Annotated in this window: 52 protein-coding genes, 1 tRNA gene and 1 pseudogene (1 of these 54 running past the window's edge); 24 read left to right on the plus strand and 30 right to left on the minus strand. The window is 53.7% G+C overall.

All coding sequences use genetic code 11. The annotated features are described in order from the left end of the window. From ACMV5H_RS05635 to ACMV5H_RS05665, 7 genes and pseudogenes are all read right to left on the minus strand, one after another. On the minus strand, window positions 1-70 hold a 70-nt coding region (locus tag ACMV5H_RS05635; protein WP_414821623.1), incomplete at its 3' end, for an IS1 family transposase. A gap of 67 nt (window positions 71-137) precedes the next feature. After that, window positions 138-440: pseudogene (locus tag ACMV5H_RS05640) on the minus strand (Bro-N domain-containing protein); the annotation flags it as partial. 13 nt (window positions 441-453) lie between these two features. Then, window positions 454-876, minus strand: coding sequence for a hypothetical protein (locus ACMV5H_RS05645; protein WP_414821572.1), 423 nt, complete (start codon window positions 874-876; stop codon window positions 454-456). Next, window positions 876-1,082 (minus strand): helix-turn-helix transcriptional regulator, encoded by a 207-nt coding sequence (locus ACMV5H_RS05650; RefSeq protein WP_414821573.1) that lies wholly within the window; start codon window positions 1,080-1,082, stop codon window positions 876-878. Before ACMV5H_RS05650 ends, ACMV5H_RS05645 begins: the two co-directional genes overlap by 1 nt. 183 nt (window positions 1,083-1,265) lie before the next feature. Further along, window positions 1,266-1,931: a hypothetical protein gene (locus tag ACMV5H_RS05655; protein WP_218519758.1), complete on the minus strand. Its 666-nt coding sequence runs from the start codon at window positions 1,929-1,931 to the stop codon at window positions 1,266-1,268. Window positions 1,932-2,076: 145 nt separating this feature from the next. Next, window positions 2,077-3,291 carry a tyrosine-type recombinase/integrase gene (locus tag ACMV5H_RS05660; RefSeq protein WP_414821574.1) on the minus strand — a complete coding sequence of 405 codons (1,215 nt, stop codon included), beginning with the start codon at window positions 3,289-3,291 and terminating at the stop codon, window positions 2,077-2,079. 165 nt (window positions 3,292-3,456) lie between these two features. Beyond that, window positions 3,457-3,533, minus strand: a tRNA-Arg gene (locus ACMV5H_RS05665). Between the two features lie 444 nt (window positions 3,534-3,977). Between ACMV5H_RS05665 and folD the strand changes: the two genes are divergently transcribed. Both folD and ybcJ read left to right on the plus strand, forming a co-directional pair. Next, complete coding sequence (gene folD, locus ACMV5H_RS05670; RefSeq protein ID WP_021805409.1) at window positions 3,978-4,844, plus strand: bifunctional methylenetetrahydrofolate dehydrogenase/methenyltetrahydrofolate cyclohydrolase FolD; 867 nt, start codon at window positions 3,978-3,980, stop codon at window positions 4,842-4,844. An 11-nt stretch (window positions 4,845-4,855) separates the two neighbouring features. Next, entirely contained in the window at window positions 4,856-5,068 is a 213-nt protein-coding gene (gene ybcJ, locus ACMV5H_RS05675) for a ribosome-associated protein YbcJ (protein WP_021180059.1), read from the plus strand. Between the two features lie 70 nt (window positions 5,069-5,138). Here ybcJ and ACMV5H_RS05680 read toward each other — a convergent pair whose 3' ends face one another. The 3 genes from ACMV5H_RS05680 to ACMV5H_RS05690 are packed head-to-tail and all read right to left on the minus strand — an operon-like array spanning window position 5,139 to window position 7,929. Continuing rightward, entirely contained in the window at window positions 5,139-5,852 is a 714-nt protein-coding gene (locus ACMV5H_RS05680; RefSeq protein ID WP_094981159.1) for an MgtC/SapB family protein, read from the minus strand. Between the two features lie 8 nt (window positions 5,853-5,860). Next, complete coding sequence (locus ACMV5H_RS05685) at window positions 5,861-7,096, minus strand: MFS transporter (RefSeq protein WP_021180061.1); 1,236 nt, start codon at window positions 7,094-7,096, stop codon at window positions 5,861-5,863. Between the two features lie 11 nt (window positions 7,097-7,107). Next, the gene (locus ACMV5H_RS05690) at window positions 7,108-7,929 is read right to left on the minus strand and encodes an MBL fold metallo-hydrolase (protein ID WP_021805412.1); all 822 of its coding nucleotides are present in this window, start codon (window positions 7,927-7,929) and stop codon (window positions 7,108-7,110) included. Window positions 7,930-8,296: 367 nt separating this feature from the next. Between ACMV5H_RS05690 and ACMV5H_RS05695 the strand changes: the two genes are divergently transcribed. Then, window positions 8,297-10,474 carry an extracellular solute-binding protein gene (locus tag ACMV5H_RS05695; protein WP_414821575.1) on the plus strand — a complete coding sequence of 726 codons (2,178 nt, stop codon included), beginning with the start codon at window positions 8,297-8,299 and terminating at the stop codon, window positions 10,472-10,474. 108 nt (window positions 10,475-10,582) lie between these two features. Here ACMV5H_RS05695 and ACMV5H_RS05700 read toward each other — a convergent pair whose 3' ends face one another. Next, the gene (locus ACMV5H_RS05700; protein ID WP_209528421.1) at window positions 10,583-11,308 is read right to left on the minus strand and encodes an ankyrin repeat domain-containing protein; all 726 of its coding nucleotides are present in this window, start codon (window positions 11,306-11,308) and stop codon (window positions 10,583-10,585) included. A gap of 294 nt (window positions 11,309-11,602) precedes the next feature. Further along, window positions 11,603-12,988, minus strand: a complete 1,386-nt coding sequence (cysS, locus tag ACMV5H_RS05705; RefSeq protein ID WP_115158698.1) for a cysteine--tRNA ligase — start codon at window positions 12,986-12,988, stop codon at window positions 11,603-11,605. 286 nt (window positions 12,989-13,274) lie between these two features. On the opposite strand from cysS, the gene ppiB reads away from it, so the two are divergent. The 4 genes from ppiB (at window position 13,275) to purK (ending at window position 16,222) form a co-directional block, all read left to right on the plus strand. Beyond that, the gene (gene ppiB / locus ACMV5H_RS05710) at window positions 13,275-13,769 is read left to right on the plus strand and encodes a peptidylprolyl isomerase B (RefSeq protein ID WP_021180066.1); all 495 of its coding nucleotides are present in this window, start codon (window positions 13,275-13,277) and stop codon (window positions 13,767-13,769) included. A gap of 10 nt (window positions 13,770-13,779) precedes the next feature. Beyond that, the gene (gene lpxH / locus ACMV5H_RS05715; RefSeq protein WP_115158697.1) at window positions 13,780-14,502 is read left to right on the plus strand and encodes a UDP-2,3-diacylglucosamine diphosphatase; all 723 of its coding nucleotides are present in this window, start codon (window positions 13,780-13,782) and stop codon (window positions 14,500-14,502) included. A 131-nt stretch (window positions 14,503-14,633) separates the two neighbouring features. Beyond that, on the plus strand, window positions 14,634-15,158 hold the full coding sequence (gene purE / locus ACMV5H_RS05720; protein WP_021805417.1) for a 5-(carboxyamino)imidazole ribonucleotide mutase: 525 nt from the start codon (window positions 14,634-14,636) through the stop codon (window positions 15,156-15,158). Then, window positions 15,155-16,222, plus strand: a complete 1,068-nt coding sequence (gene purK, locus ACMV5H_RS05725; RefSeq protein WP_021805418.1) for a 5-(carboxyamino)imidazole ribonucleotide synthase — start codon at window positions 15,155-15,157, stop codon at window positions 16,220-16,222. Before purE ends, purK begins: the two co-directional genes overlap by 4 nt. A gap of 58 nt (window positions 16,223-16,280) precedes the next feature. On the opposite strand, the gene ybbP is transcribed toward purK, so the two are convergent. Beyond that, entirely contained in the window at window positions 16,281-18,713 is a 2,433-nt protein-coding gene (gene ybbP / locus ACMV5H_RS05730; protein WP_414821576.1) for a putative ABC transporter permease subunit YbbP, read from the minus strand. After that, window positions 18,710-19,396, minus strand: a complete 687-nt coding sequence (gene ybbA / locus ACMV5H_RS05735; RefSeq protein WP_037375255.1) for a putative ABC transporter ATP-binding protein YbbA — start codon at window positions 19,394-19,396, stop codon at window positions 18,710-18,712. Before ybbA ends, ybbP begins: the two co-directional genes overlap by 4 nt. Here ybbA and tesA point away from each other — a divergent pair. The 3 genes from tesA (at window position 19,367) to ACMV5H_RS05750 (ending at window position 21,747) form a co-directional block, all read left to right on the plus strand. After that, window positions 19,367-20,005, plus strand: a complete 639-nt coding sequence (tesA, locus tag ACMV5H_RS05740; RefSeq protein WP_051363221.1) for a multifunctional acyl-CoA thioesterase I/protease I/lysophospholipase L1 — start codon at window positions 19,367-19,369, stop codon at window positions 20,003-20,005. The genes ybbA and tesA overlap by 30 nt on opposite strands. Before the next feature lie 25 nt (window positions 20,006-20,030). After that, window positions 20,031-20,807, plus strand: a complete 777-nt coding sequence (locus tag ACMV5H_RS05745) for an SDR family oxidoreductase (RefSeq protein WP_414821577.1) — start codon at window positions 20,031-20,033, stop codon at window positions 20,805-20,807. Between the two features lie 85 nt (window positions 20,808-20,892). Then, complete coding sequence (locus ACMV5H_RS05750) at window positions 20,893-21,747, plus strand: co-chaperone YbbN (RefSeq protein WP_115158694.1); 855 nt, start codon at window positions 20,893-20,895, stop codon at window positions 21,745-21,747. 43 nt (window positions 21,748-21,790) lie between these two features. On the opposite strand, the gene ACMV5H_RS05755 is transcribed toward ACMV5H_RS05750, so the two are convergent. The 5 genes from ACMV5H_RS05755 to ACMV5H_RS05775 all read right to left on the minus strand — a co-directional run bounded on the left by ACMV5H_RS05755 (window position 21,791) and on the right by ACMV5H_RS05775 (window position 27,838). Continuing rightward, the gene (locus ACMV5H_RS05755; protein ID WP_059200055.1) at window positions 21,791-23,017 is read right to left on the minus strand and encodes an MFS transporter; all 1,227 of its coding nucleotides are present in this window, start codon (window positions 23,015-23,017) and stop codon (window positions 21,791-21,793) included. 43 nt (window positions 23,018-23,060) lie between these two features. Continuing rightward, complete coding sequence (locus tag ACMV5H_RS05760; protein ID WP_414821578.1) at window positions 23,061-23,963, minus strand: carbamate kinase; 903 nt, start codon at window positions 23,961-23,963, stop codon at window positions 23,061-23,063. A gap of 70 nt (window positions 23,964-24,033) precedes the next feature. Then, the gene (locus ACMV5H_RS05765; protein WP_115158691.1) at window positions 24,034-24,852 is read right to left on the minus strand and encodes a DUF2877 domain-containing protein; all 819 of its coding nucleotides are present in this window, start codon (window positions 24,850-24,852) and stop codon (window positions 24,034-24,036) included. Between the two features lie 43 nt (window positions 24,853-24,895). Further along, entirely contained in the window at window positions 24,896-26,161 is a 1,266-nt protein-coding gene (locus ACMV5H_RS05770; RefSeq protein ID WP_115158690.1) for a DUF1116 domain-containing protein, read from the minus strand. 9 nt (window positions 26,162-26,170) lie between these two features. Continuing rightward, the gene (locus ACMV5H_RS05775; RefSeq protein ID WP_115158689.1) at window positions 26,171-27,838 is read right to left on the minus strand and encodes an acyl-CoA synthetase FdrA; all 1,668 of its coding nucleotides are present in this window, start codon (window positions 27,836-27,838) and stop codon (window positions 26,171-26,173) included. A 364-nt stretch (window positions 27,839-28,202) separates the two neighbouring features. Here ACMV5H_RS05775 and allD point away from each other — a divergent pair, with 364 nt between their 5' ends. The 4 genes from allD (at window position 28,203) to allE (ending at window position 32,724) form a co-directional block, all read left to right on the plus strand. After that, a complete protein-coding gene (allD, locus tag ACMV5H_RS05780) occupies window positions 28,203-29,252 on the plus strand; it encodes an ureidoglycolate dehydrogenase (protein WP_021805428.1) in 1,050 nt (349 codons plus the stop codon). A gap of 120 nt (window positions 29,253-29,372) precedes the next feature. Next, window positions 29,373-30,620, plus strand: coding sequence for an allantoate deiminase (gene allC / locus ACMV5H_RS05785; protein ID WP_021805429.1), 1,248 nt, complete (start codon window positions 29,373-29,375; stop codon window positions 30,618-30,620). Then, a complete protein-coding gene (locus ACMV5H_RS05790) occupies window positions 30,617-31,894 on the plus strand; it encodes an MFS transporter (RefSeq protein WP_071682979.1) in 1,278 nt (425 codons plus the stop codon). Before allC ends, ACMV5H_RS05790 begins: the two co-directional genes overlap by 4 nt. Before the next feature lie 44 nt (window positions 31,895-31,938). Further along, window positions 31,939-32,724, plus strand: a complete 786-nt coding sequence (gene allE, locus ACMV5H_RS05795) for a (S)-ureidoglycine aminohydrolase (RefSeq protein ID WP_024486475.1) — start codon at window positions 31,939-31,941, stop codon at window positions 32,722-32,724. Window positions 32,725-32,991: 267 nt separating this feature from the next. Here the strand turns inward: allE and ACMV5H_RS05800 are convergent, their stop codons facing one another. From ACMV5H_RS05800 to ACMV5H_RS05840, 9 genes are all read right to left on the minus strand, one after another. After that, window positions 32,992-34,338, minus strand: coding sequence for an MFS transporter (locus tag ACMV5H_RS05800; RefSeq protein ID WP_414821579.1), 1,347 nt, complete (start codon window positions 34,336-34,338; stop codon window positions 32,992-32,994). A 131-nt stretch (window positions 34,339-34,469) separates the two neighbouring features. Next, entirely contained in the window at window positions 34,470-35,777 is a 1,308-nt protein-coding gene (locus tag ACMV5H_RS05805; RefSeq protein WP_115158687.1) for a uracil/xanthine transporter, read from the minus strand. 71 nt (window positions 35,778-35,848) lie between these two features. Further along, window positions 35,849-37,210 carry an allantoinase AllB gene (gene allB / locus ACMV5H_RS05810; RefSeq protein WP_414821580.1) on the minus strand — a complete coding sequence of 454 codons (1,362 nt, stop codon included), beginning with the start codon at window positions 37,208-37,210 and terminating at the stop codon, window positions 35,849-35,851. 74 nt (window positions 37,211-37,284) lie between these two features. Then, the gene (locus ACMV5H_RS05815; RefSeq protein WP_414821581.1) at window positions 37,285-38,739 is read right to left on the minus strand and encodes an allantoin transporter; all 1,455 of its coding nucleotides are present in this window, start codon (window positions 38,737-38,739) and stop codon (window positions 37,285-37,287) included. A 205-nt stretch (window positions 38,740-38,944) separates the two neighbouring features. Further along, entirely contained in the window at window positions 38,945-39,826 is an 882-nt protein-coding gene (glxR, locus tag ACMV5H_RS05820) for a 2-hydroxy-3-oxopropionate reductase (protein WP_179252219.1), read from the minus strand. 10 nt (window positions 39,827-39,836) lie between these two features. After that, the gene (gene hyi, locus ACMV5H_RS05825; RefSeq protein ID WP_071682986.1) at window positions 39,837-40,616 is read right to left on the minus strand and encodes a hydroxypyruvate isomerase; all 780 of its coding nucleotides are present in this window, start codon (window positions 40,614-40,616) and stop codon (window positions 39,837-39,839) included. 11 nt (window positions 40,617-40,627) lie between these two features. After that, complete coding sequence (gcl, locus tag ACMV5H_RS05830; protein ID WP_414821582.1) at window positions 40,628-42,409, minus strand: glyoxylate carboligase; 1,782 nt, start codon at window positions 42,407-42,409, stop codon at window positions 40,628-40,630. A 134-nt stretch (window positions 42,410-42,543) separates the two neighbouring features. Then, complete coding sequence (gene allR / locus ACMV5H_RS05835; protein WP_021805438.1) at window positions 42,544-43,359, minus strand: HTH-type transcriptional repressor AllR; 816 nt, start codon at window positions 43,357-43,359, stop codon at window positions 42,544-42,546. 69 nt (window positions 43,360-43,428) lie between these two features. After that, window positions 43,429-43,920, minus strand: coding sequence for an ureidoglycolate lyase (locus ACMV5H_RS05840; RefSeq protein WP_414821583.1), 492 nt, complete (start codon window positions 43,918-43,920; stop codon window positions 43,429-43,431). Between the two features lie 352 nt (window positions 43,921-44,272). Here ACMV5H_RS05840 and allS point away from each other — a divergent pair, with 352 nt between their 5' ends. The 3 genes from allS to ACMV5H_RS05855 all read left to right on the plus strand — a co-directional run bounded on the left by allS (window position 44,273) and on the right by ACMV5H_RS05855 (window position 46,746). Further along, complete coding sequence (gene allS / locus ACMV5H_RS05845) at window positions 44,273-45,196, plus strand: HTH-type transcriptional activator AllS (protein ID WP_021180095.1); 924 nt, start codon at window positions 44,273-44,275, stop codon at window positions 45,194-45,196. Window positions 45,197-45,379: 183 nt separating this feature from the next. Continuing rightward, window positions 45,380-46,285: an SPFH domain-containing protein gene (locus ACMV5H_RS05850; RefSeq protein WP_021180096.1), complete on the plus strand. Its 906-nt coding sequence runs from the start codon at window positions 45,380-45,382 to the stop codon at window positions 46,283-46,285. Between the two features lie 2 nt (window positions 46,286-46,287). Then, entirely contained in the window at window positions 46,288-46,746 is a 459-nt protein-coding gene (locus tag ACMV5H_RS05855) for an NfeD family protein (protein WP_094981175.1), read from the plus strand. Here the strand turns inward: ACMV5H_RS05855 and cueR are convergent. Beyond that, complete coding sequence (gene cueR / locus ACMV5H_RS05860) at window positions 46,743-47,144, minus strand: Cu(I)-responsive transcriptional regulator (protein WP_414821584.1); 402 nt, start codon at window positions 47,142-47,144, stop codon at window positions 46,743-46,745. The two genes, ACMV5H_RS05855 and cueR, sit on opposite strands and share 4 nt — an antisense overlap. A gap of 224 nt (window positions 47,145-47,368) precedes the next feature. Between cueR and ACMV5H_RS05865 the strand changes: the two genes are divergently transcribed. From ACMV5H_RS05865 to ybaK, 5 genes are all read left to right on the plus strand, one after another. Beyond that, window positions 47,369-47,572 (plus strand): type II toxin-antitoxin system HicA family toxin, encoded by a 204-nt coding sequence (locus tag ACMV5H_RS05865; protein WP_094981177.1) that lies wholly within the window; start codon window positions 47,369-47,371, stop codon window positions 47,570-47,572. 37 nt (window positions 47,573-47,609) lie between these two features. Then, window positions 47,610-48,017, plus strand: a complete 408-nt coding sequence (locus tag ACMV5H_RS05870) for a type II toxin-antitoxin system HicB family antitoxin (RefSeq protein WP_021180099.1) — start codon at window positions 47,610-47,612, stop codon at window positions 48,015-48,017. Window positions 48,018-48,280: 263 nt separating this feature from the next. Further along, window positions 48,281-50,992 carry a copper-exporting P-type ATPase CopA gene (gene copA / locus ACMV5H_RS05875; RefSeq protein WP_414821585.1) on the plus strand — a complete coding sequence of 904 codons (2,712 nt, stop codon included), beginning with the start codon at window positions 48,281-48,283 and terminating at the stop codon, window positions 50,990-50,992. Window positions 50,993-51,141: 149 nt separating this feature from the next. Beyond that, window positions 51,142-51,945: a TraB/GumN family protein gene (locus tag ACMV5H_RS05880; protein ID WP_414821586.1), complete on the plus strand. Its 804-nt coding sequence runs from the start codon at window positions 51,142-51,144 to the stop codon at window positions 51,943-51,945. Window positions 51,946-52,166: 221 nt separating this feature from the next. Continuing rightward, complete coding sequence (gene ybaK / locus ACMV5H_RS05885; RefSeq protein ID WP_021805445.1) at window positions 52,167-52,646, plus strand: Cys-tRNA(Pro)/Cys-tRNA(Cys) deacylase YbaK; 480 nt, start codon at window positions 52,167-52,169, stop codon at window positions 52,644-52,646. A gap of 41 nt (window positions 52,647-52,687) precedes the next feature. Here the strand turns inward: ybaK and ushA are convergent, their stop codons facing one another. Further along, window positions 52,688-54,340 (minus strand): bifunctional UDP-sugar hydrolase/5'-nucleotidase UshA, encoded by a 1,653-nt coding sequence (gene ushA / locus ACMV5H_RS05890; protein ID WP_414821587.1) that lies wholly within the window; start codon window positions 54,338-54,340, stop codon window positions 52,688-52,690. Window positions 54,341-54,591: 251 nt separating this feature from the next. Between ushA and ACMV5H_RS05895 the strand changes: the two genes are divergently transcribed. Together ACMV5H_RS05895 and ybaL are read left to right on the plus strand one after the other, a co-directional pair. Further along, window positions 54,592-55,812, plus strand: coding sequence for an MFS transporter (locus ACMV5H_RS05895; RefSeq protein ID WP_094981181.1), 1,221 nt, complete (start codon window positions 54,592-54,594; stop codon window positions 55,810-55,812). A 225-nt stretch (window positions 55,813-56,037) separates the two neighbouring features. Next, on the plus strand, window positions 56,038-57,671 hold the 5' portion of the coding sequence (gene ybaL, locus ACMV5H_RS05900; protein ID WP_024484415.1) for a YbaL family putative K(+) efflux transporter. 58 nt of this gene lie beyond the right edge of the window; 1,634 of the gene's 1,692 nt are visible here — the first part of the coding sequence; its start codon is at window positions 56,038-56,040; its stop codon lies beyond the right edge, outside the window.

Raw genomic sequence — 57,671 nt, forward strand, 5'->3', positions numbered from 1 at the left:
TAGGGTTCTGCCCATGCCGGTAAATCTGAGCAGACTGACAACGGGGACAATGAACATTAACGCTGGCCATGAGAGAACCTCAAAAACGAGCATTATACAGCAAGTTCAACCAATTGGAGCCATTACCCGATTGGCATTGACACCATATTCCAACTACGCGCACCACCTCGCTTGCCTGAATGACCCTCAGTTAAAGTTAGGGTCATCACCTCGTCGTTATCCAGAGATGAAACAGCGCTGGTGGGGTTACTGATTTCCAGCGATTGACACACATCAGAGGCAACGAACCACGGATCGCCGTACACATTAACAATGCGCACAGTTACACCCTCAAATTTGATAACGGAAATATCACTCTCATCAGCGGTGAAAATAGCTTTCTGACTTGGGATAGGCTGAGGGGCGGCCTCAGAATTGAATCTGCTTTTTTCAAGTTTCATTTGTCAGGCTCCGTTAGGCGGCGTTGTTAGTGTCCGGGTACAAGGTCAGGATGTTGGCTATGTCGCTTTGGGAAAGGCCGTGATAGCCACCAGCGGCGGCGTTATGGTTGACCAACTGAATCACACGCAGAACATCGGCGCGGCTCACAAAGCGATAGCGGAAATGGCTACCGATACCGTCCGGGTTCTTCTCGTCGATACGCTCCAATTGAATATCAAGACGCCTTTCTAGCTCTGAAAAATAATTTCTTCCTGAAGATAGGCGGCAATACTTGAGAATCTCATTTTCAGTACAGCCATTGACGCCAGTTTTTAGCATGTACACACGGGCGCGGTGCTTCTTCGGTGCTGGCTTGATGGTGGGGATGGCGCTATTATCAGAGGTGCCAACCTTCTGACTAGCCGCCTGCTGTACGGGGCGGTTATTCATTTCCATTACGCAGCCCCCCCGCGAGATTCAGCAATACGCTGACTAATCCACTCATCTACTTCACTCTCGATGAAGGCAATAGAACGTGTTCCGATTTTTACCGGTTTAGGAAAGCGATTCTGAGCAATGAGTTTGTACACCCACGCCTTACCATAGCCGACTCGGCGTTGAACTTCTGGAAGGCGGATAAGTGATTGTGCTGCTTGTGGCATATAGCCCCCTGTTTCTGTTAAGGGTCGTTAATAGACGTTAATAGATAACAGGGATTCTTACTCTTATGACAATTAATAGAAACAACAAAAACCTAGTTTTTACCCGTTAAAAATAAATACTAAGTTTTTATCTTTTTCGCATAAAAACCTAGTTATTATCTTTCCCGTATAAAAACCAAGTTATTATCTTACTGATTTTCTAGGCCTAAACTCAGCATTTTTTAGCCATTTTTTTATTGCCGGAAGACTTGGCGAGTCCTTGAACTTATTATCTAAATGATGTTTAACTGCCGTAGCTACTATATTCAATGAAGCATATTCCATTACATCCCACTTTTGCCGAGCAACCTTCATTGCTTCCGCTTTCCTTGGGTGTTCAGGCCTCCCCCCTAACTTACCTCTATCTTTTGATATATCTCTAATTCGCATAACCGACAGTATTGGCTGCATGCACATAATCAAATACTGAGATGCTTTAAATTGCTCCCCTTTAGCTATAAACCAAACTGATGAAAAGGCAGACGCACCGTACACCTGAAAGGAAACGCCGAATGACTCACACATCCACTTTGCACAATATGATAAATAACCCAAGTAATTTTCCGGCCATTCATTTAAGAAAAAAGTATTCAAAGCCTCGTCTAGAGACAAGCCACTTAGACTCTCTTCTGTAAGCATCCCCTTATAATTAGATAAATCCTCCGACATAGTTTTAATCATATCAGAAACAAGCTCAATAAATTGTTCAGACGAATACATAACATCATCCTGTTCCTTTATTTTACTAGCTATTTCCTGCTCTTTTGTACTGAAATCCTCAATGAAAGAAAAAGCTATTGATTTTCTCACCACGCCACCCCGCGCCCTCTTAATTTAGGTGGCTATGTCAGCCCGTAGAGGTGTACGGGTTTTCGGGAGCTACCCTAGACATAGCCTATTCTTTATTCTTCTACATAAGTCTACTGCGGTCCAGTTACACTGTCTATACATCCAGTCATGCACGTTGTCCAAATGTGGCCTGCACAACATTCCCACCACGTTCCAAGCTCTCCATATAATCGGCATACCACTGAAGCATCTCCCGGCGACCATCCAGGTATTGAGCATGGTTGTACGTTCCCCGGATACTGTTTTTATCGACGTGGGCCAGTTGGGTTTCAATCCAAGCGGTGTTATAGCCCTGTTCGTGCAGGATGGTACTCATGGTGTGGCGGAAGCCGTGGCCGGTCGCTCTACCGTGATAGCCAATGCGCTTTATCACTTGGTTAATACTGGCCTCACTCATTGGTTTGGTGCTGTCATTCCGGCCAGGGAAAACCAGCTTAAAGCGCCCTGTCATTTCTTCGAGTTGGCGGAGCAGGATCAAAACCTGCTCAGAAAGAGGCACCAAATGCGGGCGGCGCATTTTCATTCTGCTCTTAGGGACTTCCCAAAGCCCCTTGTCCAGATCGAACTCTGCCCATTCAGCAGCACGTAGCTCAATGGTGCGAACCCCTGTCAGCAGTAATAGCCGGGTCGCAATTTTTGTTATTGGGCTGCCGGTGTACTCATTAAGGCACTGGAGAAACTCAGGGAACTCTGTCGCAACCAGGTGGGGATAATGTGTATGCTTCTGAATGGCGAGTGCTCCAGCTAATTCGCTGGCCGGGTTGTTCTCAGCCCTACCGGTGACGATTGCATAACGGAACGTCTGGCTGCAGGCTTGGCGAATTTTACGCATCTTGTCGAGAACACCACGTTTCTCTAACTTGCGCAGCGCCTCTAAAACTTCAAGGGGTTTGATATCGGCAACGGGTCGTTTCCCGATATAGGGGAAGATGTCTTTTTCGAAGGACTCCATCAGATCTTCGGCATAGCCGTTAGACCAGTTCGGCACTTTGTAGGCGTGCCACTCTCTGGCCAGTGCTTCAAAGGTGTTTTCAACGCTCACCTTTTTAGCCTGTTTCTCCGACTTCTTCTCCTCACCAGGATCACCACCAGCAGCCAACAGACGTTTGGCTTCATCACGCTTGGCTCTGGCATCAGCCAGCGGCACGTCTGGATACACGCCTATGGCTAAAAGCTTTTCTTTTCCAGCCACGCGATACTTCAGACGCCAGTAACGGGCACCGGTCGGATTAACGAGCAAATACAAACCACCACCATCAGAAAGCTTGTAAGGCTTGCCCTTGGGCTTGGCGGTGTCTACTTGGCGGGCATTTAACTTCATTGGGGGTACCCCACTTCATTGAACCTGGACATACCACCAGATATACCCCCACATGCATGTAGATTTCAGTAGAAACAGGTAGACGTTGGGATACGGTGATATCAGCTGTATCAGGCATTATAGAGGGGTTTAGTAGATTTGAGTAGACGTTGAGAGAAGTAAAAATGGTACGCCCTACAGGGCTCGAACCTGTGACCTACGGCTTAGAAGGCCGTTGCTCTATCCAACTGAGCTAAGGGCGCATTGAAATGCGGATGCGGCAACCGAGGTTGCGGAGTTGGATTATACGGTCAGAGGTTATCGAGTCAATGCCTTTTGTTGGTGTGCTGGCCGCAAGCGTGCTTTATGGTGATTTTTCGCACAAATCAACAACTAAAAATCAACCTAACGCGATGATCTGACTACGTAAATACCTGGCCATAACGGCCAATATCCTTACCTTCTTGCCCAGACCTACGGCTTAGAAGGGCGATGCTCAGACCAACAGTAACCATGAAGTGAAGAGTCAGACAATTGAGGTAAAAAAAGCGTAGAGGATCATTCCTTTGGTGTAAAAAATGTCTAAACCGCTACGCAATCGTGTGCTTATTCTCTGCATTAACCCGATCGAAAGCCTGACAGCGCGCCTCTCTTCTGCCAAAATAGCGCCATCCCCCGCTTTTCTTAAATGATGGATTTCCTCACTGATGGCAGCAAAGATTATTGATGGCAAAACGATTGCGCAGCAGGTTAGAAACGAAGTGGCTGAGCAAGTGAAACAACGTCTGGCAGCTGGCAAGCGTGCGCCGGGCCTGGCGGTGGTACTGGTTGGTGAGAATCCGGCTTCGCAGATTTATGTCGCCAGCAAGCGCAAGGCCTGTGAGGAAGTGGGCTTTATCTCCCGCTCTTACGATCTGCCCGCTTCCACCACCGAGCCTGAACTGCTGGCGCTGATCGACAAATTAAACGCCGATAAAGAGATCGACGGCATTCTGGTGCAACTCCCTCTGCCTGCGGGCATTGATAACGTGAAGGTGCTGGAGCGCATCAGCCCGGATAAAGACGTGGACGGTTTCCACCCTTACAACGTCGGCCGCCTGTGCCAGCGTGCGCCTAAACTGCGCCCTTGTACCCCACGCGGTATTGTCACCCTGTTGGAACGCTATAACATCGATACCTATGGCCTGAATGCCGTGGTAGTGGGTGCCTCCAACATCGTTGGCCGCCCGATGAGCATGGAGCTGCTGCTGGCGGGCTGTACCACCACCGTCACGCACCGCTTTACTAAAAACCTGCGCCACCATGTAGAAAATGCCGATCTGCTGATCGTGGCCGTGGGCAAACCTGGGTTTATTCCAGGTGATTGGATCAAACCGGGTGCGATCGTGATCGATGTCGGCATCAACCGCCTGGAAAGTGGTAAAGTAGTCGGCGACGTAGACTTCGAAGCCGCAAGCGAACGTGCGGCCTTCATTACTCCGGTCCCAGGTGGCGTCGGCCCCATGACCGTTGCTACACTGATCCAAAATACCTTGCAAGCCTGCGAGGAATTTCACGACGTTCAACCTAACTAAGTTAAGGCAGTATGGAAATTTTCAATCTGGAAGGTCACCCTCATGTCGAACTGTGCGATCTGCTGAAGTTCCAGGGCTGGTGTGACAGCGGCGGTGCCGCGAAAGAAGTGATCGCCGAAGGGCAGGTCAAAGTAAACGGTCAGGTCGAAACGCGTAAGCGCTGCAAGATCGTTGATGGCCAGAAGGTCAGCTACAAAGGCATGAACGTCACGGTTAAAGCCTGATTGTTCAAGCGCCAGGAAAAAAATGCCGGGTTGGCTAAGCTACCCGGCATTTTTGATCTACTCAAACCTGTTAATGCTCCAATGCAACGAAGCACACGTGTTGCATAGCACGCAACGTGCCATACAGTTCGTCCAGGGTCGTCCTTTTCCTTACCGTTAGCTTAAAGTTAACTTCAATCTTGTGCTTTTTGACGTCACGTATCGTCATTGCATCAATCAGGTTTCTCTGCTGATTAAGCTGGGCCATCAAGCTGGCTAGCCCTGCCTGCTCATCGAGTATCAGCCGTACTTTGACCTTCCCCAGATAGTGATCCCTCGATTGCAGCAGGAAAATATAGGGGCTGATTTTTATCGCCAGTAAAAACAGTGCAGTAGCCAAGATTGCGTGCAAATAAAAACTGGCTCCGCAGGCAATCCCCACTCCCGCCGATGCCCAAACGATCGCGGCGGTCGTCAGACCGGAAATGGCGTCATCACGGCGGTGCAAGATCACCCCAGCACCAAGGAAGCCCACCCCACTGATAATCTGTGCGGCCAACCGCATGGGATCGCTGCGAATATTGACGGATATCTCGGCGTAATACTCCGCAGACTGAATCGACACCACCGTTAATACACAGCTGGCGACGGCAATGATCACGCAGGTTTTAAACCCAACGGGCTTGCCCTTGGATTCACGTTCCAGGCCAATCACCCCCCCCAGAACAAACGCCGCGACTATTTTGCCTACCGTCGCCAGATGGAGCGGCCCCAACCCGCCCAGCACCGATAACCAGCTGTCCATGTTGCTTCCTATTGCTGCGCAGGCTTCATTGCCGCCGGCGTTTTCTGTTTAGAAAGATCGTCCTTGAAGAAAATAAAGAAGAACACCGAGACAACGGCGGCGATAATCGCCGAGAATAGCCAGAAGCTTTCCCACTGCGGTAACGCCTGCGGGCCCTGCTCAGTCACGGTGCTGTTGAAGATCTGGCCGCAAATGGTGGACGCGAACAACAAACCAAAACCATTGGAGACGATAAAGCGCAGACTCTGGGCCTGAGCTTTGATTTCGGGCCGTGCTTTACGGTCGACATAGATGTCCCCTACCGTAAAGAAGAAGTCCCAGCAGAAACCTTGCAGCATCAGGCCAATCAGGACAAACGTCATGTTGGCGTCAAGCGCAGCCTGAGAGAACAGCACCGAACGGATGATCCAGCACACCGCGCCCATCATCAACGTCACCTTGAAGCCCGCTTTCAGTAGGAAGAACGAAAGCAGGAACATAAACACCACTTCACAGGCGATCCCTACCTGCATCATGGAGGCGGCGTTATCAAACCCGAGCGCTTTGAGGAATACCGGAATATAGGCGGAATAGGCGGTTTTGGGGATCATCAACACAAAGATGCTCAGCATCAGAATGGAGAAGTTACGATCTTTAAACAGCGACAGCGCATCCAGGCACAGCAGATCGCGCAGGGTGAAGGTGCTGCCCTTGGCCTTCGGCGGTGTATCCGGCAAGGTAAAGCAGTACAGCCCCAATCCCACCCCAGCGGCCGATGCAATGTACCAGGTCATGGTATCGCCGGAATATCCCATCTGCCCGATGATGAAACCTATCGCCATAAAACCGAAGGTGCCAAACACGCGGATCACCGGGAAGTACTTCACGCCGTTGATATGGCTAAAGCTGATGCTGTTGGCCAGCGCGGTGGTCGGATAGAACAGCAGCCCAACCAGGAAGATCATCACCAGCGTCATGGTGGTGTCCTGCGCCTCGATAAACTGCGGTACACACAGGATCACCCCGGCGTTGATCAGGTGCAGGATCGCCATGACTTTCTGAGAAGCAAAGAAGCGATCTGCAACCATGCCGATAAACAGCGGCGAGAGTATCGTTGCCAACCCCAACAGCGCATAGGATGAACCGATAATGGCCGCCATACCGTAGGTACTCAGCACCAGGCCCATCGTCATATTCCAGGCACCCTGCATGAAATACTGCACAAACATCATGATCAGCAGGCGAGGAGTCTTGTTAAAGTCCATGAGATCTCCCCCTATGCCACGTTAACGGTCAGGCCGTCATACGCAACGGTGATGTTTTTATCACGACAGGCCGCCACCAGTTCCTCATGCAGCAACTTGCCGCTGTGAGAAATATGTGACACCACGATCTGGCTGTCTGAATGCAGGCACTCCATCGCACGCAGCTTCTCTTGGGCGGCAAACACGGTTTCCAGGCTCATATGATTGTCAGTGCGATCGTCGCCGTTGAAACCGTAGGTGCATTCCAGCACCACCAAATCCAACGCTTTGCCCTGTAGCCACTGCCAGGTGAGTTCAGGGAACCAGCCGGAATCATGGCCATAAAAAATCGTCTGGCCGTCTTTTTCGATCACATACACGTAGCACAGCTCCCACTTGGCATGGTTAGCCAGCAGCGGTGTGATCTTGTAGCCATGGCTTTCTACGGTGACAAAAGGCACCAGGCAGTGGAAACCAAAACGCTGTTTGCTGTAACCCGGTAATACCGCAGCACAACCGTTGATCGCCCGGTCGTTACCAAAAATCTCCAGCGGATGGTCGATATTGAAGCCGTACCCCTCCATTCGGCTAAACAGCTCACCGACGTTGAAGTGATCTGGATGTGTATGGGTAAACAGCAGGTCGGTGAAGCCACTCGCGTCCAGCCCATCACGCAACAGCTGTTGGCTGAACTCCGGGGCGACGTCGATCAACATCACATCATCAATAATCGCCGAAGAGTGGGTACGCAGATCTTTCCCCTTGAGAAAACGGGCCTGTTGGCAATGTTCGCAGCGGCAAAACGGATTAGGGATCCCTTCAGAGGCAGCCGATCCCAGGAAATGTATTTTCATTTTTTATCCTTTTTATTCAGTACATTACTGACCTATCGTTCCTATCGCCTTCGTTAAGGTGAACCATGAAGGTGATTTTGGAACGTGTCAATCATAATCCCGAGGCCAAAAAACGGTTAACACTGCAATGCATATTGGTGATCGGCTTCAAAAATTTAATTTAATATTTAGCAAAATCAATTCACTAAAAATAACATTTGGTCATTATTACGTTTTTCATCAATTTTGTGACATCGGTTTAATTAAGTACAAATAACAGTCACTTAATTATGGAACGATCCAAATTTCATGCTTGGATAGAAATCGAGATAGCGGAGCGCTCATGCCGGTGTTAGCATCAAAACAGGCGGCTCAAAGCGGTGGGAAAATGGCAACTATCAAGGATATAGCGAAGCTGGCGGGGGTATCTCATGGCACCGCTTCCAACGTGCTCAACGGGCGCGGCAATGTCAGCGTTGAAAAGATCGAGGCGGTCAAACAGGCCGCCCAGCAAATGGGTTATCAAATTAATGCCCAGGCGCAGTCGCTACGCGCCAGCAAAAGCAGTGGCGTTGCGCTGATCCTGCCCGATATCAACAGTGAGCAGTATCACCAGCTCTACCGCGGGCTTCAGCAATCGTTACGATCTTCTTTCCCAGGCGATCTGGATCTTTACGTCACTAACGATCTGCCCTCTGCCGAAAGAGATATCTTGCAGACACTGGCCGCAAAATCCTACCAAACCATCGTTACGGTCTCCTGCCTTGCCGACAGCGAAAGCTATTATCAGACGCTGCGGCTGCCAGCGGATCAGATCCTGTTTGTCTATCGCCATCCAGCGCAGGCCAAGGCCACATTCAACCTGAACTTTTGCCTGGCTGGCCAAGCCATTGCCAGCGAGATCGCCCGCGCTCAGCCCGCACACGTTGGCGTGCTTTGTGAGCCACTCGCCTATACCAACGGCCAGTGTTTTGTCGAGGCATTGAAAGCTACGCTGGCACAGTTAAGCCCATCGACCCAGCTCACTGTCGTGCCATCACCGGCCAGTGAATGCCACACCGCCGCTTTCGCTTTTTTTGCTGACCAGCCGCCACAGGTACTGATTGCTCAAGACAGCGATAAAGCCCGTTGCCTGACGCAGGCGGCCTATCTGGGGAGCGCGGTCCCCTGCCCGCCGATCTGGCAACTCAGCGATAACGAACCCGCCGTAGTAGCCAATCAGTACCACTATCAGATGGATTACGCCCGGCTGGGTCTGGAAATCGCCCGTTATATCTGCGGATTAGTGACACTGGCCGATGAGCAGATACTGGATAGCCGCGGCTTTGCTCTCGACGTTCAATCCATGCCCGCCGTTTCTGAGCAGTGTGAAACGCTGAACATGCTGATCTTGCCTAGCCCCTCCACCGATGCGCTGAAAAAACTGTTGCCGCATTTCTATCGCCAGACCGGTATCAAGGTGAATCTCGCGGTTTATCCTTATGATGAAGTGTTTGAGATCCTCTCGAATCTGCATCTGCATCCTTATTACGATTTGCTGCGTATCGATATGGCCTGCCTCCCCTGGTTTGCAGAAAAGGCCCTCACGCCGTTGGCAGAAATTGCCCCAGCGCTAACGGGACTACTGGATAACTTCTCGGAAGAAATTGGCCATCATTTCAGCCAGATTGACGGCAAAGCCTATGCGTTGCCGTTTGATGCCAGCACCCAGTTGCTGTTCTATCGCCGCGATCTGTTCGAAGACCCCACGGTCAAACGCATGTTCTATGAGAAATCCGGCAAGGAACTGAAGATCCCGACCAGTTTCGACGAATTTGATGACATTACGGCCTTTTTCACGGCAACTCATCAACCCGGTAACCCGCAGCGTCCGATAGGTTCATCAACGACTCTCGGTAGTTCCGGGTTAATTGCTACCGAGTTTCTGCTGCGCTATTACGCATTAGGTGGGCGGCTAGTGCACCAAGACAAACCGGTGCAACTGGAGGCAACATCAGCCATCGAAGCGTTGCGGCAATATCAGCAACAGCTTACCGTCACCACCAATCTCAACAGTGAATGGTGGAACGCTGCGGTGGCCCAGTTTGAGCAAGGCCAAGTGGCGATGCTGATCATGTATATGAATCTGTTCAACGACGTCGCCCACAGCCCTCTATCACCGGCAATAGGTTACGCGCCAGTTCCGGGCAACATCCCGCAGATGGGCGGTGGCTCGTTAGGCATGTCTCGTTTCAGTGATAAGAAGGCACAGGTAGAACAGTTCTTCCGTTGGCTGTATTCGGCTGAAATTACCGAGCATCTGGTGCTTTTGGGCGGTAACAGTGCCCACCGCAGCATCTATCAGAATCAGCGCATCCTGCATCTCTATCCGTGGTTCAACCTGCTACGGGATAATCCTAGTACCGGCATCCGTGAATCTCGGGGTTTACAGGGCGAGTTGTTCAACCTGCGCCATGCGGAGATCATTATCGGCCAGGGCGTGACCAACGTGGTGAACAAGATAATGGATCCGCAGCAAGCCATTGATTACATCAATCAGCGACTGGTCAATGAAACTCAAGCCTGAAGGAAGCCATGTTTGCCACCTTACCTGTAAGAATGGGCCGTGCCAAGGAGAGGTATTTTCCAACTGCGGCGAGATTGGCCGCAGTTGGAAATCTATTACCTATAATCCTTACTCACAGCTGGATTTACCGGTTTTATGATTGATGGCACCTTTGGATATCAACAGATTAGCAACATCAGTAAACCCATTTTCACAGGCACCACTGAGAGGACTGGCGTCAATTTTTGGATTTTCGTTCTTCGCCACCACATTTATATCCGGGTTAAACTGCAGAATGTATTTTACCACCTCAAGTCTTCCATCCACTGCGGCGACCATAAATAAAGTTTCACCATCTTGCTCGACAGCATCCCAGTCGACATCACCCTTTAAGCGCTCATGAAGATATTTTACAACCTCCGCGTTTTTCCCCATGACGGCTGATTTGACCGAATGATAAACATCAGCCCTATCCGTTGCTCGAATATCAGCACCCTGTTCGGTAAGATACTTAACCATATCCAAATAACCAATAAAGGCAGCCCATCCTAAAGCGGTCTGTCCCAGGGAGGCTTCATCCTTCGCTTCCAGATTCTGCCCGGCCGCCACCATTCTTTTTACCTCTGACAAATTTCCCTGTTTAACTGCATCGAACCAGGCTGCATCAGGACCTTCTGACGGTTTCTCATAAAAGATACGATGTGACAGCAATTTATCATTGGCGATTTCATGCATCTCTTCATAGCTAAATCTAAATTTTGATAAATCAACTGCAGATTTATTTTCCTGAGCATGTAAGCCAAGGGGTAAAAATGTAAAAAAGGCGGCTGTAAATATAATATTTTTTAAGTTCATAATTAACTCCATGTAATATATTTAATTTGAGCGCATTCCTAAACAATAGCTCATCCAACATATCCGTTATGTGCCGTTCTTATAAAGATTAAAGATACTAGTATTCCCACAAAATAATCACAACGCATAATTTTGCACAATAAGTTCAAAAAAACTGATTAGCTATAACGATTTATGCAGGGGTGTTTTTAAGCCACCCGCTTGGCGAAAATGAGATTTGATGGGTAAACCAAAGGAGAGATCCTAGTGGCAAGGACCCACTTGTAAAAAGTGGGTCCTTGCTCTGATTACTATTTACTTACGACGCCAGCTGGTCCCCTGCGGGCCATCTTCCAGCACGATATTCATCTCGTTCAACCGATCGCGAGCGGCATCTGCCAGCGCCCAGTCTTTGGCGGCACGCGCGTCGTTACGCTGTTTGATCAACGCTTCAATCTCTGCCACTTCCGAGTCGTCCACCTGTGCGCCACCTTGCAGGAACTGTTCTGGTTCCTGTTGCAGCAGGCCCAAGACCTTGGCCAGCTTACGCAGCTCTGCCGCCAACCCATTCGCCGCCGCCATATCTTCGCTCTTCAGACGGTTTACTTCACGCGCCAGGTCGAACAACGCGGAATAGGCTTCCGGGGTGTTGAAGTCGTCGTCCATGGCTTCACGGAAGCGCGCTTCAAAGGCTTCACCGCCAGCAGGTTTGGCATTAGCGTCGGTGCCACGCAGTGCGGTATATAAACGCTCCAGCGAAGCGCGAGCCTGCTTGAGATTCTCTTCGCTGTAGTTCAGTTGGCTGCGGTAGTGGCCAGACATCAGGAAGTAACGCACGGTTTCGGCGTCGTAATAACCCAGCACGTCACGGATGGTAAAGAAGTTGTCCAACGACTTCGACATCTTCTCTTTATCAATCATCACCATCCCGGAGTGCATCCAGTAATTGACGTACGGGCCATCGTGCGCACAGCTGGATTGGGCAATCTCGTTCTCGTGGTGCGGGAACATCAGATCGGAACCACCGCCGTGAATGTCAAAATGGGTGCCTAGCTGTTTGCAGTTCATGGCCGAGCATTCAATATGCCAGCCAGGACGGCCTGGACCCCAAGGTGATTCCCAGCTTGGTTCGCCCGGCTTGGACATCTTCCACAGCACGAAGTCCATCGGGTTGCGTTTTACATCGTCGATTTCCACGCGCGCACCGGCTTGCAGTTGCTCCAGATCCTGACGGGAAAGCAGGCCATATTGTGGATCGCTATCGATGGAGAACATCACGTCGCCGTTGCTGGCCACATAGGCATGATCGCGTGCCAACAGGCGTTGGGTGATCTCGATGATTTCTTCGATATGATGGGTGGCTCGCGGCTCCTGATCCGGGCGTTCGATCAGCAGCGAATCAAAATCGGCGTGCATCTCTGCCAGCATACGCGTGGTCAGTTGATCGCAGGTTTCACCGTTTTCTGCCGCACGACGGATGATTTTATCGTCCACGTCGGTCACGTTACGCACGTAGTTCAGCGAATAGCCGAGGTAACGCAGGTAGCGCGCTACCACGTCGAAAGCAACAAAGGTACGCCCGTGGCCGATATGACACAGGTCATAAATGGTTACCCCGCACACGTACATACCGACTTTACCGGCATGAATGGGCTTAAATTCCTCTTTTTGACGACTCAGGGTATTAAATATCTTTAGCATCAGGGCTGTCCGTGGTGTGCGTGATAACAAACATATCCGCATATTGAAACCCGAAGGCTGCTCTATTGCAAGGTCAAGCCCAAGGATTGCTGAATTGATCGGCAGAAAATTGCGTGAGATCGGAATTAACCTGATCCAGACTAAGATAACAACACGTGTATTTCTGCCGCGAAACTGCCACCCTAGCCACTGCTGACTGATTAATTGAGATATGTTATAAAGTCGGTCTGATTGCTCACACGCCTTCCTATGTGACAGCTCATTTCATCTTGCTAGGACTAAAACTATGGTTACTTTCCACACCAATCACGGCGATATCGTTATCAAGACCTTTGCTGACAAGGCACCGGTTACCGTTGAAAACTTCCTGAACTACTGCCGTGAAGGCTTCTACAACAACACCATCTTCCACCGTGTCATCAACGGCTTTATGGTTCAGGGTGGTGGTTTTGAACCTGGTATGCGTCAGAAAGACACCAAAGCAACCATCAAGAACGAAGCTAACAACGGCCTGAAAAACACCCGTGGCACCCTGGCAATGGCTCGTACCAACGATCCACACTCTGCCACCGCCCAGTTCTTCATCAACGTGGTAGATAACGACTTCCTGAACTTCCGTGCTGAAAACTCCCAGGGTTGGGGTTACTGCGTATTTGCCGAAGTGGCAGAAGGCATGGACGTGGTCGAGAAGATCAAAGCGGTAAAAACTGGCCGCAGCGGCATGCACCAGGATGTACCGGTTGAAGATGTCGTGATCACCAGCGTTACCGTCAGCGAGTAATCGCGGCTGCATGAGCACGCTGTTCATCGCAGACCTGCATCTATGCGTACAGGAACCGGCAATTACTGCCGGTTTTCTGCGTTTTTTGCAGCGTGAAGCCGTTCACGCCGATGCGTTATATATCTTGGGCGATCTGTTTGAAGCCTGGATTGGCGATGACGACCCCGAGCCGTTGCATCGCGAAATTGCCACCGCACTCAAGGCGTTGCACCAGGCCGGAGTGCCCTGCTACTTCATTCACGGCAACCGCGATTTCCTGTTGGGTAAGCGCTTTGCCAGGCAGAGCGGCATGATCCTGCTACCGGAAGAGCAAGTCGTCGAGCTGTATGGCCGCAAGATCCTGATCCTGCACGGTGATACCCTGTGCACCGACGATCAGGCCTATCAAGAATTCCGCAAGAAAGTTCATAACACCTGGATCCAACGTGCTTTTCTGGCTCTCCCCCTGCGCTGGCGCTTGAAGATCGCCGCTAAAATGCGTGCTCGCAGCCAACAAAGCAACCAATACAAATCCACCGCGATTATGGACGTCAACCCGCAGGCCGTTGAGCAGGCCATGTTGCGCCACAACGTCCACTGGATGATCCACGGCCACACCCATCGCCCAGCAGTCCATCCGCTGGCATTACCAAACGGTAAAGCCCATCGCGCGGTGCTGGGAGCCTGGCATACACAAGGCTCAATGATTAAAGTCACGGCAGATGCCGTGGAACTTATCGAGTTCCCCTTCTAGGCCGTTTTCCAGCTTTTGATGGTAAAAACCGTCGACGCAACCGTTTTCCTCTCCCTGTACCCATGATATGCTCTACGCCCTCATACGGCCTGCCAGCCGACGTTTGTCCACATCACAGGAGCCATGCACTCATGGGAGCCACCGCTACTTCAGCCGCCAACGCTGGGGTTAAAATCGCAATCGTAATGGGTTCAAAAAGTGACTGGGCCACTATGCAGTCCGCGGCCGAAGTTCTGACCACGCTGAATGTCCCGTTCCATGTCGAAGTTGTCTCCGCCCACCGCACGCCGGACAAGCTGTTCAGCTTTGCCGAACATGCCAAGGCCATGGGTTTTGACGTAATCATCGCCGGTGCCGGTGGTGCTGCGCATCTGCCAGGCATGTTGGCGGCCAAAACGCTGGTTCCGGTGCTGGGTGTGCCAGTGCAAAGCGCTGCATTGAGCGGTGTCGATAGCCTGTATTCCATCGTGCAGATGCCACGCGGCATTCCGGTGGGTACGCTCGCCATCGGCAAAGCCGGTGCGGCCAACGCCGGGTTGCTGGCAGCACAAATCCTGGCGCTGCACGATGCCGGGCTGGCACAGCGGTTGGCACAGTGGCGTCAGGCACAGACCGACGAGGTGCTGAACCATCCAGACCCACGGGAGGATGCATGAAGCCGGTTTGCGTACTGGGTAACGGCCAGTTAGGGCGTATGCTGCGCCAGGCCGGTGAGCCGTTGGGCATTGCGGTTTATCCTGTCGGTCTGGATGCCGAGCCGGAAGCGGTGCCCTATCAAAACGCGGTGATCACCGCAGAGATCGAACGCTGGCCAGAAACCGCCCTGACCCGCGAGCTGGCGACACACAATAACTTCGTCAACCGCGATATCTTCCCGCGTCTGGCCGATCGCCTGACGCAGAAGCAACTGCTCGATCAACTTCATCTCGCTACCGCGCCTTGGCAATTGCTGGCAAATGCTGGCGAATGGCCCCAGGTGTTTGCCACCTTGGGTGAGTTGGCGATCGTTAAACGCCGCGTGGGTGGTTACGACGGCCGCGGCCAGTGGCGTTTGCGCCCGGGCCAAGAGGCTGAGTTACCGGCGGATAACTATGGTGAATGCATCGTCGAGCAGGGGATTAATTTCTCTGGCGAAGTGTCGTTGGTGGGTGCCCGTGGTCACGATGGCCAGTCGGTATTCTATCCGCTGACCCACAACCTGCACGAAGAAGGCATTCTGCGTACCAGCGTGGCGCTGCCACAGCCTAACCCGGCGTTGCAACAGCAGGCCGAGCAGATGTTGGCTGCGATCCTCGATGAGTTGAACTACGTGGGTGTAATGGCGATGGAGTGCTTTATCGTCGGTGACAGCCTGTTGATCAACGAGCTGGCTCCGCGTGTCCACAACAGTGGCCACTGGACGCAGAACGGCGCTTCCATCAGCCAGTTTGAGCTGCATTTGCGGGCCATCCTGGGGCTGCCGCTGCCTAAGCCGGTGGTGAATACCCCTTCGGTGATGGTCAATCTGATCGGTACGGCGGTGAACCAGCAATGGCTGGCCCTGCCGCTGGTGCATTTGCACTGGTATGAGAAAGAGGTGCGTGAGGGGCGTAAGGTGGGTCATCTGAATCTCAACGATCCCGATGCGGCCTCTTTGCAACAGGCGTTGCAGGCATTAGCGCCGCTGCTGCCAGCCGAGTATCAAAGTGGCTTGGCCTGGGCACAGCAAAAGCTGGGATAATCCGTTCACAACTGCAAATTAAGGGTTCAGCCACGCTGAACCCTTTTTTATTCGCCGTTTACCCTTCGTAGCTGCGGAACAACGCCCGGCCGCGCAGCAGGCGCACGCCAAGCCAGCCGCCACACAGCGAGAGCAGCAAGGCACTCAGCAGCGGTAACGCCCACCACAGCACCGGCGTAGGTGCCCACGGGAAGTCGAACACCTTGGTCTGCAACAGCCAAAGCGCCGCTTCTGCCCCCACCGCCGCCGCGATCCCGGCCACCAGCCCAAGCAACGCAAACTCGCACCACAGCGTACCGCGCAACAGGCGTTTACCTGCGCCTAGCGTGCGGTAAACCACCAGTTCCTGCCTACGTTGCCGCATCCCTACCTGTACCTGTGCCAGTAACAGCAGACCGCCGCAGATCACCACCAGCACCACCATCACCTCCAGCGCCCTACTCACCTGCTGCAACACGCCGCCGACCTGCTTCAGGATCGAACCGATATCCAGCAGGCTCAGGGTTGGGAACTGGCGGTTGAGCTGCGTCAGCACCTTGCCGTCACCGTCATAGCGGAAGCTGGTCAGCCAGGTTTGTGGCTGGCCGTCCAATGCACCCGGTGGGAAGATAAAGTAAAAGTTCGGCTTCAGGCTTTCCCAATCCACCTGCCGCAGGCTGGTGACTTTAGCGCTGAACGATTGAGTATCGCCGCTGAACGTCAAGGTATCGCCCAGTTGGATCTTGAGCCTGCCGGCGATCCCTTCATCCATCGAGACCTCGCCGGTTTTCGGCGGCCAGGTGCCTGCCGTCAACGGGTTATGGTCCGGCAGATCGCTTTGCCAGGTCAGGTTCAGTTCACGGTTCACCGCCTCGCCACCGGGATCGTCTTCATGCACCCGCTCCGTCGCCACCTGCTGGTTAATTTCAGACAGGCGTACACGCACGATGGGATAGAAGGTTTCCTCATGCAACTGATGCTGTTGCAAGAAGGCTTTCACCTGTGGAACCTGTGCCGTAGTCATATTCAGCAGGAAATAGTTCGGGCTGTCCGGCGGTAATTGTTGTTGCCAGCGATCGAGCAGATCGCCACGCAAGACTAGCAGCAGGGCCAGTAACATAAACGACAGCGAGAACGCCGCTAACTGGCTGATCGTCACACAAGGCTGATGCAACAGGCGATTCACCGCCAACCGCAGCGCCAGATTTTTCAGCGTGATGCGCCGCAGCAGCAACAGGCTGCCCCAGCCTATTCCCCCCAGCAGCAAGGCCAGCACCACCATACCGGCCAGAATGGCCCACAGTAGCGTACTTGCCCCCATTAATACCGTCAGTAGCCCGACCACAATCACCGCAGTAGCTGGCAGGAAGTAACGCAAAGGCCAGACGTTAGCCACCACATCCCGGCGCAGTACGCGCAGTGGCTGAGTCGCCAGCAGTTGTCGGTACGGGCGCAACCCAACCAGCAGAGAAATCATGACCAGAGCCCCCATCGCCCACAGCCACGGCCAGCCCCCGGCTGCGGGGAGTTCCCCCGGCAACACCGGTGCCAACAAGCGGATTAACACCGCTTCAAACCCGAGACCAATCACGCTGCCGCAGGTTCCCGCCAGCAGTAACACCGCCAACCACTGGCCAATAATCAGCTTGCTGAGCGCCTTTCTGCCAGCCCCCAGGGTTTTCAGCACCGCAATCAGGTCATAGCGGCTGCGGCAATAGTGACTCATGGCTACCGCTACGGCGGCAATCGACAGCAGCAAGGTCAGCAATGCCGAAAGCAGCAGGAACTGTTGGGAACGCTGTAGCGATTTGCCTAACGCACTGCCGGACTCCTCTAACCCATACCAGCGCTGATCGGGTTTGAGCTGCGGTTTGAGACGTTCTTCATAGCGTTGAATATCGGTTGGCGCACCGGCAAACATATAACGGTAGGTCAGGCGGCTGCCCGGCTGTACCGCTCCGGTTTTATCCACATCGGCCAGATTGATGATAATGCCAGGTGCAGTCTGGAACGGATTGAAACCGGAGTCCGGCTCCTGCACGATTTCACCGGCGATGCGTAACGTGGTATCCCCCACCTCCAGATTGTCGCCGACCTTGATATCCAATAATGCCAACAGACGCGGAGCCACCAACACGCTGCCTGGCACAGGTTTGAGATTGGCTGGCAAGGTTTCCAATTGCCCATACAGCGGATAGGCCGCATCGGTAGCCTTGACGTTGGCCAGTAGCGGACGATCCCCTGCGTAGGTCATGGTAGTAAAAGAGAGCTGGCGGCTGACTTTCAGCCCCTGTTGTTGGGCATCGAGCAGCCAGCCTTCCGGCACCGGGCGCGCGGTACGCAATACCCGATCCCCGGCGATAAAGTCGCGGCTTTGCTGGCTCAAGCCTTTGTCCATGCGATCGCTGATGCTGCCCAGTGCCAACACGCAGGCCACCGACAGCGTCAGCGCCAGCCAGACGATCAGCAGCGAAGGCGAACGCCATTCACGCCAGAACCAACGCCAAATCATGCTTCCTCCCACAGCTTGCCTTCACGCAAGCGCAGCCGCCGCTGACAGCGAGCCGCCAGGGTCTCGTCATGGGTGACCAGGATCAGTGTGGTGGCGAAATCGCGGTTGAGGGAGAACAGCAGATCGGCAATGCGCTCACCAGTCTGGCGATCCAGGTTGCCGGTGGGTTCATCGGCGAACAGCACCCGAGGGCGGCCACTGAACGCCCGTGCCAACGCCACACGCTGTTGCTCCCCGCCGGAAAGTTGCGCTGGCAGGTGATTAAGACGCTTGCCTAATCCCAGCTGTTCCAACAGTTGCACCGCTTGGTCCCGGCTTTGACGATCGCTTTCACCACGCAGCAGCGCAGGGAGTTGTACGTTTTCCAACGCGTTCAAGGTGGGGACCAGCATGAAAGACTGGAACACAAAACCGACGTTTTTTGCCCGCAGCGCAGCTCGCCCTTCTTCATCCAGCGCGGTCAGCGATTCCCCCAGCAGGCTAACTTCGCCTTCGCTGCCGTCGTCCAGCCCGGCAAGGATGCCCAACAAGGTCGATTTCCCCGAACCGGACTCGCCGATCAGCGCAATTGTCTGTGCGGGTTTGACAACCAGCTCGACTCCGGTAAGGATGGTAAGCTGATGCTCACCCTGACCAACGTGTTTACTAAGATGATGAACTTCAAGAACGTTTTCCGCTGGCATCTTCCCTTCCTTTTGCTGTTGGGATTATTCAGTTTACGTGCTGTCGCGGCCGATACCTTATTGATTTTGGGCGACAGTTTAAGTGCTGGCTATCGGTTGCCGGTAGCGCAAGCCTGGGCCACTCGCCTGGCCGATGAGTGGCAGAAACAACCTGGTCACCCGACCGTGGTCAATGCCAGTATCAGCGGTGACACCGCCGCTCAGGGGCTGGCACGCTTGCCCGAGCTGTTGAAACAACATCAGCCCCGCTGGGTGCTGATCGAGCTGGGGGCCAACGATGGTCTGCGCGGCTTCCCGGCTGCGGATATCGAGCGCGACCTCAACCAGATTATCACGCTGGTTTTGCAGGCGGGGGCCAAACCGCTGCTGATGCAAATTCATATTCCGCCAAACTATGGCCGCCGCTACACCGAGGCCTTCGGGGCGCTGTATCCTGCGTTGGCCAAGCAGTTCAACATCCCGCTGCTGCCGTTTTATATGGAACAGGTGGTGATCAAACCGGAATGGATGCAGGATGACGGTTTGCACCCCAATCAGGATGCCCAGCCGTTTATCGCCACCTGGATGGCGCAACAGCTGGAACCACTAGTTAAACATGAGTCTAACTGAATAGGGTTAGCTACTAGGTAAAGTTATGCAAAAAGCGGTATTGATAACCGGCTGTTCCAGCGGGATAGGATTGATTGCAGCGCAAGATCTGCGTAACCGTGGCTATCGCGTGCTGGCCGCCTGCCGTAAGCCAGAAGACGTGGAAAATATGCGCCAGCATGGGCTGGAAGGCATTGAGCTGGATCTGGACGATAGCGCCAGCGTAGAACGCGCCGCCGCGCAGGTGATCGAGCTGACCAACGGGCGGCTGTACGGTCTGTTCAACAATGCCGGTTTCGGCGTTTACGGGCCACTCAGCTCGGTTTCACGCCAACAGCTGGAACGGCAATTCTCCGCCAACCTGTTTGGCACCCACCAGCTCACCCAGTTGCTGCTGCCAGCCATGCTGCCGCATGGTGAAGGGCGCATTATTCAGACCAGTTCGGTGATGGGGTTAATCTCCAGCGCCGGGCGTGGGGCCTATGCCGCCAGCAAATTTGCGCTGGAAGCCTGGTCGGACGCGTTGCGTATGGAGCTGCACGGCAGCGGCATTCAGGTCAGCCTGATCGAGCCAGGCCCGCTGACGACCCATTTCACCCAGAACGTCAATCAGGCGCAGAGCGATAAACCGGTGCACAATCCAAGCATCGCCAAGCGTTTGACGCTGCCTGCCGAAGCGGTGTTACCGAAGCTGCGCCACGCGCTGGAAAGCCCCAAAGCCAAGCTGCGCTACCCGGTTACTCTGCTGGCGCATACCATGAGCATCCTGCGCCGCCTGCTGCCGGGCCGTGCACTGGACTGGTTATTGCGCAGTAATGGTTAAGCAAACGGGGGCCAAGGGTTGAAGCGCGCCGCTTTGCCCCCATCTAGAGTAGATTGGCTCCGCAAGATCAGATTAGAGAGAAACCATGCTAGCTCAAGCCGTTGTTGATATTAACGAAACTAACCTGCACCAGACTCTGGAACAGTCCATGTCCCAGCCGGTGCTGTTCTACTTCTGGTCGGATCGCAGCCAGCACTGTCTGCAGCTCACCCCGATACTGGATAAACTGGCGGCGGAATACGCGGGTCAGTTCGTTCTGGCGAAGGTGGATTGCGATGCCGAGCAGGCAATCGCCGCCCAGTTTGGCCTGCGTTCCCTGCCAACCGTCTATCTGTTCAAGGATGGTCAGCCGGTTGATGGTTTCCAAGGGCCGCAGCCGGAAGAGATGATCCGCGAATTCCTGCAGCGTTTCCTGCCAAAAGCCGAAGACCTCAAGCTGGCAGAAGCCACTGAGCTGTTGCAGGAAGACCGTGCAGCAGAAGCTCTGCCTTTGCTGAAAGATGCCTGGAGTCTCAGCAATCAGCGCAGCGATATCGGCCTGACGCTGGCGGAAACCCAGATCGCCCTGAACAAGACGGATGATGCCGAAGCGGTGCTGGCGACCATTCCATTGCAGGATCGCGATACCCGTTACCTCGGCCTGGTCGCGCAGATTGAGCTGATGAAACAGGCTGCCGATACGCCAGAAATTCAGCAGTTACAGCAGCAGGTTCAGCAACAGCCGGAAAACGTCGAGCTGGCCGTGCAGCTAGCCTTGCAACTGCATCAGGTTGGCCGCAACGAAGAAGCGCTGGAATTGCTGATGGGTCATCTGAAAAAGGATTTGGCGGCGGCTAACGGTAACGCCCGCAAGACCTTGATGGATATTCTGGCCGCACTGGGGACTGGCGATGCGCTGGCCGCCAAATACCGCCGCCAGCTGTATTCACTGCTGTATTAATCGAACATGGGCGCAGCCGCACGGTTGCGCCCTGTATCAAATATCAAGCCTCCTGCGCCGGTTTCCCCTCTTTGACAAACAGCATGGCGATAAAACCCACCACCGTGATCATCGCGGCAAAGTAGAACCCCGCATTCAGCGTCCCCGTGCTGTCGGCAATAAAGCCGGTCACGTAAGGTGCAAAGATCGACGCCGCCATACCAAAGAAGTTATACAGCCCGAAAGCGGTGCTAAGCGCGGCACGCGGTGCGTTGTCTGCCACCAGTGCGATCAGTACCGGGTTGAGGCTGATTTTGCCGATAAACCCATACAGCACCAATACGCCAATCAACGCCGCTTCACTGGTGGAATAGACGATGCCGAAGATCGCCAGCAGTGAGAAAGGCAGCATAAACAGTACCACCGGTTTTCTGCGGCCCAGCTTGTCAGAGATATAGCTGCAAATCAGCGTCCCCAGTACCGAGATCCACGGCACGATGGAGGCGATGCTGGCGGCGTGCACAATATCCATGCCGCGTTCTTTTTGCAGATAATACGGCAGCCAGGTAATGATCACGAAGAAGCCGTAGATCGAGCAAAAGATGGTGATGTAGGCCATCAGCAGGTTACGGTTTTTAAACAGATCCAGGAAACTGAATTCGCTCTTTGTTGCTGTAGCGGCTGGGGTATCGCCCGCACTTTGCGGCGCTTTTTCCCGAATGAAAAACAGCATCAGCAGCGCCACAATCAATACCGGAACCGCCATCGCCAGGAACGGCATCTTCCACGAAGTATGAAAATGCTCGATCATAAAGCTGGAAAGGTAATACCCCAGCGCGATACCAAACGACATCCCACTGCCGATCACCGCACTGCCCAAGGTGATCCATTTCTTGGGGATGGCCTCGGAAGAAAGCGCATACTGCGGGCCATAATAGACGCCTTGCGAAGCGCCGGTCAGCATCCACAGCACGATAAAAATCAGAAAGTTGGATGAGATGCTGACGGCAGCGATAAACAGCGCAAACAGCATAAAGCCGCTAACCAGAATGCGTTTTCTGCCCAAGCGGTCGCCCAATAGTCCGGCAGGCACCTGTAAAAGGGTGTAGGTCAGAAAGAACAGGCTGCTGATTAAGCCCAGATGGCTTTTTGACAGCCCGAACTCGGTTTGGATCTGCGGCATGATGGGGCTAAGTACCGAACGCCCGGCATAGATAACCACCCAGCCGAGGAAGAAGATCACGACGGTTTTAATCCAATAGGGCACTCGCTCTGTTTTTATAGTTTGCATATTCATTTTCCCTTGGTTGATGGGCCGCTAGGCCCACCCAGTATTACGGCGTAATTAATGTCCCCGCGGTGCCTGCCAGTACCGACTCGATATCTTGCAGAGCACCGATATGGGCCACCTTGCCGCTACGCTGTACAAAGCGGCTGACCGCCATGATTTTTGGCCCCATCGAACCATCGGCTACCGCCATCGGGGCCAGCTCTTGGGGGGTGGCCGAACGGATGGCTTTTTGCTGCGGCGAGCCCCAGTGCTGATACACCGCATCAGCATCGGTGAGGATCACCAGGTGATCGGCGTCCAGGGCTTCAGCCAATAACGCAGAGGCCAGATCCTTGTCGATCACCGCTTCGCTACCGATCATTCCCTGTGCGCTGGCCACCATCGGAACGCCGCCACCGCCGTTGCAAATCACGATGTGGTTTTTCGCCAACAGCAGATTGATCGCTTCAATATCGACGATCTTTTTCGGTTCAGGGGAAGGCACCACCCGGCGCAGGTATTTCCCATCCAGCTTCATGCTCCAGCCATACTTTTGTTCCAGCTCGGCTTGCTGCTGTGGCTCATAAACCGGCCCGATAAATTTGCTGGGTTCCCGATACGCCGGATCTTCGCTGTCTACCAAGACGCGAGTCAGCAACGTGGATACCGGCTGAGCAGGATGGAACGCCCCTAGCTGCTGGGCCAGCATATAGCCGATCATGCCCTGGCTTTCCGCCACCAGAATATCGAGCGGATAAGGAGGAACATCGCGATAGGCCAGGTTTTGCAGCGCCAGCAACCCTACCTGCGGGCCGTTACCGTGCACGATGGCGATGCGGTATTTCTTGGCCAGCTTGCCAATGGCATCGGCAATTAACGCAATGCTCTGGTACTGATTCTCTGCAGATAACACCGCGCCACGCTTTAACAGGGCGTTGCCCCCCAAGGCAATAACTAACGTTTCCATTCGGATATCCATTTTTTAAGTAATAACAGCCCATACCGAACGACACTTGGTATGGTTTTGCGCTGATGAATTAATAAAGACGATTGATAACCATGACGCCCAGTAAAACGCCCAATAGCGTGTCCGCACCGGAAAAATGGCCGGTTGCCAACATGTCGTTGATGGCCGCGGGTAATTCTTGGGGCCTGAGTAAGGCATGTGCCAGAAGTTGTACCGGGGTGGAGAAGATCCCCTGCTCGGCAAACTGCAAATAGTGGACGCTGACCAAGGTGGTCAACTGGTTTAAAGGTTGGCTGGCGGCAAAAAAGGACGACAACCTTGCGACATCCACGCGGCTATCGAGATGAGCCGCCAGCAACATGCCCAGCACCGTGTCATCATTGCTTGGCGTCAAGCCAGGGCCTTTGCCAAGCACGAGGCTCCAGTCTACTTTCTGCCCCAACAACCAGGCGGTAAAGTGCTGCCGTAGTTCGCGAATTTCCAGACAATGCGGCTGGTCAACGAGGTTGTCCAGGCGGCCAAACAGGCCGGTCTGGGCATCAACATCGGCCAGCGCGGTAGCCAATGGCGGCAACGCAATTTCTCCGCTCACCTTCAGACAGAGATCCAAGCACCTCCCCTGGCGGTAGATGGCAATATTCTCCAGTTCAATCCCCGCCGGTGAAAGCTGGCAATGCTGGGCCGCAGGCAGGCTGTCAAAGATTTCGTCGAAGTCATCGTCGCCAATTTCCCAGCCCATTGGGCTAAGCCCACGCCCTTCACGGTGCAACGTCAGTAGCCGATCGTTAGGCGAGAGGAAGTTGATGGCATTGTTGAAACGCCCCACGCAGCGTAACGGGCCGTAATCTTGCGTGGCATAGCGGCTAATGACTAACGCGGTGATGTCCATAACTTGCTCCCTAGCCCGGAGTCTCCTCCGGGCTAACCGGTTGTTACGCGCTGATACCCAGCTTTTCTGCCAGTGCTTCGATGGCTTTTTCAAAGCAGCCTAATGGAGCACGCACAGTACCGGCACCAATCTGCCCAACCCCGGCTTCACGGTGGGCAATCCCGGTGTTGATCAACGGCGTAATACCGGTTTCCACCACCCGACGGGCATCCAGCCCCAAGCAGGCGCCTTGGAAGTCCCAGGTTGGGATTTGCAGCATCATGTTGCGTTCCAGGTAAATCTCGGCCATCTCTTCGGAGATATCGGTCGCGGCACTCATACCCCCGGCGGCACCGACAAAGCGGGTCACGCCAGGCGCGGCGACCATGGCCGCACCGCCAATGCCGAAGGTCTCGGTAATGGCGCTATCGCCAATATCCGGGTTGGCGTCGGCCTGGCTATAGCCGGAGAAGAACAGGCCTTCCGGCGTATTGACCGGCGCGGTAAACCATTGGTCGCCCATGCCGCTGATCTTGATGCCAAAGTTTTTGCCGTTACGGGTCATCACCGTCACGATGGTGCCTTGTTTAATCTCGGCCCCGGCATCCATGGCCGCCTTGCAATAGGCCATCGCCAGGTTGAGGAAGAACTGATCGGTGATGCTGAGGAATTGCATGACCTTGGCCAGTTCAACGTTGTCCCGCTCAAGCAGGCTGATTTTCGGGGCCAGCAGACGCATCAGCAGCGCCGACGCTGCGATATTACGCTGGTGGAACTCGTCCCCCATGGTGATGGCCTGAGCCATGACGGCGGTGAGGTCAATCCCCTCATCGAAGGTGGCCAGCACTTCTTTCAGTACCGGTGCCAGTGAGTCACGCATCCAGCGCAGGCGCGCCTGCACGTCTGGCCCATAGGCACCAAAGCGCATCACCTTACCGATCCCTTCGTTCAGGTTGCAGTAGGCATGGTTACCATGAACGGTGTTTTTCACCACCACCAGCGGCATATGCGCCGAGGTGATCCCCCCCATCGGGCCAACGGCACTGACGTTATGGCAAGGGATAAACTCAATCTCGCCGTTCTCCAGCAGCGCCAGCGCCTGTTGCTCGCTTTCAGCCCACTGCTCAAACAGGCAGGCCCCAATGCAGGCACCGCGTACCGGGCCGCTCATTTCCGCCCAGGTGACCGGCGGCCCGGCATGCAGCAGTTTTCTCCCCTGTGCCAACTGCGGGATCAGGTTTTTCGCTAAATCAACATCCTGCCAATGTGGGCGGGCTTCACGGATCCTGGCGATAACGGCAGCGTTTGCTTGTTCAATAGTTGCGGTCATATCAATCCCTTACTTTAAATTTTTCAGTATGTTAGCCAATCGTTGATTACCACCGGCCACCGGAGCCCATTGGTAATGCACCACTGAAATTTCGTTGGTTTGCAGATCGTCGGCAAAGCTACGCAAGCCTGCATTGATCACGGAAACACCGGCCAGCATGGCGGGTGCGGGTTCGTTAGTACCCTGCGCTGGAGGGGCGATTAACTGGCAGGCCAGCGCTACCGCTTCAGGCAGCGAATTCATCACGGCAATGCCCGCCTCGTTGAGCGTGTCAATCTGTTTGGAGCGCTGCTGGGGATCTTGTTCGGTGCCTGTCACCGTGGCGATAACTGCCAACGGGTGGGCCGTACCACGCTGTTCGCGTACGCGTTTGACTTCGGTAGCCAAAGAATCTGCGGGATCTTCCTGGGCGCCATAGCCAATCACCACATCCAGCAGCAACACGCCAATCTGCGGCTGCTGAGCAAGGCGAGCGATTTCCTGATTACGGGTAGACGGGTCAATCATCGGGTGCGGTTTGCCCTGGGTGTAGAAATCGTCCCCCATATCGATAATGCGGTGTCCGTCGGCGTTGAGCATTGAGCCATGCTGATGCTTGCTGTCGGCCTCCACGCCCAACCGATCGGCCAGCAACATGGCGCATTCCGCCGCCAGCGTGCCACCGGCATACAGACCGGAGATTTTGCCACCGCATACCGCAGGTTGCTGTGCGGCCATTTGCTGCACGTTTGCCAACATCGCTGCCAGGCGGGCGGCTTCATCCAACGTCGCGGCAAAGGTGATGTTATCTTCCTGCTTCAGTGCGTTCTTGGCACCAAGGAACAACGCGATAACCGGCTTGCCAAGGGTCTTCATCTCATTGATAACCCGTTGGCGTACCGCTTCGGCCGGAGGCTTGGAGACAAACGCCAACACCTGGCTTTGCGGATCGGCCGCCAACATACGCAGTGCGCTGATAGCGCTGATGCCACCGATTTCGGCGGTTAAATCACGCCCACCCAAGCCAATGGCGTGAGAGACACCCTGCCCGGCCAGGGTAATTTGTGAGGTCAGCTCCTGGATACCCGTTCCCGAAGCGCCAATGATGCCGATCATGCCTTTAGGAGCGACGTTGGCAAAGGCCAGCGGTGCCCCGGCAATATTGGCCGTGCCGCAGTCTGGCCCCATCACGATCAGGCCCTTGTCACGCGCCTTGGTTTTTAGCGCCACTTCCTGCTCAACGCTGACGTTGTCGGAAAACATCATCACGTTGCAGCCATCGTCCAGTGCCTGATCGGCCAGTTGCGCGGCATATTCCCCGGCAATGGAGATCAGCACCATATTGGCATCCGGCAGCTTCTGCCGCGCCATGCGCCAACTGCGTGCCTTGAGCAGGCGTTTCCCCCCCTGCTGCCCCTGGGCGATGGCTTTCAACGCCAGGTCTAACGCTTCACCGATCTGTGCGGTGATGCTGTCATCGGCAGATTCCGCCTTGATCGCCACGCAAATATCATTGGGAGTCGCTTCACTAAATTGCGGATGCCAGAAGCCGGTCGCTTCAAGTAAGGATTTATTGGCCGGCGTCCCCATCATGACCGATATTTCTTCGACGTTGGGTGATTCACTGAGCTTACGGGAAATTAGCATCAGGCTGACGGAATCCTGAAAGCTCCCTTTTTTTATAAAAGCATGGATCATAGTGATATCCTTAAAACAGCATGTGAACTTCGCAATGGGCGTTCTCAGATATTTTTAGTCACCTAGTTATTTCAAACCCCATATTCTTATTGGCCAAGCTACAAATAAAACCCGTTGACGAAGGTGAGTCTCATCACACTTTGCCCATTGTTAGAAAAAATCATCAAGTCCGGCGGGGATTAATTGAATTCAATCGTCAGAAACACGGCGCTTTGTTAAAAATAATCTAACAATGGTAATGCCATTCAACGAAAATTTAAGCCAATAAAATAATAGCCGTCTGGATCACATTATTACAACCCCAGGTTTATACAGTAGGCGTTAGAGATAGTTTAAATAAACCGTAGTAATGAAAGGACTGTCTATGAAAGTCTCTAAGCAGCAACTGCATCAACTGATTCAAAATAAAATTCATTCTGCAGGCCTAAGCCAGGAACACGCCGGGATTGTCGCGGACGTTTTGGTCCATGCGGATGCACGCGGGATCCATTCCCACGGCGCGGTGAGGGTAGAATATTATTCTGAACGCATCAGCAAAGGCGGCACCAATAACAACCCGCATTTCACCTTTGAAAAAACCGGCCCTTGCAGCGCAGTTTTTGATGGCGACAACGGTGCCGGGCACGTCGCGGCCAAACTGAGTATGGATCGCGCCATCGAAATGGCGAAAGAGAACGGCGTAGCGGTGGTAGGCGTTCGCCGCATCGGCCACAGTGGTGCGCTGTCTTACTTTGTGCAACAGGCCGCCCATGCGGGCATGATTGGCATCTCAGTGTGTCAGTCGGATCCGATGGTCGTCCCTTATGGCGGCGCAGAGGTCTATTACGGCACCAATCCCATCGCTTTCTCGGCACCGGCCGAAGGCGACGACATCATGACCTTCGATATGGCCACCACGGTTCAGGCCTGGGGCAAGGTGCTGGACGCCCGCTCACGCAACGTGCCAATCCCGGATACCTGGGCGGTAGATAGCGAAGGCAATAACACCACCGATCCTTTCGCCGTCAGCGGGCTGTTGCCTATCGCCGGACCAAAAGGTTACGGCCTGATGATGATGGTCGATATTCTATCCGGCGTGTTGCTAGGCCTGCCGTTCGGTAAACACGTCAGCTCGATGTATCACGATTTAAGCGCAGGCCGGGAGTTGGGCCAGCTGCATATCGTGCTCAACCCAAGCTATTTCACCAATGAAGTAACCTTCCGCAAACATATCAGCCAGGTCATGAGAGAACTGAACGAAATCAAACCGGCACCTGGCGTGAAACAAGTGCTCTATCCTGGCCAGGGTAGCCATATGCGTGAAATAGAAAATGAAAAGAATGGCATCGATATTGTTGACGACATTTATCAATACCTGATTTCTGACGATATTTACCAGCGTTCCTACGACCATAAAGATCCGTTTGCCAGTTAATCGTCAGATTAATTAAATCAGGCGGAGAAAAGCTATTTTCACCGCCATTTTCCTTATCAACCCTCCCGACAAAGCTGAATTGGCGCATGTCTCAGGGACGTTACAAGCAGGCAGATAAATATGAAGAATTTCCAACAAGAAATTAGTGAAACTTCTGGCTGGTTATCCAAGATCGGGGCAGATCCCAGCGGTGGCATGACGCGCTTGCTGTATACCCCTGAGTGGGTGGAAGCTCAACGGGCGCTGAAGCAGGCTTTTGAAACCGCCGGTCTGACAACCTCTTTTGATGCCGTCGGCAATTTATCCGGCCGCCTGCAGGGCAGCAAATATCCCGATCAGGTGATCCTTTCTGGCTCGCATATCGATACGGTCGTCAACGGCGGCAACCTTGATGGTCAGTTTGGCATCGAAGCCGCCTATCTGGCGATCAAACATCTGAAAGAGACCTACGGCGCTCCGTTGCGCACGCTGGAAGTCATCTCGCTGGCCGAGGAGGAAGGCAGCCGTTTCCCTTACGTTTTCTGGGGCAGTAAAAACATTATCGGCTCCGCTCGTCCGGAAGAAGTCAAAAGCATCTGTGATGCCAAAGGCGTGAATTTCGTTGACGCCATGCATAGCGCAGGCTTTGACTTCCGCCCGCAAGACCAGCCGCTGCGCAAAGATATCGCCGCCTTCGTTGAACTGCATATCGAGCAGGGTAAGGTGTTGGAGACCGAAGGTAAAACCATTGGCGTGGTCACCAGCATCGTCGGCCAGCGCCGCTACGATATCAAACTCAAGGGCGAGGCCAACCACGCGGGCACCACGCCGATGGGCTACCGTAAGGACACCGTTTATGCCTTCAGCCGGATCTGCTGCGAATCCATCGCCAAGGCCAAAGCGGAAGGCGACCCGCTGGTACTGACCTTTGGCAAGGTCGAGCCCAAGCCTAACACCGTCAACGTCGTGCCTGGTTTCACTCATTTCACCCTGGATTGCCGCCACACCGACAAAGCAACGCTGCTGCGTTTTACCCAGGAGATCGAAGCCGATATTCAGCGTATCTGTGCCGAAATGGGCATTGAGGTCGAGATCGACCTGTGGATGGATGAAACGCCGATCCCAATGGACAAACAGCTGCTGGCCTGCGTCAGCCACCTGTGTGAAAGCCATAAGATGAACTACCGCATGATCCACAGCGGTGCTGGCCATGACTCACAGATTTTTGCCCCGCACGTGCCGACGGTGATGATGTTTGTGCCAAGCATTGCCGGTATCAGCCATAACCCGGCGGAGAAAACCGAACTGTCCGACCTGGCCGAAGGGGTGAAAATTCTGGCGCATACCTTATATCAACTGGCCTATACCGAGCAGGGAGCCCGCCTATGAGCAACAGCAAAACCGCCTCCAACACCGGGTTTGATCCGCTGTACTGGAAAAAAATCGTGGTGGTCCTGTGCCTGGGCTGGGCGGTGATCTGGATTTACCGCACGGTGCTGACACCGATCTTCCCTGAGATCCAGGCGACCATCGGCTCGCATTCCAACGCCGAGATGGGCCTGATCGCCAGCTTCTACTTCTTTGCTTATACCGGGATGCAGATCCCGGCCGGGATCCTGGTGGATAAGTTCGGCAAAAAGGTGGTGCTGATCCCAGGCTTTTGCCTGTTCATCATCGCTACCTTGCTGATCGGCAACGCCACCAGCCTGACTATGATCTACGCCGGTAGCCTGCTGGCCGGCATGGGCTGTGGCTCTTACTATGGCTCGGCTTACTCGCTGTCATCAGAAAACATTCCGTTGGAACGCCGTGGTTTAGCCACCGCCATTATCAACAGCGGTTCTGCGCTGGGGATGGCCATTGGCCTGATCGCCTCCAGCCTGCTGGTGAAAAGCATGGGGATGGACTGGCAAATCATGCTGTTTATCATCACCGGCCTGCTGGTGGTAATGACGGTGGTGTTCTTCCTGGTGATCAAGGGGGGCTCCTACACCGCTTCTCTGGCCGCCAGCCCGGCGGCCTCTGCGGCCACGACTGTGGAAGAGACCGAGGAAGCCAGTGGGTTGTTCAGCCTGCGGATGATTTCCGCCTACGTGATGTATTTCGCCACCTGCTATGGCTACTACATGATCGTGACCTGGCTACCTTCCTTCCTGCAACAGGAACGGGGGTTCGAAGGCGTGGCCATCGGCTTCTCTGCCGCACTGGTGGCCTTTGCCTCCGTGCCCGGGGCGCTGTTCTTCAGCCGTATGTCTGACCGTTTCCGCGCCAAGAAAGTGCAGTTGATCATCTTCTTGCAAATCTGTGCCGCCGTGACGCTGGTCTGCACCGTGATCTCACCGGACTCCACTACCCTGCTGGTCAGCCTGATCCTTTACGGACTGCTCGGCAAGCTGGCGGTGGATCCGATCATGATCTCCTTCGTGGCAGATAACGCTCCGAAGAAAGGCTATGGCACCAGCTTTGGCGTGTTTAACTTTTTCGGCATGTCCTCTTCGGTGATTGCTCCATTCCTCACCGGGGTGATCTCCGACAGCACCGGCTCCAAGGTGATGGGCTTCTATATCTCGGCCGCCATCCTGCTGATCGGCACCGTGATCTTCTTTACCGTCAACGTATTGATGAAGCAGAAAAACAATCGCCAAACGGCGGCACAAGCATAATTTTTGTTGTAGGGCTGCGGCCCTGACTAATCAGGAGAATTAACGTGGGTTATATCAATAATCAGATTGGCTATCCAAAAGATATCCTGGCTTCGCGCTCCATTATCAAACGCGACAACTATGCCGTGATCCCACCCGATGGCCTGGTGCGTAACATCATTCCTGGCTTCGAGAATTGCGACGTCACCATTCTTGCCACCCCGAAACTGGGCGCCACTTTTGTCGATTATCTGGTGACGCTGCATGATGGCGGCCGTAACCAGCAAGGCTTTGGCGGTGAGAATATTGAAACCTTGGTCTACGTTATCGAAGGTAACATCACCGCGTCAGCCGACAGCACCGATTATCCACTCACCACCGGCGGCTATCTGTATTGCCCTGCCGGTGTGATGCTGCGCCTGGAGAACACCAACGGCGGCAAGCCAAGCCAGCTGTTCCTCTACAAACGTGTCTACAACCGTATCAAGGGCTATGAAGCCCATGTGGTAAGCAACAACGTCAACAAGCTGGAAAGAATTCACTATGAAGGGATGAGCGATGTGATCCTGCAAGATCTGCTGCCTAAGGATCTGGGGTTCGATATGAACATTCATATCCTCTCCTTCAAGCCAGGTGCCAGCCATGGCTACATCGAGACCCACGTGCAGGAACATGGCGCATATATTCTCAGCGGTGCTGGGGTGTATAACCTGGATAACGAGTGGATCCCGGTCAAGAAAGGGGATTACATCTTTATGGCTGCCTACGTTCCGCAAGCCGGTTATGCGGTGGGCCAGGAAGAGTTTAGCTATATCTACTCGAAAGACTGCAACCGCGACGTCGATTTCTAACCCCGCTTCAAGGCCACGTTGAGTTTCGCGTGGCCTATTTGATTGAATCAGAGTCTTATTGTTCATTCAGCAATCAATCTTCCCAACACCGGGTCACCTATTATTCTCCCCACTTTTAATATCACCACCATAAACATTACCCTCTTCACCATTAGGCAATAAAAAAACCATACCCATCTGCCAATGAAATAGATCACCACATAGGCAGAGAGAGCATGTTTTTTTATCAATCGGAGCGACTATCAGTAACCGATATTCTATCGGCTATTATTTATTAACCAGTTTTGCCGGAACGCTATAGGTCAGTATTGCCCCCAGTATCATCATACTGGATAGCACACACATCGCGACCAGATTACTTTCCGTAGTATTTTTAAAGTAACCAATAATATAAGGAGAAATAAAGCCCCCTATATTGGCAATCGAGTTAATTAACGCTATCCCAGCGGCAGCGCAGGTACCGGTAAAGATAGCATTTGGCAAACTCCAGAAAAGGGGCGAAGGCACCAGGCTGGAGGCGACGGCAATACATAATGCCACCATTACGATGATTTTATTATCTGGGAACAGGCCGATAAAGATCAGCGAAACCGCAGCAATACAGAAAGGAACAATAATATGCCAACGCCTTTCTCGATGTTTGTCAGAGCTGCGCGCAGCCATTAGCATAGCGACAACGGCCAGCATATACGGCAGCATGGTCAGCAAACCGATATCCAACACCGAGCTTACCCCCGTATCACGGATCATGGTTGGCACCCAGAAGGCCAATCCCCCTTGCCCCATCACCGTGCAGAAACAGATCAACCACATTTTCGTGAAGGCGGAAGACTTCAGCATGGTCTTCATTGTCCACTCCTGTGCAGTACCATCAGCACCCACTTTTTTCGATGTTCCCTGCGCCATATCTTGAGTGATCATCTCTTTTTCTTGTGGACTGAGCCACTTAGCACTCTGATAGGTATTATCCAGGAAGAAGAAAATGACGACCGCAATCAGTAATGCACGCGGCCCACTGATAAAGAATAACCATTGCCAACCGGATAGCTCAAACATGCCATTCATGTTTTCAATAATCCAACCGCAAAGTGGCCCACCAATGATGTTACTTACCGGTATCCCGCAAACAAACAACGCCGTCATTTTTGCCCGCTGGCTTGAAGGGAACCACAGTGTCAGATAGAGGATCACCCCCGGATAAAAGCCGGCTTCGGCTAACCCCAGCAGGAATCGTGCCAGATAAAACTGTGTGGGATTGGTAATAAAAATACTCAGCATTGAGATCGTGCCCCATACCAACATCAACAGGGCAATGACCTTCCGCGCACCATACTTACTCAGTAAGATATTACTGGGTACACCGGCGATAATATAACCAATAAAAAATACGCCGGCACCGAGGCCATAAACCGCCTCCGCCATCGACACATTACCTTGCAGAATATCCGGCATCATTTGGAACTTTGAAAATGATATCCCCACGCGATCAAGATAACCGACGATATAGCTAATCAGTAATATCGGCATAATTCGCCAGGCTATTTTACGGTAGAGTTTAGCCTTGTCGGGACTGGCCAGAATAGCTTGATCAATCGCAGCATTATTGGTCGCCATATCGGATCTCCTTGGTTGGCATCCTGCTATTTCAGATTTTATTTCAGTGTCATTGGATTAACTCGCCCTGGTTATTAAAGACAGGGCGGTGGGAATTTAAACAATATTGATTAATTGCTGTATTATAAATGCTAACGTGGTTTTACCTTATCCCACGGAATACTATTCTCAACCAACACCGCCAGCAGCACACCAACCAACAGGCCATTGCTGAATAGCGGCCTGATGGTGATCGGTACCCCCTGCCAGAAGGAGGAAGGCATACTCATCAGGAATACGCCCAAAAACAGCGGTAGCGCCAGCCGATAAATGTTGCGGCTATTCAATTCGATCTTGTTGATAAACAGCACCGAGGAGAACAGCAGAGGCAGATAAGAGGCCAACATAACGGCACTGCTGACCGTGAGCGGAATACTGCAGAAAAATTGCGCTAGCGGCGTCAACATCCCCACCAACAGGAATACCACGCTGCCAATAATAAACGAGCGCTGGCTGCTGTCTTGTGTCTGGGTCAGCAGGCCAATGGAAGAGACAAAAGGCGAGAAAGGCACCACGCCCAGTGGAGCAGCCAGGCAAGTCAGTCCGCCTGAAACCATAAAGCTACGCCGGAACAGGCTTCTGCCCGCCGGGCCGTCCGCATAAAAAATATCGGTGCCGCGAATGGCGGCAAAGTTATTCGACACGTTGACCAAACCGGTCAGGACGGCGCTGATCACAATTCCCCCATGTAATTCCTGCGGCCACCCGAGTGGGAACAGCACCCAATCGCTGCCCGTGATAGGCGTTCCTGCGGGTGCAAACCACCAGTTGTAAACGCCCCAGCCAACCAGGGTGCCGATTAACAGCGCATATTTGCCGATCGCCCGCGGTAAAAAGGCAATAATGGCGATAATCAGCAGCAACACCGTCAACGCCCAGTAAAAGGCCGGGTAGTTAATGGTCACGACGCCGGTATAAACGCCAAAAGGTAACCCCAGCATCCCTTTCATAAAGATGGTGATTAACTGCGCCCCCAGCAAAAACATAAACGTAGCCATCACCGCCGGACGGAACAGCCGTGCCAGATGGAACCCCAACCCGCTAACCCCAATCAGGATGGTCAAAATGCCAGAGATCAGGATCCCCACCGCAAGGCTGCCACCAATTTCTGGCAGCGGCGTACCGTTGGCCGCTTCCGCCAGGGTCAGAGTTAAAATGGTCACCCACCATAACCCCGTTGGCCCTTCCATAATGGCACGCCGATGGCCCAAAAACACCTGCGCCAGGCAGGCCAGCGCCGTTGAGATAAAGGTATATTGGGTAATACAAAAGGTCACGCCGGCGGAGAGGTTGAATGCCGATTGCAGGGTCGGCGGGATCACCACCGTATTGCAGAAAATGAAAAAGAACCACTGCAAGCCCGATAACCAACTGCTACGACTGGCACATAACCCGTTCATGGGTGCTTCCTTCATATCCAATATCTCATCATTCATGCGCCCGCCCGGTGACGGGCGCTGATTAACATCTGTTATTGCTGATGTTTAAGCACAAATTTACCGATCGGACGAACGCCAAAGCCCGCCTTGATATCGTAAATCACTTCGCCACGCAGGAGGGTTTTGGCCACCCGGGCGTTGATTTTCCGCCCCACATACGGGCTGACCTTATGGCGATACTCGAGATCGCCGCTAGCCAGTACGTAGCTACTGTTGGGTTGAATGAACACCAGATCGGCATCTTTCCCTACAGCAATGCGCCCCTTATGCTTCAAACCAAAAATATCGGCGGCGTTGGTCGCCATCAATTTGGCAAACACCGGCAGTGACATGCCCCTTTTCTGCACCGCTTCATCGAACATGATATCGACGCAGTTTTGTATCCCGGCGATCCCGCCCCAGGCCTGCATGATATTGCCCGCTTTCATATCCGGTGGGCATGGCGAGTGGTCAGACACCAGGCAGTCTATCTCACCGTTAAACAGCTTATCCCACAGCCCTTTTTGGTTCTGCGCATCGCGGATCGGCGGTGAACACTTGGCCAGGGTGCCAATTTCCTCAAACTGGTCGGTATCCAGCACGAAGTAGTGCGGGCAGGACTCACAGGTGACCTGTTGCCCTTCCAGACGAGCGCGAGTCACTTCTGCCACCCCTTCCGGGCTACTGACGTGGCAAATATGCAAGCGGCAACCCGCGACCTTGGCCAGATACAGCACCCGGCGGATCGCTTCAACTTCGGTAAATACCGGGCGAGAGGCAACATAATCGTGTGCCGTTACGCGTCCTTCCGCCTTGGCCTCTTCCCCCAACGCATCGCAAATCAGGGCGTTTTCGGCGTGTACCGCCACCAACTGATCCAGCTGGGCCAAGGTCTGCAAACCTTTGAAGTATTCAAAGTCGTTCACATCGCGGAAGTCATTGCTGACGCTGCGATCGCCACAGGTCGCTACAAAGCATTTATAGGCCACCACGCCAATCTCATCGAGTTCATGTAGCCGATCCAGATTGTAGGAAACCAGGCCACCAAACTGGGCCGCATCGATGGTGAGCTTGCCTTCTGCGGCCGAGAACTTCATTTCTATCGAGGCTCTGTCCACCGTGGCTGGCAGCTGGTTGAGCGGCATTTCGACCATAGTGGTGATACCGCCCTTGGCCGCAGCACGCGTACCGGTTTCATACCCTTCCCAATGGGTACGGCCCGGTTCGGACATATGCGCATGGGCGTCGATCATGCCCGGTGCCACCACCATTCCGCTGGCATCAATCTCCGTTTTAGCGCCGGTAAGACCATTGCCGATGGCAGCAATCTTGCCCTCTTTAACCGCGATATCGGTAATGATGGCATCATGTTCTAAAACAACCTTACCGTTCTTGATAATTAAATCGTATGACATAATCATGCTCCTTCGTGAAATTAAAGTATCATATTATTACGCTTAGGGTTATTGACTTCTTTCTCATATTCACTTCAGGTATATTCTTGCCGATTAACTACTGTTCTACTTTTGAGTAGCGCATATAAACAGAATGCGCTGATAACGCCAACAAACCAGGAAATCCGTGATAAAGGTTCGAGTATCTCAATGAACTTACCGCCCAACGACAGCAACACGGCAAACAGCGTTACAATAAACGCCACGCTGTTAAAGCCGTTATCGTAGTATTTATAATTACCGGGTTCGATATATAAGGTGTCTAGATCGATCTCGCTGCGCATCACGATGAAATAATGCGCCATCATCACGCCGATCACCGGCCCTAAAATTCCGCCGATCACATCCAGGAACAGGTAAATACTTTCCTGATTCTCCATCAGTTTCCACGGGCAGATAATCAGGCTGATGATGCTGGCAATCACTACGCCATTTTTATAGGTGAGTTTTTTCGGTGCGATGGCGGCAATCTGGTAGCCCGCAGGAATGATGTTACCGGTCGCGTTGGTGGAGATGGTCGTCATCAGGATCACCAGCACCGCAAACACCGAGGCGAAAATACTGTCCCATTTCTGCACGATATCCAGCACGTTCCAGGTATCAACCCCGTAATGAATACTGGCCCCGGCCAGGATACAGACGCTGGCGACGGCAAATAATAGATATCCCACAACCAGACCCAGCGTTTGCCCCCAAGCCTGCTGGCGGAAGCTGCTGGCATTCTGGGTAAAGTCCGAGGCGCTGACCGCCGGAGCAGCCCATACCGCTACCACCGCATTGATCACCACCAGGAACATGAAGCCGCCGTTGTTAGTCGTTATAGCATTGGCTGGAACATAGGCGATGATGTTGTCCAGGCCAGCAATGGAGATGGCCCAAATGGCCATGCCGCCAAACACCACGTAGATGCAGGGGTTGAGGATCGCGGTAAACTTGTTAAGAATGCTGCCGCCACCCAGGCCGATAGCCACGTTAACCGCCCAGAAAATCAGGAAGGCAATCAGCCCAGGCAGGCCGATCCCCAACAGGTTGAAATCCCCACCCAAGGTCAGAAACTGTGGCCACAGTTTGCCAATCAGGATCAGGAAGGCCAGCGAGCCCGCGTAACACTGCAAGCCAAACCACATGATGGCGGCCACGCAGCCTCTGAGGATCCCTGGAAACAACGCGCCACGCACGCCATAAGAGGCACGTAGGATCATGGCAAAAGGAATACCGTATTTCGAACCGGCAGCGCCGTTCATCACCATCACAAAGGCAATAATAAAGGCGCTGAGAATAATGGCGGCCATAATGCTTAAGGTGGAAAGCCCAAGAATAAAGAAGCCCCCGACGGCCACATAGTTGGGAACGTTATGTACCGAACCCATCCACAAGGTAAAATAGTTAATTCCCTTCCAGGTTTTTTTATCCGCTTCTTTGGGTAATAGATCATCATGATAGCCGCGCCGTTGGTAAATCTCTCTCTGCTTATTGCTAATAGATTCCATGACAGGTCCTTCTTATATTATATAAGAAAATAGCGTAGGTAATTTTTTGCTTATTATCACTACAACAAACCGATGTTCTAATCTTTATATTAGTCAAATACCAATACGGCCAAGACAGACAGGAATATAACCATTAAACAAATATACGGTAACCAGAATTCAAGTTGCAGGCGGAAGGCACCTGCAACTTGTTAAGCCTTACTCTTTAGCCAGCCACTTTATGGTTAGCCATAATTTCCAACGCCTGTACCAACGCGGAATGGTCGAGATCTTTGGCCCCATTGGCCGCACAGAGATTGAACAGTTCCTGGCAAGTGGCGGTATTTGGCAAACTGAGCGCCAACGACTTCGCACCCTGTAGCGCCAGATTGAGATCCTTTTGATGCAGGGAGATACGGAAGCCCGGCTCAAAGGTCCGTTTAATCATCCGCTCACCGTGCACTTCCAGAATGCGCGATGAGGCAAAGCCGCCCATCAGCGCTTCACGGACCCGTGCCGGATCGGCACCCGCTTTGGCAGCAAATATCAGCGCTTCGGATACCGCTTCGATCGTCAGGGCCACAATAATCTGGTTGGCGACCTTGCAGGTCTGGCCGTCGCCATTGCCGCCGACCAGCGTAATGTTTTTCCCCATCAGGGCCAGCAACGGTTTTACCCGCCCAAATACGCCTTCGTCACCGCCGACCATAATGGTCAAGCTGCCCTGCTTGGCCCCGACTTCACCACCGGAGACCGGCGCATCCAGGTAATCGGCGCCCAGTTGGTTGATACGTTTGGCAAACTCCTTGGTCTCCAGCGGCGAGATAGAACTCATATCCACCAGGATCTTGTTTTTGAGCGGCGCTTCGGCACAGCCATTGGCCGCAAATAACACCTCTTCCACCTGTGGTGTATCGGGCACCATAATGAAAATGACGTCAGCCTGCTCGGCCACCTGCTTAGGTGTAGCACAAGCTATGGCCCCTTTTTCCACCAGCTCCGGCGGAACCTTATTCAAGGTGTTGGCATACAGTTGATGGCCGCCTGCGATCAGCTTATCCGCCATTGGCGTGCCCATGATCCCTAAACCAATAAAGCCTACTTTCATGATGTGTCCCTCAATGTTGATATTGCTTAATCCATGACAGGCCGGCAGCGGTCGTTGTCGCAGGTTTGTATTCGCAGCCAATCCAACCGCGATAGCCCATCTTGTCCAGCGCGCGGAACAGATAGTCGTAATTGATTTCCCCGGTGCCTGGCTCATGGCGCCCCGGATTATCGGCAACCTGGATATGCGCGATTTTCTGTAACAGCGTTTCCATGGTTTGGGCCAGTTCGCCCTCCATGCGCTGCATGTGATAGATATCGTATTGAATAAACAGGTTAGGGCTCGCGACCCAATCCATCAGCTCCAACGCCTGACGAGTGGTTTGCAGATAGAAGGCGGGCATATCGTATTTATTGATCGGTTCAATCAACAGACGAATATTCGCCTTGGCCAACTCCCTTGCCGCATAGCTCAGGTTAGCGACCACAATCTCATCGGTCTTATGTTTGGCGACGGACTTATCCGGGTTACCGATCAGGCAGTTGATCTGCGCACAGCCCAGCGCACGGGCATATTCCACCGCCAGACCTACGCCATCACGAAACTCGGACTCGCGCCCTGGCAGGCAAGCGATACCCCGCTCACCCGCAGCCCAATCCCCGGCTGGCAGGTTTTGTAATACCTGCGTGAGTTGATTCTCTTCCAGAGCGCCCCTCAACGCCTGCACGGAATAATCGTAGGGAAACATATATTCAATCGCGGTGAATCCCTGCTCTTTGGCACAGCGAAACCGCTGCATAAAATCGACTTCATTAAACAACATCGATAAGTTGGCTGAAAACTTCGGCATGAGCCTGCTCCTTACTGATAGTTGAAGTAGCTGACCGAGGTCGGTGCATCTTCTGGCGACTCGGCAACGGGTTCAAATTCATTGACGTTATCCAGCTCTGTCCCCATCGAGATATTGGTGACCCGCTCAAGGATAATCTCCACCACCACCGGTACCTGATGCAGACGCATCAACTCTTGCGCCTGTTGGAAGGCCGGAGCGATATCCTCAGGCTTAACAACGCGGATCGCTTTACATCCCAGCCCTTCGACTACCTTGACGTGATCGACACCGTATTCGCCCACTTCCGGGTTGTTGATGTTTTCATAGGACAGCTGGACGCAGTAATCCATATCAAAACCGCGCTGCGACTGGCGGATCAGCCCCAGATAGGCGTTATTGACCACCACGTGGATGTACGGCAGCTTGAACTGCGCGCCAACGGCCAACTCTTCGATCATGAACTGGAAGTCATAGTCACCCGACAACGCAATCACTTTGCGCTGCGGATCGGCGGCACACACGCCCAAAGCAGAAGGAAGAGTCCAACCTAATGGGCCCGCCTGCCCGGCATTAATCCAATGGCGTGGTTTGAACACGTGCAGCATCTGTGCCGCCGCGATCTGCGAAAGCCCGATAGTGGTGACGTAGCAAGCATCACGCCCGAACGCCCGGTTCATCTCTTCGTAAACGCGCTGAGGTTTGATTGGCACGTTATCGAAATGCGTTTTACGCAGCAGAGTTTGTTTGCGCTGGAGGCAGGTTTCCACCCACTGTGAGCGATCTGGCAGCGTCCCTTGATCCGCACGTTCACGAGCTCTTGCCACTAACATTTGCAGGGCGATTTTGGCATCGGAAACAATGCCCAGATCCGGGCAGATCACGCGGCCAAGCTGGGTTGGTTCGATATCGATGTGGATCACCTTACGCCCGGCGGTGTATTTATCTACCGAACCGGTATGGCGGTTAGCCCAGCGGTTGCCAATGCCAAACACCAAATCGGAATCCAGCAGGTTGGCGTTACCGTAACGGTGTGAAGTTTGTAACCCGGCCATCCCTGCCATCAACGGGTGATCGTCCGGGATACAGCCCCAGCCCATCAGCGTTGGGATCACCGGTACGTTGCAGGTCTCCGCCAGCTCTTGCAGCAGATCGGCCGCGTCCGCGTTGAAGATCCCGCCACCGGCAATGAACAAGGGTTTGCTTGCGGCACACAGCATGTCCAGGGCTTTGTCGATCTGCGCTTCAGTGGCTGCCGGTTTGTAAGCCCCCAGCGAGGAATAGGTTTCCGGATCAAACTCAATCTCGGTCATCTGTACGTCATAAGGCAAATCGATCAGCACCGGGCCTGGGCGGCCAGAGCGCATTAAATGGAATGCCTGCTGCAGCACGCGGGGCACCAGCGCCGGCTCCATGACCGTCACCGCCATTTTGGTGACCGGCTTGGCGATCGATTCAATATCTACCGCCTGAAAATCTTCCTTATGCAAACGCGCCCGGGGAGCCTGGCCGGTGATGCACAAAATGGGAATGGAATCGGCAGAGGCGGAGTAAAGCGCAGTGATCATGTCCGTTCCCGCAGGCCCCGAAGTCCCGAGACACACCCCGATATTGCCGGCTTTGGCTCTGGTGTAACCTTCCGCCATATGGGAAGCGCCTTCAACATGACGCGCCAGATAGTGTTTGATGCCGCCGTGTTGACGCATCGCGTTATAGAAAGGGTTGATCGCCGCGCCAGGCACGCCGAATGCGGTATTCACGCCTTCCTTTGCCAACACGTACATTGCCGCATCTACTGCTCGCATAATTGCCATCTCAACGTTCTCCTAAATTTTGGAAAAATTTTCCAAACTTAAAATGAGTTCAAAAAAACCCGTTCAGGTAATAAACGGGGAGGTAACCTCATCCTGCAGCCGCGATCGCGGCTACAGGTTTTGCTTTAAACGTGCTATTTCTTGCTGCGCGACTCGCCTAGCGCGGTACTGATATCGTTGGCTACGTCACGCACCAACTCCCCCAGTTCCTTGAAACGATCGCTGCTAACGCGCGAACTAGGCCCTGAAATAGAGATGGCCGCAATGACGTTGTTGTTACGGTCAAAGATCGCCGAAGCCAGGCAATTCAGGCCAAGAGCGTGCTCTTCAGCATCAACGGTATAGCCCTGCGCCTGCGATTGCGCTAAATCCTTACGTAATAGATTTACGCTGGTCAGGGTCTTCGGGGTAAACGAGTGCAGCCCCGAACGTACAAACAAATCCAGCATCTCCTCTTCCGCCAGCGGATACAGCAGTGCTTTCCCTGCCCCAGATGCGTGCAGCGGTAAGCGGCTGCCAAGTGGCGCGCACATCCGCACCATGGCCTGGCACTCACATTGACGGATCAGCACGGCGTCAAAGTTATTCCTGATGGCCAGATTGGCGGTTTCCCCTGATAGCAACATCAGCCGCCGCATGTAAGGGCCCGCCACCGATACCACATCCCTGTCATTCATATAAGCCGCACCGACGGTAAACGACTGGATGCCGATATGCCACCAGCCAAGCTGGGGATCCTGAAAAACGAATTCCGATTTCTCTAATACTTTCAATAATCTGAAAGTCGTTGATAGCGGTAACTCCAACTTCTCGGATAGCACGGAAACGGACGAGCTTCCTCCGGCATTGGCCAGAAACTGCAGGATCTCCAACCCACGATCCAACGCCTGCGCGCCTTTCGTCGCCCCTGCTTCTGTCGTTGGTCTTCCCTTTCTGCGTACTTCGTTCATTCAGGCTTTCCTTTATTTAGCTCAAGGTTTCCCCGCTATAATAAACAGCCTATGCGCCTGGGGACAGCGCTATCCAAGCACAACCCGGTAAGTCTCTGGCAATGTTTTGACGATACAGTTGTCGGCACCGCCACGATCGACCGTGAAAAAGTCGGTGATCGCGCCATAAGCAAACAGCGGATGGTGCCAAACATTGCGGTGATAATTCACCCCTTGCTTACCGTTGGTGATAAAGGCGCGCAAAGTATGTAACGGAATTTCATCCCCTTCCCCGGCTTCAGCAACAATCACCACGAAGCGTTCCCCCTTCATCGGCATAAATGCCTGCGAGGACAACGGATGTTTCTCCAACACGGAGAACTCCAACGGCAGATCGCAAGGCTCAGATCGGTTTATGCTGACCAGCACCCGATGGTCATCGGCGACCTCCACCTTGGCAAGGTCATGATATCGTTCTGTTTTCCCACCATTAATATGGAAAAAGGGCGCGCCCTCGATCTGCAATACATCCCCATAAGGTGCAAAGGCTTCAGGCGTTAACTCAACGGCAATCAGGTCCATCAGTTTCTCCAGGATCGTTTCAAAAAGGAACATGACTGAATGGGTTCACTCTAGACAGGTCGCCTGAAATTTAAAAGTTAATATTGGAAAAATTTTCCACAACACGATCTACTGCACATTTTTTGTGCCGAGTAGAAAATATTTAATTAATAATCAAGGCATTAAAAAACACACCTCCGCGATACAGTTCGTTAACAGAGTTGTCACTTTCAGCGGTATTCAGTAGAGGAAGGGCAATAAAACGTGAGCGAGATCACGGTAAGCGGCTTTATGACTAACCCAAGGCAACTAAGGTAAGTAAATTCTTTTGCAACACTAGGAGAACGATGGCCGCACCGGTTAAGGAATCGATATGCTGGATCACGAAACAATTCGATCGTTTATCAAAGTCGCGGAATGCCAGAGCTTTTCCCGCGCCGCCGAATTACTGCACAAGACCACTGCCACCATCAGTTACCGCATCAAAACGTTGGAAGAAAGCATCGGCACCCAGCTGTTTATCCGCACCACCCGCAGCGTAAACCTGACACCCGCAGGTGAATACCTGCTGGAACGTTGCCGCCAATGGCACAACTGGCTCGACTCCATGCCCGATGAGCTACGCCAGATCAACGACGGCGTGGAGCATCAGGTCAACATCGTAATCAACAACCTGCTGTACAACCCGCTAAGCGTCGCCCGGCTGTTGGCCTACCTGCAACAGCGTTATCCCTTCACGCAGTTTCATATCTCGCGTCAGGTGTATATGGGAGTATGGGATTCGTTGTTACACGGGGATTTTCAGCTGGCCATTGGCACCACCGGCTCTGAATCACTGGCCAATGACGTCAGCGTCTTGAAATTGGGGGGGATCAGTTGGGCTTTTGTGGTCACGCCAGATCATCCGCTCGCGGCCTGCCAGGACACGGCACTGCATGAAGATCGGCTGCGCAGCTACCCGGCGATCAATGTGGAAGATACTTCGCGCAACCTGACCAAACGCGTTGCCTGGCTGCTGCCCGGCCAAAAAGAGATCAAGGTGCCAGACCTGCGCAGTAAACTCGAATGCCACCTGCAGGGGCTGGGCGTCGGGTTCTTGCCGAAAAATCTGTGCCAACCCTATCTGGATAGCGGCCAGTTGATCACCCGTGACGTCGTCAATCAGCGGCAACCGTCACCGCTCTCTCTGGCCTGGCGTAACGACTGTGGTAAAGCCGTGGAAGAAATTGTCACGCTGTTCCAACGACGCGATGAACGCATCACCGGCTTTCTGCAAAGTATTGATTTGCCCGTTTAACACGCGATTTTATCGCTTCTGGGCCTGAAGTTACCTAATCGGCAGCAAACCTGATAGAAACGGCGTATTCGCCGTGAGATCCTGAGGTTTTCTGCAAAAAACAGTCTTATCCTGGTGATGTATTAGGCATTCCCTCTGTCACTGGCGTAATATCTAGCAATATGTCTGACAGGAGGTTGTGCCATGTTTACCATTATTCCGATCGTGATCGTTGTCGCGCTGATTATCGTCTTTTCAAGCATCAAAATTGTCCCGCAAGGCTTCCAATGGACGGTAGAGCGCTTCGGCCGTTATACCAAAACGCTGATGCCGGGTTTAAACCTGGTAGTGCCTTTTATGGATCGTATTGGCCGCAAGATCAATATGATGGAACAGGTGCTGGATATCCCTTCCCAGGAGATTATCTCGCGCGATAACGCCAACGTGTCAATCGATGCCGTCTGCTTTATCCAGGTGGTCGATCCGGCTCGTGCCGCCTATGAGGTCAGTAACCTCGAGCAGGCGATCGTTAATCTGACCATGACCAACTTCCGTACCGTGCTCGGCTCCATGGAGCTCGACGAAATGCTGTCACAGCGCGATAGTATCAACAGCCGCCTGCTGCATATCGTCGATGAGGCCACCAACCCTTGGGGCGTCAAAATTACTCGTATCGAAATCCGTGACGTTCGTCCACCGGCCGAACTGATTGTGGCGATGAACGCCCAGATGAAGGCCGAACGAACCAAACGTGCCGACATCCTGGAAGCGGAAGGGGTACGCCAAGCCGCGATCCTGCGCGCCGAAGGGGATAAGCAATCGCAGATCCTGAAAGCCGAAGGCGAGCGCCAGTCGGCGTTCTTGCAGGCAGAAGCGCGTGAACGTGCTGCCGAAGCAGAAGCACGGGCAACCCAGCTGGTGTCTGACGCCATCGCCACCGGTAATATCCAGGCGATTAACTACTTTGTAGCCCAGAAATACACCGACGCATTGCAGAAGATTGGCTCGGCCAATAACAGCAAAGTGATCATGATGCCGCTGGATGCCAGCAGCCTGCTGGGCTCTATCGGCGGTATTACTGAATTGCTGAAAGACAGCAAAGGTAAGTAATTATGTTGGAACAGATCGCAGCAAACCCTCAATGGTTCTGGGTCTCGCTAGGCGGGCTGCTGTTGGCCGCGGAAATGCTTGGTGCCAGCGGCTATCTGCTGTGGAGCGGCGTTTCTGCGGTGATTGTCGGGGTGATTATCTGGCTGCTGCCGGAGTTGAGCTGGGAGTGGCAGGGGGGCCTGTTTGCCGTGATGACCATCGCCGTGGCCTATCTATGGTGGTACTGGCTGCGCAAGCGGCCAACGGCAACCAGCGGTTCGCCGGTACTCAACCAGCGCAACCGTCAACTGATCGGCACCCGCGCCACGCTGACCGAAGCGATGCATAACGGCCATGGCCGCATCAATATCGCCGACAGCAGTTGGCGCGCGCAAGCCAACGAGGATCTGCCAATCGGCACCGAAGTTGAAGTGGTGGCGGTCGAAGGCACCACCTTGGTGATCCGCGCCATTACGCGCTAGCCTTGGTGGCAGCAGCCTGCCAGATTATTAATGATCGGGCAGTCTGCGCCTTCATCACCAGGGCATTGTTCCGCCAGCGCCAGCAGGCGTTGGCGCATTTCCCCCAGTTCGCTGATGTGCTTTTCGATATCGGCGACTTTCTGCAGCGTGCGGGCTTTGACATCGGCACTGTGCCGCGCCGGATCGTTGAACAACGCGACCAGTTCACGGCACTCGTCAAGGTTGAACCCCACCTGGCGAGCCTGGCGCAATAACGTCAGTTCTTCAATATGCCTGGCGCTGTAGCTGCGGTAGCCGTTGTCCGTACGGATCGGGGCGGTCACCAATCCTTTCTGCTCATAAAAACGGATGGCTTTGCTGGTCAAACCGGTTTTTTTGGCAACGTCGCTGATATTCACTTTATCCCCCTTGACCTTAACCCTTGCTCACGGCCACTCAGGTGACCGTGTGAAATCGATAAATCATAACCTCTTTATCCCACAATTACCGCTTTAGAGCTGCAACACAAAAATCACGTGAACGAGGATAAGAACAAAATAGTGGGCACTATACCCACAAAATATTGACCACTCGATTAAAGATGGGCATTATACCCACAAAAGGAGAGACGCAGGGGAAAGGGATGGAAAGTGGAGAACTCATCAAACGATTGCAGGCTGACGGATGGATTATCAGGAAGTCGAGAGGCAAGAAGGCAACAGGAAGCCACGTAACAATGACAAAACCGGGGGTAGCAAAAATCATCACCATCCCCCACCCCAAAAAAGATCCTTCAAAGGGCATATTGAGGCAAGTACAACAGATATCCGGCCTCAAACTGATTTAACGCAAAACGCCTCAGCAGCTTTACTGGAGAAGTAACAATGATTTATCCAATATTCATCTTTAAGACGTCAGAAGGCTTTGATGGCTACTTTCCCGATGTAGAAGGCTGTTTTTTTGCCGGTGAGAAAATGTCAGATATCCCAAAAAATGCAGAAGAGGCCTTTGGGGTACATATGGAAGCACTCATCGAAGAGGGGTTCCCTGTTCCAGCCGCCCCCCAAGATCCGCAATCCTATCTCAATGATAGTCGGCTGCGAGAAGACGGCGGCATTTTGGGATTTGTTGAGATAGATCCGGCCAAGTATGAGGATAAATCGATTAAGTTTAATCTGACGATGCCACGTAATTTACTAACGGCAATCGATAAGTACATCGAAACCACACGCGGCTACAAAAACCGCAGCCAGTTTCTAGCGGAATTAGCCCGCGAAAAAATATCCCATTAAAGGGTGCAGCATGTGCGCATGCTGGTAGAGGAATGTCTGCAGTCTACAGCCAGCCTTCGGGCTGGTTTTTTTATACCCAAAGAAAACCCCGCAAAATTCGGGCCTGATGTCGGAGCGTGGCCGAGTTGTAGACAGCGTTAATACAAATCCTTTTCTATCAAAATAATATTCTATTGACCTTCCCCTTGCTGGAAGGTTTAAGATCATTCTCAATCAAAAGAACCTAGGCGGTCCACCGCCATTATTTTGCGAGGAAAACCATCATGTCACAAACTACCGTGCTGGCGTTGCAGGGGCTCTCCTGCATGAACTGCGCGCAAAAGGTGAAAAAAGCCTTGGAAAGCCGCGCGGATGTCGAGCAGGCCAACGTCAACGTTCACTACGCTAAAATCACCTGTGCAGCCCCGGCTACCGAGCTGATTGACAGCGTCGTTGCCGCAGGCTACCAGGCAGAAATCGCCCATCAGGCAGACACCGAGTTACAACTTTCCGGCCTCTCCTGCATGCATTGCGTGGGCAGCACCCGTAAAGCACTGGAAGCGGTGCCGGGCGTGATCGCCGCCGACGTGACCATTGAGGGGGCCAAAGTCTATGGTGATGCCACACCAGAGCAGCTCATCGCTGCGGTCGAAGATGCGGGCTATCACGCCAGCCAGGCGGGAGCCAATAGCCACCCAAAAACTGAGCCGCTGACTGAATCTGCCCCAACCTTGCCGGAACCCCAGGCAGCGGCCCCCTCTTTACTTCCGGCAAGCGAGACTGACGATAGCATCCAGCTGTTGCTCAACGGCATGACCTGTGCCAGCTGCGTCAATAAAGTGCAGACGGCGTTACAGAACGTCCCGGGCGTTGAGTTGGCGCGGGTAAACCTGGCGGAACGCAGCGCACTGATCACCGGTAAAGCCACACCGCAGGCGTTGATCGCTGCGGTAGAAAAAGCCGGTTATGGCGCCGAGATGATCCAGGACGAAACCAAGCGCCGTGAACGCCAACAGCAAACCGCACAGGCTAATATGAAACGTTTCCGTTGGCAGGCCGCATTAGGCTTGGCGGTGGGCGTGCCGTTGATGGCCTGGGGCGTGTTTGGCGGCAGTATGTCGCTGACGCCAGAAACCCAGCGACCATGGCTGATAGTCGGCATCATTACCCTGGCGGTGATGGTGTTTGCCGGCGGCCACTTCTACCGCAATGCCTGGCGATCGTTGATGAACGGCAGCGCCACTATGGATACGTTGGTCGCCTTGGGGACCGGTGCCGCCTGGTTGTACTCTATCAGCGTCAACCTGTGGCCAGACTTCTTCCCCATGGAGGCACGGCATCTTTATTACGAAGCCAGTGCGATGATCATCGGCCTGATCAACCTTGGCCATGCCATGGAGCAGCGCGCGCGGCAGCGTTCTTCTCAGGCGCTGGAACGGCTACTGGATCTCACTCCGCCAACCGCCAGGCTGGTCACAGAACAGGGGGAGCAAAGTATCCCGCTCGCAGAGGTGCAATTGGGCATGACCTTGCGCCTGACGACTGGCGATCGCATCCCGGTTGACGGCGAGATCGTGCAGGGCGAAGTGTGGATCGATGAAGCCATGCTGACCGGCGAAGCGTTGCCGCAGCAAAAAGGCGTCGGCGATACGGTGCATGCTGGTACGGTGGTAGACGACGGCAGCGTACTGTTTCGCGCGGCGGCCATTGGCACCCAAACCACGCTGGCACGTATTATCAAGCTGGTGCGTCAGGCGCAAAGCAGCAAACCGGAAATCGGTAAGCTGGCAGACCGCATCTCGGCGGTATTTGTGCCCACCGTGGTCGCCATCGCCCTGTTCAGCGCCGCCATCTGGTATTTCTTTGGCCCACAACCGCAGTTGGTCTACACCCTGGTGATCGCCACCACGGTGCTAATCATCGCCTGTCCTTGCGCCTTGGGGCTGGCAACGCCGATGTCAATTATCTCTGGCGTTGGCCGGGCTGCGGAGTTTGGCGTGCTGGTGCGTGACGCCGATGCGCTGCAGCAGGCCAGCAATCTCGATACGTTGGTGTTCGATAAAACCGGTACTCTGACGGAAGGCCAGCCGCGCGTGGTGGAAATCATCACCTTTAACCAAGTGGATGAACAGCAGGCCTTACGTTGGGCCGCCGCACTGGAACAAGGGGCTAACCACCCGCTGGCCCGTGCCATCGTCGAACAGGCTAAAGGGCAGACACTGCCTACGGTAGAGCAGTTCCGTACTTTACGCGGCTCCGGCGTAAGCGGTGAGGTTGAGGGCGTACAGTTGTTGCTGGGTAACGCCAAGCTGTTGCAAGAAAATCAGATCGCGACCGATGAGCTCACTCAGCAGATACAGCAACAGGCTGAATGCGGTATCACGCCGGTACTGTTGGCCGCCAACGGCAAACCTGCCGCGTTGATCGCCATCCGCGATCCGTTACGCAGTGACAGCGTGAGCGCACTACAGCGCCTGCATCAGCAAGGTTATCAACTGGTGATGTTAACGGGCGATAACCCGGTGACCGCCAATGCTATTGCCAAAGAGGCCGGTATCGACCGCGTGATTGCTGGCGTGTTACCCGACGGTAAGGCCGAAGCGATCAAGCAGTTGCAGGCTCAGGGCCACCGGGTAGCGATGGTCGGTGACGGCATCAACGACGCCCCTGCTCTGGCTCAGGCCGATGTCGGGATTGCCATGGGCGGCGGCAGTGATATCGCCATCGAAACTGCGGCGATCACCCTGATGCGTCACAGCCTGAACGGCGTGGCGGACGCGCTGGCCTTGTCGAAGGCAACGCTGCGTAATATGAAGCAGAACCTGCTCGGGGCATTTATCTACAACGCACTTGGCATTCCCATTGCCGCCGGTGTGCTGTATCCGCTGACGGGCACCCTGCTCAGCCCAGTGGTCGCTGGCGCGGCAATGGCACTCTCCTCCATTACCGTGGTCAGCAACGCCAACCGATTGCTGCGTTTTAAACCCAAGCAGTAACCCTTAACCGGAGCGCAACCCATCGCGCTCCGGCCTTTTGAGATAATTCCTCTGCCCTCGGGCTTTATTGTCAGCCACTTAGCGTTTAGCATGGGGAAAAGCCAGCAGCCATCCTGCACGCTGGTGGAAAGGATCAGGAGCCACGCTGTATGGGTCAACTGTTACGCCGCATTGCTACCTTTCTCGGTATTATTTCCCCGCAGAGCTACACCTACCCGGCCTTGGACATCAAGCTGACGGGAAATCGCCAACTACATTTGGTCGGTAGCATTCATATGGGCACCGTCGATATGTCGCCCCTGCCTGCTCTGCTGTCAGCACGCCTGCGCCAGGCCGATGCGTTGATCGTTGAGGCCGATATTACCGGTTCCTCTTCGCCATTTGGCCACGCTGAACCCCAACTCGAAATTGAACAACGTCTTGGCGATGAAGAATTCCAACGGTTGCAGGTGCTATGCCAGGAGATGGGGGCGGATGTAGAGAGCTTCTCTGCTCTTCCCGGCTGGCAGGTAGCGCTGATGATGCAAGCACGGCAGGCACAGCGGCTGGGTTTACGCGCCGAATACGGAATTGATTATCAGCTATTGCAAGCCGCTAAAGTACAGCAGATGCCAGTGATCGAACTGGAAGGGGCCGAAGAACAGCTGAGCATGCTGGAACAACTGCCAGAAGGCGGTATGGCCCTGCTGCACGATACGTTAGAGCACTGGCACACCAACGCCCGTTTGCTGCAAACCATGGTGAGCTGGTGGCTGGACGCCAAACCGAACGCCACGTTGGAAACGCTGCCCTCGACATTCAGTGCCGAGTTGTACGACGTCTTGATGCACCGCCGCAATCGCCACTGGCAGCAAAAGCTGGAAGCGTTACCGCCGGGCAACTATGTGGTGGCGGTCGGCGCTTTGCATCTGTATGGCGAAGACAATTTACCGGCCATGCTGCAGGCACGATAAAAAAGTGGCCAATATCGCTATTGGCCAGTCAAAGAGGAATTTTTCATATTTTAGTTATACGCATTGTAACCGTGTTAACGATTACAATAGACAGGGTAGCAACCTGACGAACCTATTGGCAACTGCCTTTCATCCTCCTTGGCACAGGTTGCTCATTCGGCTCCATTTTTATCGTTTCGTTGCCACCGATGACAACTTCCCACAGTTTTGGAAAAGAAATTATGACACCCGCAGTGGTTCTGCTTGAAAAACAAAAGGTGGCCTTCACCCTCCACGCCTATCACCACGATAGCGAAGAAACCAACTTTGGCGACGAGGTGGTAAAAAAGCTGGGGTTGAACGCCGAACAGGTCTACAAAACGCTGTTGGTGGCCCTCAATGGTGACGCGAAAAACCTGGCCGTTGCGGTAACGCCAGTAGCGACCCAGTTGGATTTGAAGAAGGTGGCGAAAGCGCTAGGGGCCAAGAAAGCCGAAATGGCCGATCCGACAGTGGCTCAACGGGTGACGGGTTATCTTGTCGGCGGGATCAGCCCACTAGGGCAAAAGAAACGTTTGCCCACGGTAATCGACAGCCCAGCGCAACAGTTTGCCACCATTTTCGTTTCAGGCGGCAAACGCGGGTTGGATATTGAATTGGCGGCCAGCGATTTGTGCCGTCTGTTGTCCGGCACCTTCGCCGAGATCGCCAAACGGGACTGAACACAGTAGGCCGTTACCTTACTCAGCAACGGCCTAGTACCTTACTTGTAAACGATCTCGCCTTTAGGCTCGTACGCCGCCGCATCCAGCGGTGAGTGCTTTTCGATATACTGCTTGAGCACTTCCGCATCGATAAAGCCGGTGTTGACGTAGCTTGGCAGGGTATCAATCTTCGGATAACCATCGCCGCCCAGGGCGTTGAAGTTCAGCGTCGCCATACGATAGGTCTTGTCTGCCTGTAAGGGTTCGCCCTTGATCTTGACGTCGCTAACGCCTTTGCCGTCCGCCACCAGGCTGACGTTGGCGAACTGCGCATAGGCCCCGGAATCCACCTTCATATTGGCTACCGCTGCCAGATATGGCTCAACCTCGCTGCCTTTCATATCGACATACACCAGCGTGTTGCCAAACGGCTGCACCTTGAGCACGTTTTTATAGGTGATATCACCGGCCTCGATCGAGTCACGCACGCCACCACCGCTCATCACGGCGAAGTCTGCGTTGGCGCGTTCCATCTGTGCAGCTAACAGCACGCGCGAAAGGTTGGTCTGCACGAAGCGGACTTTACTGCGATCCCCTTCCAGTTTGCCGTTGACGCTGCCCACCTTCACTTCCAACTGAGCCTTGCCCTTGTCCTGGAACGGCGTCAGCAGCTTCATCATCGACGGATCTTCCTGGATCTGTTGGGTGTAATACACCCGCTCGCTGGTGCCGTCGGCTTTCTCTACCTTTTTCTTCAGGTTGATCGGGATCAGTTGGTAATGCATCAGTTTCAGTTCGCCGTTGCGGAACTGGAAGTCGGCACGACCAACGTATTTACCCCATTCGTGAGCCTGGACGATCCAGGTACCGTTTTGGCGATCTGGCGCGCAAGGCGTGCCCGGTACGTAATCCACCTGTTTGTGGTTTTCACTCGCCATACAGACCGGATCTTGCGAATGCCCACCGACAATCATATCCAGGTAGCCCGTAGGCAGGCTACGTGCCATCTCCACGTCCCCCGGCGCGTTAGAGCCATGGTTACCATCGTCGTAGTGGCCCATGTGGGTAGCGGCGATAATCACGTCCGGCTTTTCATCTTTGCGCAGTTGCTCCACCACCTGCTTGGCTTCTTGCGCCGGAACACGGAATTCGATATCAGTAAAGTATTCCGGATTGCCGATTTTTGCGGTGTCATCGGTAGTCAGGCCGATCACCGCAATCTTCACCCCTTGCTTTTCAAACAGGGCATAAGGCTTGAACAGGCGTTGCTGAGTGCTTTTTTGATAAATGTTGGCGGACAACAGCGGGAAAGAAGCCCACTTCTCCTGCTGGCGCAACACGCTGAGGGGGTTGTCGAATTCGTGGTTGCCGATCGCCATCGCGTCGTAGCCGATCAGCGTCATACCACGGAAATCGGGTTCTGCATCCTGCAAATCCGATTCTGGCACGCCGGTATTGATGTCCCCACCGGACAGCAACAGCACGCTACCGCCTTTCGCCGCCACTTCCTGACGGATGCTGTCCACCAGCGTCTTTTGCGCCCCCAGGCCGTACTCGCCATGATCGTTCTGCCAGAAATGGCCGTGATGATCGTTGGTGTGCAGGATGGTGATATCGTAGGTTTTATCCTTTTCCCAAGCACTGACTGTTCCTGAAAACAACGTCAGGGAAACAGCCAACGCACATGCGGTGGTGTGAAGCGAAAAGCGCATGGCAGATCTCCATGGTTAATAATGGGTATTTTTTGATAAGGACGAAATTGTAACGCGAATCGGCTGCAACTAATTTCAAATTTTTGCGACATACGTCAAATTATGTCGGAAAGGCACGGCCGGTTCGAATTTTATCGGCACTCCCAATAGCACATAATGATCGAGAGAGAATCTGCTACCCCGTTGTCGGACGAAAGATGAACGTTATAAGATGTCAGCTTTCTCCTCTCACTTACCAGGCTAATAATAATATGACTGACCGTAGTGAAACGGACATTCCACCGGTAACCCGCAGCGCGGCCAAAGGCACGGCGTTCTCTATTCTCGGTGCTATCAGCGTTTCCCACCTGCTCAACGATATGATGCAATCGCTGATCGTGGCGATTTACCCGATTTTGCAAGCCGATTTTAGCCTCAGCTTTGTGCAGATCGGGATGATCACCCTGACCTATCAGCTCACCGCCTCACTGCTACAACCGCTGATTGGTTATTACACCGATAAACACCCGCAGCCTTATTCGCTGCCTATCGGCATGGGATTCACCCTGTCGGGCTTACTGCTGCTTTCGGTGGCCAACACTTTCCCTCTGGTGCTGCTGGCAGCCGCTTTGGTGGGCACCGGTTCCTCCGTATTCCATCCTGAGTCATCCCGCGTTGCGCGCATGGCATCCGGTGGACGGCACGGTTTGGCCCAGTCGCTGTTCCAGGTGGGCGGCAACTTCGGCAGTTCCCTCGGCCCGCTGTTGGCCGCGCTGATTATTGCCCCCTACGGCAAGGGTAATATCGCCTGGTTCTCACTGGCTGCGCTGCTGGCCATTGTGGTCTTGTTGCAGGTCAGTAAATGGTATAAGCAGCAACATCGGGCGGCCCAAGGCAAGCCAAAAGCAGCTTCTCTGGTCAAACCGCTGCCAAAACGTACCGTAGTGTTCTCCTTAAGCATCCTGCTGGTGCTGATCTTCTCCAAATACTTCTATTTGGCGAGCATTAGTAGCTATTACACTTTTTATCTCATACATAAGTTCGGCGTTTCGGTACAGAATGCCCAATTCCATCTGTTTGCCTTCCTGTTTGCCGTAGCGGCAGGAACCATCATTGGCGGGCCTTTGGGTGATAAGTTTGGACGTAAATATGTCATTTGGGGCTCCATCCTGGGTGCTGCTCCCTTTACCTTGGCTTTACCCCATGCTTCTCTCTACTGGACCGGGGTTTTGACGGTGATCATCGGGGTTATTCTGGCCTCGGCCTTCTCGGCCATTCTGGTGTATGCGCAGGAGCTGATCCCCGGCAAAGTGGGGATGGTTTCCGGGCTATTCTTCGGTTTTGCTTTCGGTATGGGCGGGTTAGGTGCGGCAGTTCTTGGTTATGTCGCCGATTTGACCAGCATCGAGCTGGTTTATCAAATCTGTGCATTCCTGCCGCTTATCGGCATTATCACCGCATTGCTACCAAATATGGAGCATAACCAGCAATAACCCTGATACAACCCCGGTTTAGCGCAGAAGTTAAACCGGGTTATCCACTCAAAAACCCCATTTAATCCGGTCAATTACGCCATAATTCCCCTTCCTTCTGCAAAAATAGACGAATAGTCTGGTTTTTTACACAAAACCCTAAATTAGCTAAGCAATGAAAGCACAAATGCAATAAACTAAATGTATCCTTTCGTAACACCCGTGAGCACAACCAGAGGAGTATGGATGCATAATTCAACACCCTTGATCACCACTATTGTTGGAGGGTTAGTACTCGCCTTCCTCTTCGGAATGCTGGCAAACCGCCTGCGCATCTCCCCGTTGGTAGGGTATCTGGCCGCAGGCGTTCTTGCCGGCCCGTTTACCCCCGGTTTCGTCGCTGATACCTCGTTAGCGCCGGAACTCGCGGAGATTGGGGTGATCCTGCTGATGTTCGGTGTTGGTCTCCATTTCTCGCTTAAAGATCTCCTCGCTGTAAAAAATATCGCTATCCCTGGGGCCATTGCCCAAATCGCCGTCGCGACGGTGTTGGGGATGGGGTTGTCCAAACTGATGGGCTGGGATTTGGTTTCCGGCCTGGTATTCGGCCTGTGTCTGTCCACCGCCAGTACCGTGGTACTGCTGCGCGCCCTGGAAGAACGGCAACTGATCGACAGCCAACGCGGGCAGATCGCCATCGGCTGGCTGATTGTTGAAGATTTGGCCATGGTGTTGGCCCTGGTGCTGCTGCCGGCGTTTGCCAATATGCTCAACAGCGATACCGCCAGCACCACACAGCTGCTCACCGAGTTGGCCATCACCATTGGCAAGGTTATCGCCTTTATCGCGCTGATGATTATCGTTGGCCGCCGAGTGGTGCCTTGGATCCTGGCAAAAACCGCCAGTACCGGCTCGCGCGAGCTGTTTACGCTGGCAGTGTTGGCACTGGCGCTGGGTATTGCCTACGGCGCTGTCGGCCTGTTTGACGTCTCGTTTGCCCTGGGTGCCTTCTTTGCCGGTATGGTGCTGAACGAATCGGAACTGAGCCACCGCGCAGCACACGATACGCTGCCGCTGCGTGACGCCTTTGCGGTGCTGTTCTTTGTCTCGGTCGGTATGCTGTTCGATCCGATGATCCTGATCAACCAACCGCTGGCGGTGTTGGCAACGCTGGCGATTATCCTGTTTGGTAAATCGGTGGCGGCCTTCGCGCTGGTCAAAATGTTCGGTCACTCCAAGCGTACCGCGCTGACCATTTCCGCCAGCCTGGCACAGATTGGTGAATTCGCCTTTATCCTGGCCGGATTGGGGGTCACGCTAGGCATGATGGATCAGCATGGCCGCAATCTGGTGCTGGCCGGGGCGATCCTGTCAATCATGCTCAACCCGCTGCTGTTTACCTTGCTGGAGCGCTATCTGGCCAAGACGGAAACCATCGAGGATCAGATCCTGGAAGAAGCGGTGGAGGAAGAGAAGCAGATCCCGGTCGATATCTGCAATCATGCCGTCGTAGTCGGTTATGGCCGGGTTGGTAGCCTGTTAGGGGCCAAGCTGACCGAAGAAGGCGTCTCGATGGTGGTGATAGAAAACTCTCGCCCACGGGTTGAAGCGCTGCGCGCTCAAGGGATCAAAGCGGTGTTAGGCAATGCGGCCAATCCCGAGATCATGGAACTGGCGCGGCTCGACTGCGCACGCTGGCTGCTGCTGACCATTCCCAACGGTTATGAAGCCGGTGAGATCGTGGCCTCGGCCCGCACCAAGCGCCCTACTCTGGAGATTATCGCCCGCGCTCATTACGACGACGAGGTTTCGTATATTTCCGACCGGGGTGCCGATCAGGTGGTGATGGGTGAACGCGAGATCGCCAACAGCATGTTGAA

Origin of the sequence: Serratia sp. N21D137, from assembly GCF_047530005.1 — a bacterium.
In the GTDB taxonomy this organism is placed as follows: Bacteria; Pseudomonadota; Gammaproteobacteria; order Enterobacterales; family Enterobacteriaceae; genus Chania; species Chania fonticola_B.

Coding starts and splice junctions, on each gene's coding strand:
- ACMV5H_RS05645 (WP_414821572.1), bottom strand. CDS start 876: ATGGAAATGAATAACCGCCCCGTACAGCAGGCGGCTAGTCAGAAGGTT.
- ACMV5H_RS05650 (WP_414821573.1), bottom strand. CDS start 1,082: ATGCCACAAGCAGCACAATCACTTATCCGCCTTCCAGAAGTTCAACGC.
- ACMV5H_RS05660 (WP_414821574.1), bottom strand. CDS start 3,291: ATGAAGTTAAATGCCCGCCAAGTAGACACCGCCAAGCCCAAGGGCAAG.
- folD (WP_021805409.1), top strand. CDS start 3,978: ATGGCAGCAAAGATTATTGATGGCAAAACGATTGCGCAGCAGGTTAGA.
- ybcJ (WP_021180059.1), top strand. CDS start 4,856: ATGGAAATTTTCAATCTGGAAGGTCACCCTCATGTCGAACTGTGCGAT.
- ACMV5H_RS05680 (WP_094981159.1), bottom strand. CDS start 5,852: ATGGACAGCTGGTTATCGGTGCTGGGCGGGTTGGGGCCGCTCCATCTG.
- ACMV5H_RS05685 (WP_021180061.1), bottom strand. CDS start 7,096: ATGGACTTTAACAAGACTCCTCGCCTGCTGATCATGATGTTTGTGCAG.
- ACMV5H_RS05690 (WP_021805412.1), bottom strand. CDS start 7,929: ATGAAAATACATTTCCTGGGATCGGCTGCCTCTGAAGGGATCCCTAAT.
- ACMV5H_RS05695 (WP_414821575.1), top strand. CDS start 8,297: ATGGCAACTATCAAGGATATAGCGAAGCTGGCGGGGGTATCTCATGGC.
- ACMV5H_RS05700 (WP_209528421.1), bottom strand. CDS start 11,308: ATGAACTTAAAAAATATTATATTTACAGCCGCCTTTTTTACATTTTTA.
- cysS (WP_115158698.1), bottom strand. CDS start 12,988: ATGCTAAAGATATTTAATACCCTGAGTCGTCAAAAAGAGGAATTTAAG.
- ppiB (WP_021180066.1), top strand. CDS start 13,275: ATGGTTACTTTCCACACCAATCACGGCGATATCGTTATCAAGACCTTT.
- lpxH (WP_115158697.1), top strand. CDS start 13,780: ATGAGCACGCTGTTCATCGCAGACCTGCATCTATGCGTACAGGAACCG.
- purE (WP_021805417.1), top strand. CDS start 14,634: ATGGGAGCCACCGCTACTTCAGCCGCCAACGCTGGGGTTAAAATCGCA.
- purK (WP_021805418.1), top strand. CDS start 15,155: ATGAAGCCGGTTTGCGTACTGGGTAACGGCCAGTTAGGGCGTATGCTG.
- ybbP (WP_414821576.1), bottom strand. CDS start 18,713: ATGATTTGGCGTTGGTTCTGGCGTGAATGGCGTTCGCCTTCGCTGCTG.
- tesA (WP_051363221.1), top strand. CDS start 19,367: ATGAACTTCAAGAACGTTTTCCGCTGGCATCTTCCCTTCCTTTTGCTG.
- ybbA (WP_037375255.1), bottom strand. CDS start 19,396: ATGCCAGCGGAAAACGTTCTTGAAGTTCATCATCTTAGTAAACACGTT.
- ACMV5H_RS05745 (WP_414821577.1), top strand. CDS start 20,031: ATGCAAAAAGCGGTATTGATAACCGGCTGTTCCAGCGGGATAGGATTG.
- ACMV5H_RS05750 (WP_115158694.1), top strand. CDS start 20,893: ATGCTAGCTCAAGCCGTTGTTGATATTAACGAAACTAACCTGCACCAG.
- ACMV5H_RS05755 (WP_059200055.1), bottom strand. CDS start 23,017: ATGCAAACTATAAAAACAGAGCGAGTGCCCTATTGGATTAAAACCGTC.
- ACMV5H_RS05760 (WP_414821578.1), bottom strand. CDS start 23,963: ATGGAAACGTTAGTTATTGCCTTGGGGGGCAACGCCCTGTTAAAGCGT.
- ACMV5H_RS05765 (WP_115158691.1), bottom strand. CDS start 24,852: ATGGACATCACCGCGTTAGTCATTAGCCGCTATGCCACGCAAGATTAC.
- ACMV5H_RS05770 (WP_115158690.1), bottom strand. CDS start 26,161: ATGACCGCAACTATTGAACAAGCAAACGCTGCCGTTATCGCCAGGATC.
- ACMV5H_RS05775 (WP_115158689.1), bottom strand. CDS start 27,838: ATGATCCATGCTTTTATAAAAAAAGGGAGCTTTCAGGATTCCGTCAGC.
- allD (WP_021805428.1), top strand. CDS start 28,203: ATGAAAGTCTCTAAGCAGCAACTGCATCAACTGATTCAAAATAAAATT.
- allC (WP_021805429.1), top strand. CDS start 29,373: ATGAAGAATTTCCAACAAGAAATTAGTGAAACTTCTGGCTGGTTATCC.
- ACMV5H_RS05790 (WP_071682979.1), top strand. CDS start 30,617: ATGAGCAACAGCAAAACCGCCTCCAACACCGGGTTTGATCCGCTGTAC.
- ACMV5H_RS05800 (WP_414821579.1), bottom strand. CDS start 34,338: ATGGCGACCAATAATGCTGCGATTGATCAAGCTATTCTGGCCAGTCCC.
- ACMV5H_RS05805 (WP_115158687.1), bottom strand. CDS start 35,777: ATGAACGGGTTATGTGCCAGTCGTAGCAGTTGGTTATCGGGCTTGCAG.
- allB (WP_414821580.1), bottom strand. CDS start 37,210: ATGTCATACGATTTAATTATCAAGAACGGTAAGGTTGTTTTAGAACAT.
- ACMV5H_RS05815 (WP_414821581.1), bottom strand. CDS start 38,739: ATGGAATCTATTAGCAATAAGCAGAGAGAGATTTACCAACGGCGCGGC.
- glxR (WP_179252219.1), bottom strand. CDS start 39,826: ATGAAAGTAGGCTTTATTGGTTTAGGGATCATGGGCACGCCAATGGCG.
- hyi (WP_071682986.1), bottom strand. CDS start 40,616: ATGCCGAAGTTTTCAGCCAACTTATCGATGTTGTTTAATGAAGTCGAT.
- gcl (WP_414821582.1), bottom strand. CDS start 42,409: ATGGCAATTATGCGAGCAGTAGATGCGGCAATGTACGTGTTGGCAAAG.
- allR (WP_021805438.1), bottom strand. CDS start 43,359: ATGAACGAAGTACGCAGAAAGGGAAGACCAACGACAGAAGCAGGGGCG.
- ACMV5H_RS05840 (WP_414821583.1), bottom strand. CDS start 43,920: ATGGACCTGATTGCCGTTGAGTTAACGCCTGAAGCCTTTGCACCTTAT.
- allS (WP_021180095.1), top strand. CDS start 44,273: ATGCTGGATCACGAAACAATTCGATCGTTTATCAAAGTCGCGGAATGC.
- ACMV5H_RS05850 (WP_021180096.1), top strand. CDS start 45,380: ATGTTTACCATTATTCCGATCGTGATCGTTGTCGCGCTGATTATCGTC.
- ACMV5H_RS05855 (WP_094981175.1), top strand. CDS start 46,288: ATGTTGGAACAGATCGCAGCAAACCCTCAATGGTTCTGGGTCTCGCTA.
- ACMV5H_RS05865 (WP_094981177.1), top strand. CDS start 47,369: ATGGAAAGTGGAGAACTCATCAAACGATTGCAGGCTGACGGATGGATT.
- ACMV5H_RS05870 (WP_021180099.1), top strand. CDS start 47,610: ATGATTTATCCAATATTCATCTTTAAGACGTCAGAAGGCTTTGATGGC.
- copA (WP_414821585.1), top strand. CDS start 48,281: ATGTCACAAACTACCGTGCTGGCGTTGCAGGGGCTCTCCTGCATGAAC.
- ACMV5H_RS05880 (WP_414821586.1), top strand. CDS start 51,142: ATGGGTCAACTGTTACGCCGCATTGCTACCTTTCTCGGTATTATTTCC.
- ybaK (WP_021805445.1), top strand. CDS start 52,167: ATGACACCCGCAGTGGTTCTGCTTGAAAAACAAAAGGTGGCCTTCACC.
- ushA (WP_414821587.1), bottom strand. CDS start 54,340: ATGCGCTTTTCGCTTCACACCACCGCATGTGCGTTGGCTGTTTCCCTG.
- ACMV5H_RS05895 (WP_094981181.1), top strand. CDS start 54,592: ATGACTGACCGTAGTGAAACGGACATTCCACCGGTAACCCGCAGCGCG.